Source organism: Pseudoalteromonas sp. CNC9-20, from assembly GCF_022347875.1.
Classification (GTDB): domain Bacteria; phylum Pseudomonadota; class Gammaproteobacteria; order Enterobacterales; family Alteromonadaceae; genus Pseudoalteromonas; species Pseudoalteromonas ruthenica.
Genome location: NZ_JAKRFS010000003.1, coordinates 634,386 through 681,970, shown reverse-complemented (window position 1 = coordinate 681,970; position 47,585 = coordinate 634,386). Strand labels below are relative to the sequence as shown.

Here is a 47,585-nt window from a genome sequence, read left to right as displayed (position 1 = left end):
ATCTCGCTTAACAAACCGCCTGCGTACGCTTTACGCCCAGTAATTCCGATTAACGCTCGCACCCTCCGTATTACCGCGGCTGCTGGCACGGAGTTAGCCGGTGCTTCTTCTGCAAGTAACGTCACAGATGTAAGGTATTAACTTACACCCTTTCCTCCTTGCTGAAAGTGCTTTACAACCCGAAGGCCTTCTTCACACACGCGGCATGGCTGCATCAGGCTTGCGCCCATTGTGCAATATTCCCCACTGCTGCCTCCCGTAGGAGTCTGGGCCGTGTCTCAGTCCCAGTGTGGCTGATCATCCTCTCAAACCAGCTAGGGATCGTCGCCTTGGTGAGCCATTACCTCACCAACTAGCTAATCCCACTTGGGCCAATCTAAAGGCGAGAGCCGAAGCCCCCTTTGGTCCGTAGACATTATGCGGTATTAGCCGTCGTTTCCAACGGTTGTCCCCCACCTCAAGGCATGTTCCCAAGCATTACTCACCCGTCCGCCGCTCGACGCCAGAGGTGCAAGCACCTCTTCGTTTCCGCTCGACTTGCATGTGTTAGGCCTGCCGCCAGCGTTCAATCTGAGCCATGATCAAACTCTTCAATTAAAAGTTTTTTTGAATCCTAAGATTCAGCTCAATGAATACTGATTTTGATATCTGTCGATATCGAATTGACTGTGCTGAATAAATTAAATTTATTCCGTTGGTCACTCAGCTCAATTGAGACTCTAAATTTGTTTGCGTCATCTAGCGAACTAGAATCGGCTGTTAGAACTCAATCTGTACGAGTGCCCACACAGATGATTGCTTCATATTTTTAAAGAACGTTTTAGGCTTTCGCCTCGGAAGCTTTGCTCCCGTTCAGGGCTGCGCATTCTACGCTTTCCTGATTTCGTGTCAACACTTAATTTTAAGTTTTTTAATTCGCTTTAAACTAAGTTTTATTTGACTCTCTAACACCGCGTTTAGCTCGTTATCCGTTGCTGTCTGCCGTGTCAGTGGGAGCGCATTATAGGGAGAAACAAAATCAACGCAACCCCTTTTTTACTAAAAACCGCAAAAAAACGTTAACCCAAGCTCAAACGTTCAAAATACCAACAAAACAAAGGTAAACGAACATCGATTAGGCTGTTTTTTGTGCTCTTTCCTTAAGGCGGCCTATAAGTATTGAACAACTACACTAAAGATCAAGGTAAGGCTTATAAAAAAGTGCACTTAGCGTGCACTCCTTTATCTCGATTGCAACGTATGCATTTCTTAATACAAGATACTATATAGTTTACGGCGGTATTGAGCTGCTAGGGCGTCGCCCTCAGGTAGGCTAGCAATGATATCAAGGTAGGACTTCTTCGCATCGCCAAAATTAAGATCTTTGTTAAGCACTTTAAACAGTGTCGCTAACGCGTCTTCTTTTTTACCCGCTTCATTGAGTGCCACAGCCAAATTTACTTTTGCCTCAAGGTTTTCAGGTTCGTTATCAACGGTCTGTTGCAAAGCTTGGATCTCTGGTGAGTCTTGCGCTTGTTCAGCAAGCTCTAGCTTAGCTTTAATATTGTTATAATATGCATCTTGCTCGACTAAGCCTATGGTTTCCAATAACGCTTTGGCGTCATCAAGCTTATGTATTTGGATGCAAATATCAGCCAACACCAGTTTGATACGACTATTATTGCTGTCTATATCATACGCCTGTTTTGCCAGTTTAAAGGCCTCGTTATGATTTGGGACCATCAATGCATCTTTGGCTTGTTGCAGCAACATATCTTGTGGTTGTGGTAAGTGCTTTTGCAGTGCTTCTTTAATTTGCACCTCGCTTTGTGGCCCTGGAAGCATATCGACGGGTGCTCCCTCTTTTAATAACACCAAAGTAGGCAGCGCTTGTAAGCCAATTTGCTGCGCTAATTGACCCGCCAATGCTTGCTGTGTGTCACAATCTAAAGTTGCCACGACAAGATGCTGCTGATATTGCTGCGCTATGCCTTGTAAAATACTGGCCTGTTCCTGACATTCCGGGCTTTGGGCGGAGTAAAAGCTCAACGCCACCAACTTTTCTTGCGAAGTGTCGCCTAATACTTGCTGGATATTCTCTGCCGTCAATTGAATTTGATTCGTCATGCTTATGTTGCCATCTCACTATAATTACGCTTTGATATGGTGACTAACATAACAATTACAAGAGCAAGGATCACCCATGCAATTGCCTACTTCTTTCACCGCTCTCAGTGCTGCTTTACTACTTGCATGCACATCAACAGCAGCACACAGTGTAGATGTTAAAGATAGACTCCCTGAGCTTGAAGCCTTCTATCTTGATTTACACCAATCACCAGAGCTGTCTTTACACGAACAGCAAACCGGTGAAAAGCTGGCCAGTAAACTGCAAAATTTAGGGTTTGATGTGACCAAAGAAGTGGGTGGCTACGGCGTCGTTGGTCTGTATAAAAATGGCTCTGGGCCGACCGTTATGATCCGCACCGACACCGACGGTTTGCCAATCGTCGAACAAACCGGTGTGAACTACGCATCTAAAGTGACGGTGACAAAAGATGATGGCTCCAAAGTTGGGGTGATGCATGGCTGTGGTCACGATATTCATATGAGCAGTTTCATTGGCACTGCTGAACACCTCATGGCCCATAAAGATCAATGGCAAGGTACGCTGATGATGGTAGCTCAACCTGCTGAGGAAATCGGCGCGGGCGCCAAAGCAATGCTCAATGAGGGCTTGTTTAGTCGCTTCGCTAAACCAGATCATGTTTTAGCCTTGCATGTCAGTGCCAGTGTGCCTGCGGGCAAGGTTGCCTTAAAGCCGGAATATACCATGGCCAGTGTAGATTCGGTGGACATCATTGTGAAAGGTAAAGGTGGACATGGTGCCTACCCGCACACCACCATCGACCCTGTGGTCATTGCCTCACGTTTGGTGTTGGCGCTACAAACGATCACCAGCCGTGAGCTCTCACCTTTAGAACCTTCCGTTGTGACTGTCGGGTCTATTCATGGCGGCAGCAAACATAATGTCATCTCTAACGAAGTGACTCTGCAACTCACGCTACGCAGCTATAACCCGCAGGTACGTAATCAACAAATTGCCGCCATTAAACGCATAAGCGCAGGTATTGCTGCTAGTGCGGGCTTAGAGCAAGCCCTTTACCCTGAAGTCATTGTCCACGAACAAGAATCGATTCCTTCTACTTATAACGATCCCACGCAAACCACCTTAGTCACAGACGCCATTAAAAACGCTATCGGTGAGAATAATGTAGAATTAACCAAGCCAGTCATGGCCGGGGAAGATTTTGGCTTGTACGGACGCACCGACGACAACTTGCCTATTACCCTGTTTTGGCTCGGCGGAGTAAACCCAGAAACATATAACGCCGCTCAACAATCTGGGGCGCAACTGCCATCGCTGCACTCTAGTAAGTTTGCGCCTGATTATAAAAAGGCCATTCCAACGGGTGTCAAAGCGATGACTCATGCGGCGCTCAAGCTATTCAATACACCTTAAGCTTGCGCTTTAGACGCGCCCTTAGCTTTGTAACTGCGGGCGCGCTTTCGTTTACCACCTCTCAAGGCTCGCTTGGCGGGCCCTTTAATATTGCTAAATACACCAGCATCATAGTTCTTTGCTTGATTGACCAAGTCGCTCAACTGTGTGGTTAATGGCTGCATGAAGTCTTGATATTTGAGCTCTTGCTCGGCAATTTTTGCTAATGCCATTTCCCAGTGCGCCGTCATATCCGGCGTTGCTAATTGCTCGGGCAACGCACTGATCAGAGCGCTTCCCGCTTCGCTAGCACAAATGGATTTTCCTTTACGAGTAAGAAAACCACGTGAGAAAAGCAATTCGATGATGCTTGCTCTGGTTGCCTCAGTGCCTAAGCCATCGGTATCGCGCAGCACTTTACGTAGTTGTGTGTCCTTGACGTAACGGCCAATGGATGTCATTGCGCTTAATAGAGTGGCATCACTAAAGTGTGCCGGGGGTGTGGTCTGCTTATCGTCAATACGTGCATCATCACACTGTAGCAATTGCCCTAAGGTCAATGGTGGTAAACATTGCTCATCTTGCTTCGCCTTTTTGCCCATGAGCTCTTTAAAACCCAGATCAATGTCTTCTCGGGCTTTTGTTGTAAACTTGCCTCCGGCTATGGTCACCTCGACATCACTTTGGTAATAGCGATATGCAGGCATAAATTGAATGAGGTATTGGCGACAGATCAGTTCATACACTTTGCGCTCATTATCATTCAACTGCGCTGCGGTGTGCTTGGCTGTAGGTACGATGGCATGGTGCGCTGCCACTTTGCTATCGTTAAAGCAACGGCTCTTTTTATTGCTATCTACAGCTGTGAGCTGCTGTGCGCTGAAAACGCCATTATTAAGCACTGCGTTAATAATATTGCTGGCGTCAGCAAAATGCTCCTTAGGCAAATAGCGGTTATCTGAGCGCGGGTAAGTAATTAATTTATGCTTCTCATACAAGCTTTGACAACAATCTAATACCGCCTTCGCGGAGAGAGAAAAGCGCTTCGCTGCATCTATTTGCAGTGCCGATAGGTTATAAGGCAGAGGAGCTTGCTCTTGCTTTTGCTCTTTGCTTAAGTCGGTCACACTTGCCGGTTGGCCGACAATCCGGCCGACTACATTTTCTGCAAGCTTACGCAGCAATACTCGGCCCTGTTCATCTTGATAGGCCCGACACGCTTCGCTTGGTTGCCACTTCAGCCAAAATGATTCGCCTTGTGCTGTAGTCACTTGCGCGTGCACTTCATAAAACGGCTTACTAACGAACTCGGCTATTTCTTTATCTCTGGCGACCACCAGACCCAGCACCGGAGTTTGTACCCTTCCCACTGAGAGTACCCCTCGATAACCGCTTTTTTGTCCCGCCAAGGTATAAGCTCGTGTTAGGTTCATGCCAAACAGCCAGTCGGCGCGCGAGCGGGCGAGTGCTGAAACACTCAAAGGCACAAACCGGGTATTGGGCTGCAGCTGGTTCAGGGCTTTTTTCACTGCAGGCAAGTTCAAATCACTGATCAGTAAACGCTCAACCGCTTGCTTTTTATGTTGCGACAAAGACACCTGATTAATCACTTCATCAACCAGCAACTGCCCTTCTCTATCGGGGTCGCCGGCATGCACTAAGGTGTGAGCTTGTTTTATCAGCTTCTTAACTAAAGTGAGTTGTTTACGAGTTTTGCTTTTCGCTTTTAGCTGCCACTGCTTCGGAACAATAGGCAAGTGCGCTAATTGCCACTTTTTAAAAGCGGGGTCGTAGTCATCGGGCTCAGCCTGCTCAAGCAAGTGACCGATACACCAGGTGACACAATCGCCATTGCCGACCTCTATATAGCCTTCTTTTTTTTGCTGAGGTTTGGGCAAGGCTGCGGCTATGGCACGGCCAAGAGAGGGTTTTTCGGCAATATAAAGCTTCATGACAACAACTGGCTATTTATACAGTTATCACAGTGTAGAGTATAATTACGAGCTAGGAAAGAGTGCGCGCGGCTGTTTTGTTTCTTCTTGCCTGCAACCAAAACAGTATCGGTAAATAGCACAATATTAAAGTGACGCTGTTTATGATTGGTATTAAGGTTTTGTAAAGGTACGAGCTATTAAATGTTAGATCCCATAAATGGCGATCAGCGACACGCCAAAGCTGTAAAAAAGGCGCGGCAACGACAATAAGCTGACCAGCAATACTTTGCCACATATGCACTTTGCCACGAATGCCCCAGTAGGCAATAATCGCCATCCAGGTAATATCGTTGCTTGCCCATATGACATAACGCCAGATCATGTCTTTATCCCAATCGAGCAAAAAATCGTGTATCAGTGTTCCGTAGAGAAAGAAAGCGGCGGTTAGAAGGACAAACCGCAAGGCCTTGTACTCACGAGTAAGGACATAGAAAACAATAGCGGGCAGCAAAAATGCTGCCCAACTATTGTTTAGAAAGATTAACGTTTCCTCTAGCCAACTAGGCATAAGTACTTAGCCTAACGACTGTTCGGTGTCTTTGTTATCGTCTCCGCTTTTATCATCAGTGCCGCTACCATTTCCGGGTATACTGGCAAACTTATGCAAATCCAACATCCTGTGCTCCCTGTCTATTCAGCTTTAATTCAGTTGCTAAATTACCGTATTTTTGGCACAAAGCCAATAGTTACTGCACAACTTCAATGGGGTCAGATTCTTTGGCTTTACCCTGCATGATTGAAATCTCGACGCGGCGATTACGCTTACGATCTTCATCAGTTTCATTGGGCACTAATGGCCGCGTGTCTGCGCGCCCCACCACGACCATTCTACTTTTATCAAAGTCATCAACCTTTTGCATTTCACTGGCAACCGCGACTGCGCGCATCGCGCTCAGGTCCCAGTTGTTGGTATAGAGCTCATTAGAGACTTGGAAGTCATCGGTGTGCCCCGAGACAGTGATTTCCCCGGGTACATCTTTTAGTAATTCAGCAATATCTTGAATAATAGGCTTAAATTTTGGCTGTAAGAAAGCACTGCCGGAGGGAAAAGAGCCGTTTTCACGGATGCGAATAATTATTTGCTGCCCTAGAGATTCCAGTTCTATGGCGCCGTCAATAATTTGCTGTTCTAGCTGTTGTGCAATTTTCTTCACCAACTCATTAGTGCGCTCTTGGTCTGCTGCGGCGATGGCTTGCTGTTGCGACTGCTCATCGGCGGTACTGGCAGACTCCCCGCCGCGTTGATCCCCACGCTGCTCTTTACGACCGCCTGCGGAGTCTTCTTCCCCAGCTTGGAACTCCAGCATTTGCTGTGTCATTTCAACAGTCTGCTGTTGAATTGTTTCGATGGGCGTGGGGTCTGGGCGCCCCGGTTTAAATTCCATAGCTATGACACTGGTTCCTTTAGGTATGTCTTTTACTTCCAGTTTATTTTGCACACCAAAAGCAAACTTCATGGAACCAGCAATTTGCTTAAACTTGAGCACATCCATCTCGGAGAACGCCAACAGCAATACGAAGAAACACATCAGTAGCGACATCAAGTCTGCGAACGTGCCCATCCAAGCCGGTAATCCGGGAGGGGGGCATTTGCAGGGTTTTTCATCCGACATACTTACTCCTCGGTATCAACTTGGCGCTTGGACTCTGCCAGATAATTTTTCAGAATGCCTTCGATAACTTTGGGGTTTTGTCCGTCTTGAATACCTAAGATAGCGTCTAAGATCAGCCGTTGATTGAGCTCTTCTTCGTCTTTGCGCAGTTCTAACTTGGATTGGATAGGAATAGCTATCACATTGGCGAGAAACGCACCGTACAATGTGGTTAGTAGCGCCACCGCCATCGCGGGGCCAATCGCTTTGGGGTCATCCATGTTAGAGAGCATCGCCACCAACCCAATCAAGGTCCCGATCATACCCATTGCCGGGGCTATATCACCCAAGGCCTTAAATAGGCCAGCGCCTTGCTCATGGCGAGCGGTGGTTAACAAAATATCTTTTTGCAAAGTAGCACGAACTACATCGGCGTCATGGCCATCAACCAACATATCAATGCCTTTGCGCATAAACTTGTTGTTAATCTCTGCCTCTTCTAGCGCTAAAAAGCCCCCTTTACGAGCAGAGTCTGCCAGCTCTACAGCCTTCTCAATAAGCTCATCAGGTGATTCAATCTTAAACATGAAGGCCTTGCCGGCTACTTTCCCTATGGTGAAAAATTGCCCCATGGTGTAGTTAGCAAGCACGATAAAAAGAGAACCACCAAATACAATTAGCACCGAAGGAGTGTTATAGAACATGCCCACATCACCACCAAGCACCATAGACATGACAACGAAACCAATCGCGCCGAGAATACCTATTATGGTTGCTAAATCCACATGTCCTCCACCCACTTTTCTATTCAGCGCCTTCCCACTAAAGCCCTATATATGGCCAGGGAATATCAGACGTTATTATAATTACTCTTGAGATATCGGCAACTTGCTGAATTACTTGAATCATTTTTTTAAAATCGCGAAGCGACAATATTAAAACTAGCATGCCTACACAGCTTTGCCGTGAAAATCGCATCCATCTTTGACCTAGTCCACGATTCCCCCTAAAATTGGCGCTCTTATTAGGTGTAGTGAGTGACAAGGCCATGGCCCAAAAAAAACCAGAAAACCTAAGCTTTGAAGAAGCCATTAATGAATTAGGGCAAATTGTAACTGATATGGAGCAAGGAGAATTGTCTTTAGAGCAATCTTTAAAGCAATTTGAACGCGGTATTGGTCTGGCAAATGCATCGGCTCAAAAGCTTGATAACGCCCAGCAGAAAGTAAGCATGTTAATGAGCAACGACCTAAATGCTGAGCTCACCCCAATGGATGATCAAGAGTAGTCGCCCCTGTGAATTTAAAACATGCCTTAGCACAGGCACAACAGGATGTGCTACACACCCTACAGCGTTATTTTCAAACACAGCAACAAACACAGCCTCAATTATTGGCGGCAACGCAGTACTGTATTGAAAATGGTGGCAAGCGCTTGCGACCATTTTTAGTCTATGCTGTAGGTAATATGCTTGCAGCACATCAAGACGATCTTCACAAAGCCGCTGCAGCCATTGAGTGTATTCATAGTTACTCTCTGGTGCATGATGATTTACCGGCCATGGACGATGATGAATTACGGCGCGGTCGACCCACCTGCCATATCGCATTTGACGAGGCCCACGCTATTTTAGCTGGCGATACCTTGCAAACCATTGCCTTTGAGCTGCTCAGTAGCACTGACTTTGATATCGGCGCTAGCCAACAGTTAGCACTGATACGAAGTTTAAGCCAAGCTTCAGGGCTATTGGGTATGGTAGGCGGCCAAGCGCTCGATATCGCGGCCACCGATAAAGCGATTTCCTTAAGTGAACTTGAGCATATTCATCGTCTAAAAACCGGGGCATTGCTAAGCTGCGCCATTAAGCTGGGCTATTTGTGCTCCCCGAACGTAGAAAACAGCACACGTGCTGCATTAGACGATTACGGCCGTGCCATCGGCCTGGCTTTTCAAGTGCAAGATGATATTTTGGATGTTGAAGGAGATACCGCCACACTAGGAAAGCCGCAAGGCTCTGATGTGGCTGCAAATAAATCTACTTATCCTGCGCTTATGGGCCTTGATGGTGCCAAAGATAAGATGCAGCATTTGTATCAACAAGCTATTGATGCGGTGTGCCCGCTCCCATATGACACCCGTGTTCTCGAGCAACTCGCAGGCTATATCATCGCCAGAGATCATTAAAAATGACTACTGATGCGAAGGGCTGGTTTGATATACTTCAGCCATCGCAGTAAAGGATAAAACGACGCATGAATTTGGATAGTAGCAAGTATTCCTTATTACAACAGGTCAGCAAGCCTGAACAACTTCGCGAGCTACCGCAAGAGCGGTTAGGCGCGTTTAGCCACGAACTGCGGGACTACTTACTAAACTCCGTATCGCAAAGTAGCGGTCACTTTGCCTCTGGGCTCGGCACGGTTGAACTGACTGTTGCGCTGCACTATGTGTATAACACCCCGTTTGATCGCCTGATTTGGGATGTAGGCCACCAAGCCTATCCGCACAAACTGATCACCGGCCGCCGTGAACAAATGCACACTATTCGCCAAAAAGATGGATTACATCCGTTCCCTTATCGCGGAGAGAGTGAGTACGACACCTTTAGTGTCGGTCATTCGAGTACCTCCATCTCCGCCGCCCTAGGTATGGCTATTGCTGCGCAAAAAGAAGGCCAAGGCCGTAAAACCGTTGCCGTCATCGGCGATGGCGCTATCACTGCGGGCATGGCCTTTGAGGCGATGAACCACGCTGGCGATATTAATTCCGACATGTTAGTCATTTTAAATGACAACGAGATGTCTATTTCAGAAAATGTCGGCGCGTTAAATAATCATTTTGCGCGTATTCTCTCCGGTAGCTTTTACGCCAATATTCGTGAGGGCAGCAAAAAGCTCTTATCAGGGTTACCGCCAGTGAAAGAACTGGCTAGCCGTATGGAAGAGCACCTTAAAGGCATGGTTATACCGGGCACCTTCTTCGAAGAGCTTGGCTTTAATTATATCGGCCCAATCGATGGCCATGATGTCAACATGCTGGTCGACACCCTGCGCAATATGCGCAACCTCAAGGGTCCTCAGCTACTGCATATAAAAACCCAAAAGGGCAAGGGGTACAAGCCTGCTGAAGCCGATCCTATTGGTTACCATGCTGTGCCCAAGTTTGACCCGACCGTGACTAAATTACCCAAATCTAAGCCGGGCGCACCGACCTTTTCAAAAGTGTTCGGCGATTGGTTGTGTGATATGGCCAGCGTTGATGACAAATTGATGGCCATCACTCCGGCAATGCGCGAAGGCTCGGGCATGGTGCGCTTCTCTAAAGAGTATCCACAACAGTATTTTGATGTTGCCATTGCAGAGCAGCATGCGGTCACACTCGGTGCAGGGTTTGCGTGTGAAGGCCTAAATCCCGTAGTAGCAATTTATTCAACCTTCTTACAACGAGCCTACGATCAACTTATTCATGATGTAGCGCTACAGGAATTGCCTGTGCTCTTTGCCATTGATCGCGCTGGCGTGGTTGGCGCCGACGGGGAAACTCATCAGGGCACGTATGACTTAAGTTATTTACGCTGTATTCCTAATATGGTCATTATGGCGCCGGCTAACGCCAATGAATGCCGTAATATGCTCTATACCGGGCATCAGCTTAATAAACCCGCCGCCGTGCGTTACCCGCGTGGCAGTGCCGGCGACGGTGAGCTTGATAGCGAAATGCAACAATTACCCATTGGCAAGGGACGTGTTATTCGCAACGGCGAAAAAGTCGCAATACTGTCGTTTGGTACCTTGCTGGAGAATGCCCAACAAGCAGCAGAGCAGCTCAATGCCACCCTAGTTGATATGCGTTTTGTTAAACCTCTCGATCACCAGCTGATTGATAAGTTGGCAAGTGAGCATAATGCGCTTGTCACCTTGGAGGATAATGTTATCGCCGGTGGTGCAGGCTCAGCAGTAAGCGAGTACTTAGCGCAAAGCAAGCAGCTTAAGCCAGTTTTGCACCTTGGCCTACCGGATGTATTTATTAAGCATGGTACGCAGCAAGAAATGCATGCTGAGCTTGGCCTTGACGGCGACGGTATCACTCGCCAGATAAGTACGTGGTTAGATTAACACGCTCGCGAGTTGGATATTCGGTAATAAAAAAGGAGCCAAAGGCTCCTTTTTTATTTATTCACTTTCTTAACGCATCCAAATTTTAATGTCAGCTAAGCCGGTGCTTTGTAAGGTGGCTATTTGCGCATCTAAGTTCTCACTTTGCTCAAACTCAAAGGCATCCAACTGATCATCAAACTCAATATGCGCACAACCATCGCCGCCGCGCTTTTTCACCTGATGAAGGGCGATATCCGCTAAGTTCACCGATGTTTCCCAGCCGATCACTTGGCCGCCGAGTAAGGGCATCGGATAACAAGACCAGCCCAGCGACGCGCTAAGATTAATCTTTTTACCATTGGGGAGTTGAAAACTTTTCTCTGCGATGGATTTGCATAACTGGCGCGCAAACTGATTGACCTGATCAAGCTCGAAATCACGCAGCAATAACAAGAACTCATCACCGCTCCAGCGGGCCACATAGTCGGAGCCCTGCGTGCAGGAATTCAATAGAGTCGCCATTTGTTGTAAGCAACTATCGCCGCTCAGCGGTCCGTAGGCATCATTAATACGTGAAAATTTGTCGATATTTACTATCAACAGCACCAGAGCCCTGCCCTGCTCTTGTAATGAAGACGAATTACGCTGGTAATGCTCAATATCTTTAGGCAGCTGATCGAATAAGAAACGCCGGCTACGCAGTCCTGTCAGCTCGTCAGAGTGACTCACTAACTTCAGCTGTGAGTTCACCTGGTTAAGCTTATCATTGGCATCACGCAGCTCCATAGTGCGCTCTTCCACCAAACTCTCCAAGGCTGCTTGTTTGCGGCGTTCCTGGGCTCTAAACACCCACAGCAATAAATAGATAATAAAAAATAACCCGGAAACAATCAGCAACCGGAAATACACCGTTTCATCGAAGCGTTTCGGTACCTGAAACGCATAATGCGTGCTTGTGGCCTCTTCCCAACTGTCACTGGTGCGCTTGGCTTCAAGCTTAAAAGTAAATGGGCCAGGAGGTAAGTTAGTATAAATGGCTTCACGACGATTTTTAGCATAGCGCCAGTCGGTATCCAAGCCACTTAGCTGGTAACGAAACTCCACTTCAGCTGGGGCGTAAAAATCAATCGCTGTATAATTAATCGTTAAGTCGCGCTCATCGGTATCGAGCTCAGGGTTAACACCCAAGCCACCGGTATATAAAGTACGTCTGGGGGTGGCAATACTCTCCACTTGGGGCGCTAATTGGTCTTGGCCAAAGAGCTGCACATTTTTAGGGATTTCCACCACCCCTTGCAAACTCGGATACCAAATAGAGTCACCACTGTCAGCCACCGCGTCATGGCCTAAACCAGCACAACATTGACTGGCTTTACCATCGAGCTGGCGATCATACGAGGAAATCACCTGCTCTACTTGTAAGTTTCCAATTTCATCCGAGAATTGCTCCACCGGCATGCGGTAGACGCCTTTCATGGTGCTGACCCACACCCGCTGCAGGGCTTTATCATGATGCAGGCTAAAAATGGAGCCATAGGGTAAGCCATTGGATACATCAAGCTGGTGCCAGCGCCCTTGGGTACTGCGATAGAACAAGCCGTCATTTAACGAACCAACTAACGTCCCAACATCATCAATTTCTAAAATACTGGTGACATAAGCGCTTTCCAGCGCTGTAGAGTCGCCGATGCGCTCAATGCCTTTATCTGAGAATAAGTAACCGCCTTGGCTGGTACCAATTAAGCCGTATTTGCCTTTATCCAGCACGTAAGTAATAAACTTACTATCGAGTACAGCATTGTAGGTAAAGGGCGTTAACCCTCGATATCCCATGCGATACATACCCCGGCCAGTACCAAACCACAGTCCGCCAGCACTTGACTCACTGATAGCAAACACCGGGTTTTGCCGTAATTCTCGCGCATCGATGTTATATAGCTGCTCGTCTTCGAAGTACAACACACCGCGATCCGTGGCGATATACAACCGCTCACCAACAAAATGCAAATCGTGCACCGCACTGCGGCGTAATTTAGCCCGAGGCACGCGATTAATAAAATTATTATCTTGATCGAAATAACCAACGCCACTGCGATTAGCCACCCATAGCTGACCACTCGGTGATAAGGTAATGGCCATCACCGCTTCGGTCATACTCGAGAGTGCATTATGGCGCTCAACCCGACCCGCGTGGGCAAGCCAAAGACCCTCGCTGAAGCTCGCCAGCCAAATATTGTTTTGTTCATCGCGGTAAATATCGGAAAACCAGATGCTTTGATCCAGTGCTGCCGGCTCAACCCATTGCCACTCTTTAGAATTGTCGCGATACAGTAATCGCCCATAGGTTGAGATCCACAATGCGCCATCGGAGTCACTCATAAACTTATACACCGCCGCATTACTGGCGTTGGGTAAAGTAAATGGCCGTAGCTCATCATCGATGTCTAAGAAGTAAGCGCCTAACTCAGAGGCCAGGTACAGAGTGCCTTCTAGCCAGGCTAAGTCGTGGATAATGGTTTGTGCTAAACGATCAGGCAGGGTCACCCGCGCAGTTATTTTTAAACGCAAACGCGATGACGACGACGACATATTGGTTAAGCGCAGTAAGTAGTTTTCACTGACTAACCACACGCCTTGCGGTGCCAGTGCCATTTTACTGACCGAAATTTGGTTGATGGCAGTCAGGCGTCCCTGAATACGGCCGCTGCGTCGACGCTCGCTCTCGGGCAAATGAAAAGCGACCTGATTGCGCTCGATATAAAACAGTTCGTTGGCTGCCACCCAAATATTGCCTTTATCATCTTGCAATATATCGCGCACCGGGCCGCCAATACCAAACTCAAAGTAGTTCATTGAGTCAGGGTCAAGTACGGAAATGCCGCGCTTGGTGCCTATCCACAACAAACCTTCTTTATCAATCAATAACTTATTGATTGCATTACTATTGAGGAAGTTGCTATTTTGCTGGGTAAAGTTAGTGAAGTGGTCGCCATCAAAACGACTTAAACCAAATTGAGTGCCTACCCAAATATAGCCTTTGTTATCTTGGGTGACACTTTTGAGGGATTGTGAAGGCAGACCATTTCGGGTATTCCATTGCTTAACCACATAATCCGTGATTGATGCCGACGCCAAGTGCGAAGCAAAAACTGCCCACACCAATACTAGTGACTGAAAAAACCGCTGCAATGTCACACCCAGACTCAAATCTTATATTCCTGGCAAATAACCTACTTTAATTAACGCTTGGAGGCAAATTAGCGAGCATATACCGGCGAGAATATCATCTGCCATAATCCCAAGCCCACCATGCAGACGCTTATCAAGCATACGGATTGGTCCGGGCTTGGCAATATCGAAAAACCGAAACAGGGCAAAGCCCACCACTAAGGTCTGCCAGTTAATCGCCGCTCCTATCATGGTAATATAAAACCCTGCCACTTCGTCCCAAACAATAGCCGGATGGTCATGCACACCCAAGTCATCTGCGGTTTTACCACAGGCCCACACACCCACAGTGCATAGCATGAGTGCCATTGCTGCCTGCACCCACAGTGGCATACCCCAGGTCATAAAAATAAAAGGAATTGCCGCAAAGGTGCCCACTGTACCTGGGGCTTTGGGACTTAAACCTAAGCCAAAGCCTAGGCCTAGAAACTGATGACCGCGACGTAGATTAAATAAGCTTGTAGTGATCACGCGTCACCCTGTATAAAATGTTCAAAGCCCACTTGGGCGACATCGAGTTTATCTTCACCGTTGAGTACCTCGACCTTCCCCTCGCCACCCCGAATTTGGCCAATGCACACAGCCTCGATACCATACTGACTCAAACGATTGTCCAGCATCGCTTTGTGGTTCTCGGGTACCGTGTAAAGCAACTCGTAGTCATCGCCATAGCCAAGCACATAAGGCCATTTCGCCTCGCCTTCAATGCTCTGACGAAAGGCTTCTGACGTTGGAATTTTATCGGCATGAATGGTGGCACTGACCAAAGACATATCTAAAATATGTTGTAAATCGGCCAAAAGCCCATCGGAGATATCAATGGCAGAGCTGGCGTAGCCACGTAAGACCTGTCCCGCTGCCACCCGGGGCGTCGGATACTCCAATTTAGTGGTCAGCTTCTTCAGCCATTCAGGGGCAATATCTAGGTGTTGTTTGCGCGCTTCGATAGCCAGGCCCGCATCACCCAACGGTCCGGTAACATAAATCCAATCGCCGGGTTTAGCACCGCCGCGTGTTAACGCTTTGCCGGTAGGTACCGTGCCTTTGGCGCATACGGTAACAGTAAGTGGGCCTTGCGTAGTATCACCACCAATGATTTGCACGTTGAAATATTCTGCTATTTCATGCATGCCTGCGGTGAACTCTTCTAACCATTCTACTTCGGCTTTCGGTAAGGTAAGCGCCACAGATACCCACGCAGGCTCGGCGCCCATTGCAGCAAGGTCACTGAGGTTAACAGCGATAGCTCGGTGACCCAAAGCGCGCGGTGACATATCTTCAAAAAAGTGCACACCAGCCACCATGGTGTCAGTGGTAATGGCTAATTGGCTGTTTTCCGGAATACTCACCAACGCGCAGTCATCACCTATGCCAAGATTCACATCCCGGCGTGTGATCCCTCGGCCTTTAAAGTATCGGTTTATTAATTCAAATTCTTGCATACACAAAAAAGCCGGCCTCAGCCGGCTCTCCTTGTTAAAGGTGCTTAGCTATTACGTAGCTGCTTAATGGCTTTATCAAGCACACCATTAACGAATTTATGACTGTCATCGGCACCAAACATTTTCGCCAGCTCAATGCCTTCATTGATGGCCACTTTGTATGGCACGTCATCTCGGAATTTAAGCTCATACGCACAAAGTCGTAAAATGGCTTTTTCTACCATATCAATTTCTTCGTACGGACGCGTCAAATGCGGAGCTAAGACTTCGTCTAGTTGTTTTGAGTTAACGACAACACCGCGCGCTAGGTCTTTAAAATACTCTACATCGACCTTAGTCACGTCATTCTCGATTAACATGTTTTGTTCGATATCAGCAATAGCGTTACCGCTCATTTGCCAAGAGTAAACGGCCTGTAAGGCCAATATGCGCGCTTTGCGTCTCGCTGCTGGTTTCACTGTGAACCCTTAAATTTTGTCTAAAACATTAACCATTTCTAGGGCACCTAATGCAGCTTCGCCGCCTTTGTTACCCATTTTTGTACCGGCACGCTCAATGGCCTGCTCTATGCTTTCAGTCGTTAATACGCCAAAAGCAACCGGTACATCATACTCAAGCGATACCTGCGCCAAGCCTTTATTCGACTCACCGGCAACTAAATCAAAGTGCGGAGTGCCGCCACGAATAATCACGCCCAAGGCGATGATAGCATCGAACTCACCTTTGGCGGCAATGCGCTTGGCAGCAAGAGGTAACTCAACCGCACCCGGCACATACACCACGGTAATATCATCATCGCTGACGTTACCTGTACGCTTTAGCTCATCGACTGCGCCGTCCAATAAACTGCGACCAATGTAGTCGTTAAAACGCGAAATCACGATGGCAAATTTTTTGCCCGGTGCAAACTTGTTACCTTCAATAATTTTCATCTGTAAACCTTAATTGATTCTGCCAAGGCGTGATGCCGGCGAAATGCGGATATCGCAAAATTGCCGCGCATCATAGCATAATTGAAAAAAAATAGCTGCTTATTCTGGCTGTACGTAGTCAACCACCTCAAGGTGGAAACCTGACAGCGCATGATACTTCTTCGGCATGCTCATTAAGCGCATTTTGGTGATGCCTAAATCCGCTAAGATTTGCGAGCCGATGCCCACGGTGCGCGATGTTCCCTGGATTTTACGGTGGTTGGCACTTTCGCCAGCATCTTCCAAAGCAAAGGCCTTAACCATAGCTTCGATATCTTCACTGCGCTCTTGCTTACCAAGGATAACCAACACACCATCATGTTCGGCGATATAGGCCATGGCGTTAGACAATGTCCAACTGCGGTCCGCGCCTCGATCGGAAAGTAAAATATCGTTAAAGGTGCTTTGTAAATGCACCCGCACTAAGGTTGGGTCGCTGATATCACCTTTGATCATCGCATAGTGCAGCTGACCATCGATGGTGTCTTTGTAGGTAACTAGATCAAACTCACCGTACTGTGTTGGTAGTTTACACTTCGCCACTTGCTCGATGGTGGTTTCGTTAAGATTACGGTACTCGATTAAATCGGCAATAGTGCCCATTTTTATGCCATGCTCTTTAGCAAAGACTTCGAGTTGCGGACGACGCGCCATGGTGCCATCGGGGTTCAGGATTTCGACGATAACCGAGGACGGCTCAAGGCCCGCAAGGCGTGCTAAATCGCAGCCAGCCTCAGTATGCCCTGCACGTGTCAGTACGCCGCCAGGCTGTGCCATAATGGGGAAAATATGCCCCGGCTGGACGATGTCTTCTGGCACTGCTCCTTTGGCAACAGCGGCTTGTACCGTGCGGGCACGATCTGCGGCCGAAATACCGGTGGTCACCCCTTTTGCCGCTTCAATGGATAAGGTAAAGTTGGTTGAGAATTGCGCGCCATTATTACTGACCATTAAAGGCAGTGCTAATTGTTCACAACGCGCCTGGGTAAGCGTCAAGCAAATAAGGCCTCGGCCATAGGTGGCCATGAAATTAATGGCATCGGCGCTGATGTGTTCGGCGGCGATAATGAGATCGCCTTCGTTTTCACGATCTTCATCATCCATGAGGATAACCATCTTGCCATTTTTAATGTCGTCGATGATCTCCGCTGCGGTGTTTAAACTCATATCTTGCCCATTATCGTTTATTTTATAAATCCAGCTTGCGCCAGCAAGCTCTCGGAAACTGAGGATTGAGGCTGCTCAGCCTTGGCGCCATTAATTAGGCGCTCTAAATAGCGAGCTATTTGGTCAACCTCAAGGTTAACCTGGGTGCCCACTTGAAAATCTGCAATCGTGGTTTGCTCTAAAGTGTGGGGCACAATGGTCAGCTTAAAGCGGCTACCGTGAACCTCGTTGACGGTCAAACTGGCACCATCAATACACACTGAACCTTTATAGGGAATATACTTCATCAGTTCGGCGTCGGTTTGCAGCCAATACTCAATAGCGCGGGCGCTGCTACGCACATCAACCACTTCGGCAATGCCGTCTACGTGCCCAGAAACCAAATGACCCCCTAACCTTGATAATGGCTGCAGCGCCTTTTCAAGATTAACACGTTGGCCTTGCTGGTAATGCGCAAAGCGTGTGAGTGATAAGGTTTCGCGCGATACGTCGGCACTGAACCCATCACTGAATTTTTGTGTCACCGTAAGGCAAACGCCATTCGTGGCAATGCTGTCACCCAAGGCGACATCGTCCATGTTGAGACTATCGCTGCTGACGCGCACTTTTAAATCGCCATCAACAAAAGTGAGTGAACTCAAGGTTCCGGTTGCTTCTATAATGCCTGTAAACATGGCTATTCCACTGCTCTTTTATCTAGGGTAAGGCGCACATCTTCGCCTATGGGGCGCATATCGCTAAATTGCATCTGTTCAATGTCGTTCATATCGGCAAATGGACCTATGTTCACCAGCCCTTTGGCACCTTGGCCCATAAGTTTAGGGGCTAAATAAACCACATAGCGGTCAATAAGCCGCTGCTTCGCAAAGGCTCCCGCTAGGGTCGCGCCTCCTTCAAGCCACAGCGAATTAATATCATCTGCAGCCAGTTGCGTGAGTAACGCGGCTAAATCTACATGGCCATCGTTATCCCCGGCCACATACAACTCGGTTACATTGTTGGGCCATTGCTGCACTTTATCAAGCGCAGGTGCTGTGCGTGAGCGCACGATAATAATCTTACCGGGTGTTTGCATTAACGCTAAATCGGGTGTGAGCCGGTAGCGACTGTCGATAATCACCCGCACCGGTTGGCGCACTTGCGCCAGCGGGTAATCGGCAAGTTGCTGTTCGCTTAGGCGCACATTTAATTGCGCATTGTCGCTTATTACCGTATCGGCACCCGAGACAATGGCGCAATGTTGCGCTCGCAGGCTATGCACATCCGCACGGGCGTCACTGCAGGTAATCCATTTACTTTGGCCATTGCCGAGCGCCGTTTTGCCATCAATGCTGGCTGCTAGTTTGCAGGTGACAAACGGGCGCTGAGTACGCATACGTTTTAAAAAGCCCGTATTAAGCGCTTCGGCTTGGGCACCGAGCAAACCATACTCGACGTCGATGCCAGCGGCCTCAAGCATCGCCATGCCCCGGCCACTGACTTGCGGATTAGGGTCTTGCATAGCACACACTACTTTAGCAACTTTGGCGGCTATCAAGGCGCCAGCACAAGGGCCGGTACGGCCGGTATGGCTGCACGGCTCTAAGGTTACATATGCGGTGGCTCCCTCGGCATTTTCTGCAGCGGCATTTAAGGCATGAATTTCTGCGTGCGGCGTCCCCGCCTGAATGTGAAAGCCTTCGCCAATCACCTTATCATCTTTAACCAACACGCAGCCCACATTCGGATTGGGGGTGGTGGTAAAACGCCCCTGCCAGGCTAAGGCAATAGCGCGGCGCATAAAGTGCTCATCTTGTGCGCTGAAGCTCATATTAATCCCCTAGACGGGCGATTTCTTCGCCAAATTCGCGGATATCTTCAAACGAGCGGTACACCGATGCAAAGCGCACATAGGCCACTTTATCCAGTCCTTTCAGCGCTTCCATAATACACTCGCCAATAAGCAAAGAGCTGACCTCTCGCTCACCGGTAGCTCGAATTTGCGATTTGATTTGATGCACCACCTCATCAACCTGCTCGGTTTTCACCGGCCGCCTTTCTAAGGCACGATGTAAGCCGTTAAGGAGCTTATCTTCGTTGAATGGTTCGCGTGAGCCATCCCGTTTAATCACGCGCGGCATCACCAACTCGGCGCCTTCAAAAGTAGTGAAACGTTCATGGCAATCAATGCATTCGCGACGGCGTCGAACCTGATGGCCGCCGCCCACTAATCGGGAGTCGATAACCTTGGTATCTTTGGCGCTGCAAAAAGGACAATGCATAGTGACTGGGGTTCCTGTAGAAAACAAAAAGGCCGCTATTTTTGCGGCCTTTATCATACACAAATGTTTGCCTAATGGCTATTTAGTGCAGCTTAGGCATACACTGGAAACTTAGCACAGATTGCTTTCACTTGCTCTTTCACTTTTGCCTGAACATCAGTGCTTTCGATGTTATCAAGTACATCGCAGATCCAGCCAGCAAGTTCTTTCGCTTCTGCTTCTTTGAAGCCACGGCGAGTAATTGCTGGTGAACCCAGGCGTAAACCAGAAGTGACAAACGGTGAACGTGGGTCATTCGGTACTGAGTTCTTATTCACCGTGATATTGGCGTTACCGAGTGCTGCATCAGCATCTTTACCGGTAATGTCTTTATCGATTAAATCAAGCAGGAATAGGTGGTTGTCCGTTTTTCCTGATACCACTTTATAACCGCGCTCTTGTAACACTGATACCATTGCTTGTGCGTTAGCCACAACCTGTTGCTGGTATGCTTTAAATTCTGGCTGTAGCGCTTCTTTGAAAGCCACCGCTTTGGCTGCAATAACGTGACACAGTGGGCCACCTTGACCGCCTGGGAAAACCGCGCTGTTAAGCTTCTTATAAATATCTTCATCACCACAATTAGAGATGATCAAACCGCCGCGTGGACCCGCTAGCGTTTTATGCGTGGTGGTGGTGATCACATGTGCGTAAGGCACTGGGCTTGGGTACACACCGGCAGCGATAAGGCCAGCTACGTGTGCCATATCTACAAATAAGTAAGCACCGACTTTATCGGCAATCTCGCGGAAACGCTGCCAATCAACGATACCAGAATAAGCTGAGAAACCACCAATGATCATCTTTGGCTTGTGCTCAAGGGCAAGGGCTTCAACTTGATCGTAATCGATTTCTCCGGTTTGCTCATTCAAACCATATTGAATGGCATTGTAGGTTTTGCCTGAGAAGTTTACATGTGCACCATGAGTTAAGTGACCGCCATGAGCTAAGCTCATGCCTAGTACAGTGTCGTGTGGCTGAAGTAGCGCTTGAAACACTGCGGCGTTAGCTTGCGAGCCGGCATGCGGTTGCACGTTTGCATACTCAGTGCCAAACAGCTCGTTAGCACGGTCAATCGCCAGTTGCTCAACAACGTCGACGTGCTCACAACCACCGTAGTAGCGTTTGCCCGGATAGCCTTCGGCATATTTATTGGTAAGCTGTGAGCCCTGCGCTTCAAGTACGCGTGGACTACAGTAGTTTTCCGAGGCAATAAGCTCAATATGCTCTTCTTGACGAGAAATCTCATCGCCCATCGCTTTGGCAAGTTCTGGATCAAAGTCTGCAATGTTCATGCTACGTTCTAACATGCTGTCTCCTAGGTGCAACGTAATTGTCGATTTGAAAGGTGTTATTGTACGCGCAAACCGCGCATTTGCCTATCAAGGATGTGTGAGCTTATTTAAACAAGGATTGAATTTTTTTCACAGCCCTAAAAGAATGATATTTTTAAATCCAAAACATAATAAAAATAAATAAAAAATCACTATTTTATTTTTATTGCTAATGAAAAAATCGGCTTTTCAGTATCAGTGCCGGTAACTTGTCACTATGATCAATAAGCCGCCCAGCAATCACATGGATCACCCCTTGGTGGTTTTCTATTACCCCTTTCACTTCCAATAAACGTGCGGTTAGAAAGGCTTGTTGCTGGGCCTTCGCCGTTGCCTGCCACACCACGACATTGGTGTTGCCGGTTTCATCTTCCAAGGTTAGAAATGTCACCCCGGCGGCACTGCCTGGTGATTGCCGTCCAGTGACCAAGCCAGCAATAGTGACACTGGCGCCACTGCGACAAAGACGCAATTGCTGGGCGGTTTTTGCGTGCTGTAATCCCCCTTCGGCGCGTAAATAACACAGTGGGTGCGCGCCCATATTGACCCCCATACTGGCATAATCTTCTAGGGTATCCTGTAACTTACTTGGCGGTGCTAATGGCAATGCATCGCTCTGTTCACCAAAGAGCGGTAACCGCTGTTGTTTGTCGATAATCTGCCAGCGGCTATTAAAGCGGTCTTGCGCTATGCTCGCGAGTGCATTGCAGCTCGCTAACGCTTCTAATTCTACCTCGCGCAAGCCGCTTTGATACAGCTCACTGACGCTGCGATATCCGGCTATTGGCCGTTGTTTAACGAGCTGTTGCGCACTTTGCTGACGAAACCCTTTAACGCATCGCAGCCCTAAGCGTATCGCGAAGTTTTGCCCTTGGCGTACCAGCTGGTGCTCCCACACTGAGGTATTAATATCAACGGGCAACACCGTAACCCGATGACGTCGCGCGTCCTGCATGAGCTGGTCCAACGAATAAAAACCCATGGGTAAGCTGTTTGCTAAGGCACAGAAAAACGCACTCGGGTAATAATATTTTAAGTAAGCAGAGACATAGGCCAGCACCGCAAAGCTCGCCGAATGCGACTCGGGAAAGCCATATTCGCCAAAACCACAAATTTGTTGATAGATACGCTCAGCAAATTGCTGCTCGTACCCGCGCGCTAACATGCCAGTGATGAGTTTACGTTTAAACTGAGTCAGCTCGCCATCACGTTTCCATTTAGCCATGGCCCGACGTAGCTGGTCGGCTTCACCGCCACTGAAGCCTGCAGCGACCATGGCAATTTTAATCACTTGTTCTTGAAATATCGGCACCCCTAAAGTGCGCTTAAGGACTTGCTCAACTTCTTTAGAGGGGTAAGCAATGGTCTCTGTGCCATCACGGCGTTTTAGAAACGGGTGTACCATATCCCCCTGAATGGGCCCAGGGCGTACAATGGCAATTTGAATCACTAAGTCGTAGTAACACCGTGGTTTAAGCCTTGGCAACATGCTCATTTGTGCGCGCGATTCAATTTGGAATACCCCGACGGTATCGGCGCGTTGTAACATCGCAAACACCTGAGGATCATCGCCGAGGCGGGTAATATCGGCAATGCTGATACGGTGTTGGTAATGTTGCGCCAGTAACTTGAAGCAGCGGTGAATAGCACTGAGCATACCCAAGGCAAGTACATCGACTTTTAATAAGGCGAGGCTTTCAAGGTCATCTTTATCCCACTGAATCACGGTGCGCTCGGCCATTGCCGCATTTTCCACTGGCACTAGCTCATGCAGCGGACCTTGCGAGATCACAAAGCCACCCACATGCTGGGATAAATGCCGAGGAAAGCCGCGAATTTCATCCACTAAGCGGAAAAAATGTTGGTTAATGGCCACATCCGGGTCAAGGCCAAGCTTTATCAGTTGCGCCTGCCATTGCTCGCTGCCATGGCGATGATTCAGCTGCTTAATATAGTAATCCAGTTGTGTTTCACTGAACCCTAACGCCTTACCAACATCACGAATGGCACTTTTCAAACGATAGGTGATCACCGTTGCAGCTAAAGCAGCTCGCTGCCGCCCATATTTGCGGTAAATATATTGAAACACTTCTTCTCGGCGCTGGTGTTCGAAGTCGACGTCAATATCCGGGGGCTCATTGCGCTCCTTGGAAATAAAGCGTTCAAACAAGACATCGATTTGTCGAGGATCTACCGCCGTGATCTCCAAACAATAGCACACTACGGAGTTGGCCGCCGAGCCTCGCCCTTGATAAAGAATATCGCGACTTTTGGCAAAGCACACAATATCGTAGATAGTTAAAAAAAAGGGCTCATATTGCTGCTCGCTAATCAGCTTGAGTTCTTTATCTATTTGCGCTTGCAGGTGTGCCGGTGGGGGCCCGCCAAAGCGTTTGTTCGCGCCTTCGGATACCAAGGCACGCAAGTGCTCGCTAGCACTTAATCCCTTAGGTACTAGCTCATGTGGGTATTGATAGCTGAGCTCATCGAGATTGAAAGTACAGGCTTGGCTAATATGCACTGTTGCTGCGAGTTGCGCTGGCGAAAACAGCTTGGCTAACTTAGCTTTTGGTCGCAGTGCGCGCTCCGCGTTGGTGAGTAAGGCCGCGCCTAGCTCGGGGACCGATTTCCCGGCGGCAATGGCGCTGAGCACATGCTGCAACGGCAAACGTTCGGCGCTATGCATCAGTGCCCCACCAACGGCCACAGTCGTTAGCTGATGGTGTTGCGCTAAGGCCTCGATATAAGTCAAATACTCGGGTTCAAAGCTGCTTAGATGACGCTGTACGCCAATGTAAAGGTGGTTGTTATAGTGGCGCTTAAGCCACTTTCCCCAGTGTAGGTCATGTTCACTCAACACCTGCCCCTGGCCTTGGGGCAGCCAAATAAGTATACAGCCTTGCAGAGTTTTTAAATCCCACTCACTGAGCTGATAATGACCTTTGGCAGTGCGCCGACGGGCGTTAGTGATCACCCGACATAGCTGGCTGTAGGCTTTTTTGGTTGGGCACAGGGCAATAAAATGTAAGTGTTGATAATGAAAAGAGCTACCCACGATTAAACGCAGCGGCAGTTGCTGCTCTTTAATATGACTATGCGCCCGCACCACTGCGGCAACCGAGCATTCATCACACAAAGCCAAAGCCTGATACCCCAGCTCACATGCTTGCGCCACCAGCTCTTCGGGGTGCGAAGCACCACTGAGAAAACTAAAGTTACTCTGACAAAAGAGCTCACTGTATTGCATGGCACTCATTAGGCAAAGTACCCCTGTACAAACCAACCCTGATGCTTGTCTTTGAACAACCAACATAATTGCCCTTGGGCATTTTCACCAATGTAATAGTCACGTTCAATTAATTGCTGTTGCCACCAATGGCTTTGTATCCGCTCTGGGCCGCGTAATAAACAAACCTGCTCGCTAAGCACTTGTGGTTCCAGTAAAAAATTAGGCCGCAGTGGGGCTGTTTTTTTACTGGAGCTAGAGGTGCTATAGCTGTGTAAAGGGCTCTCCTTCACTTGCGTATACTCAGGGATATGCGCATTGGTGCAATGCAAGTGATAACAATGTTGCGCCCCTAAGCGCGCGTGTAATACCCCTAGCAACTGCTGTTTTGCCAACCCTTGCTGGCGCTTATCAAATAAGTTTTGGCTTTCACCTAAAGCATCACTGAATTGCTCACATGTTAATTGCACGGCAATAACGGGGGCATCCAAGCTGAGGGTCTCAAGCTTAACTTGAACTAAAGTTAACCAAGGCACTAACTGCCCTTGTGGTGCCACACTATGAACCGTAAACAGCTGTGTGGGTAATTCGCGAAAATAAAAGCTAAACTGCAGCTTCTGGGTGTGCAATTGCATTTGCCGTAAATAAGCACATAAATGCTCACATAGGGTGGTCATCACCGGGAGTAAACGCTCGCTCTCGTCTATTTCAAAATTCAGCTCTTGCAAGCGCTGAAAGTACTGACTAGGTTGGTAAAAGCGATAGTAGCGCCCTTTTTTTGGTAAACGCACATGCCCTAGCTGCCCCTGCAAACGGGTTATGTAGTCCAATAATTCATAGGGAAAGCGTTGGCGTAGCTCGGCCTTAGGCAGCGCTAATAGCTGCCCAATCGTATTCAAGCCTAAGCGCGCCAATTGATGGTGGTATTGGCTACTTATACGCAACGCACTCACTGGCAACTGTTCCAAGCGGTGCTGTGCCGTAGCGGGGCTGTCAGTGATCATCTCAGTGCCCGCACGCGCTAACACTTCCGCCGCTTCAATACTCGGTGCACAACCATAGCGATAGTGTTGCAACCACTGCCTAAATACCCCTTGCAGCGCCTCAAATAGCTGCTCAATATCAGGATAGAGCATCCGCATACTGTGGGTCGCAAAAATTAAGCAGTCACTCCCACATAGAATAATATCGCCAGTACGCTGATAACAATGCTGCGCTATTTGTTGTAATAGCTGGCGCTCAAGCTGTTCATCATAGGCAAACACAGCCAATGTATTGCACAGGGCCGCCGCACTAGCGAGCCCCATCCCCGGCTTAATGCCAGTCTGTTGTGCTGGCGGGTTACTTTGCACCACCTTATCTTTGCACACTAAAATAGCCGGCTCAGTCAGTGCCCGACATTGCAATTGCAAATCACAAAAGTGCACAGCCAAGAACATCAGCCTACCTCAACATGCTGTAACGGCTCATCATCGCCTCCCTTGAAAGCCTGATGAAGGTCGCTGTAATGTAAAAAAGGCCATAGCTGAGTGCGCCTTAGGTGTACTTCGCCACTGGCAAAACGCCCTTGTTGGCGCAATAGGCGCACGGTTAAACCACTGTCAGTGGGCAAGATATGCACACTCAGCTGTACTGGCAGTGAGCAAGGCTGGGTGCTATAACTGAGCAAGACCAGCACCGCTTGCGATTGCTGACAGGCTAAGTTAAAACGCCGAACTTGGGTAAAGGATAGGCCTTCCTGCCATAACCATATTAAGGCACAACTGCTGCTACGAGCACATTGCTCTGCCGCCCACAGCGCCTCACTGTCACTTTTTGGTCGTAAAATAACGACGCGCTCGCTGGCTATCTGCAACTGGGCAAGCCAATGGGCACAAGGTTCTGCCGGGGGGTTAATAAGGATAATTAAACCCGATTGCTGCGCGCTTAGTAGCGCTTGCAGTAACCTAAATTCACCGATTGCCGGCTGGCTAAAAACACTGATCACCCCAGCATCAGGCCAACCGCCTTGCAATAAAGCATCAAGCTCAGAAAACCCTGTTGGTGTGTATGTTAACGGGCACGACCCTGCCTGTTCGCTCTGTGCTTTTGCATTGAAAATTAACCCTTGATGCTGCATTGAGGCTAATGTTGAATTCATAACCACCACCCAAAACACTGTTTATTTATACAGTATATACGATTTAAAAACAGCTCCCCAAGTTGTTTTCAATAAGTATTTATAACGGCTTGTAATAACGGAGCTTTTAGTTCAGTTTCTAAGCGGTAAATGGCATAGTAGCTATTTACACGAAGGGCCATGCTCTCCATGATTGGCAACAGCTCGACAGCAATAGTAGTGAGTTCTGCTATCACTCTAGACTTACTGCGTGGCAGTGATGCAGCAGCGCTCTACCATGCGGTAGAGCAGAGCCGCGAACATCTATCGCGCTCAATGCCGTGGGAGCGCAATATCGTTGATAATGCCAGTGCCAAACACTACATTACGCAGCGCCTTAACAGCCCGTTGCCAGGCGCCAAATGGTTCGCTATTTACTTTCATAGTGAATTTGCTGGGGTATTCGCTATCAAGCATATAGACCCTCATACCCAAGTCTGTGAATTAGGTTACTGGTTAGCGAATATAGTGCGGGGACACAGAGTCATAGACAGTATCTTGGCTTGCATCATTCCCTACTTGAGGGCGCGAGAAGATGTGCACTTCGTACACTTTCACTGCTTGGAAGACAACCTCGCTAGCATCAACATTGCGCAGCGCGCAGGGGCGGTGTTAAAGACGAGAATAGCCAATCAACTGGGTGTCGCTAAGGACACCCAGTATATGTGCATTTATCAGCTCGCGATAAAGGTCCGCACCTAATGTACTGCGTCGCGTTGGCGACTATGTGCTTGCTGTTCACTGTTATTCACTACCGTACAGAGCTGCTCGATGCCATCGAGCAGGCGCAAGCTATAACGGTGCAGTAAATCAGCATTAATGCTATTGATATGATTATGTTTTACGGCGGGGATCGTGGTCCATTGCTGCCAATTAATGGCACTGTTATCAGCCCCTTTTTCGTCGGCCATAACAATGACATCCGGCGCACTTAGCAGCACATTTTCAACACTGATTTGTGGATAATCAGCGCGGCTATCGGCAAACACGTTGTCACCACCACACAGCTCGATTGCTTTACCGATCAGCGTATTATTATTCACCGTCATCATGGGTTTTGGCCACAACTGATAAAACACCTTTTTACGATGTTGTGAAGCACTTTGGTATTGCTCTTTTAGGCGTTGATAGCGCTGCTCAAATTGAGCAGCAACTTGTTCTGCTTCTATTGCGTGGCCGGTAAGTTCGCCAATCGCACGGATCTCTTTGGCGATATCTAATGGCCCTTCCACTTGACTGACTAGCAGCGGCACACCTAGGCGCTTCAATGCTTCGATGTCTTTGGCTTTGTTACCACTTTGCCACACCACCACTAAGGTTGGTTGTAATGCCAATACCTTTTCAATTTGAATGCCATAATAGCCACCAATACGGGGGATATCCTGAGCTGCCTGCGGGTAGTCTGCGTGCTCAACGGTCGCGACGATGTGTTCGCCGGCGCCAATAGCATAAAGGTTTTCCACAATATGAGGAGCAAGAGCAATAATGCGCTGCTCACTGTGGCCATAGCTATTAAGGCTGGTACACAGCATCAATAGCAACATCAAGATACGCATTAGTAATCAAACCCCGCACGCGCTTTAATGCCAGCCTCAAACGCATGTTTTACATTACGAACCTCACTGACGGTATCGGCCAGTTCAGTTAAACGTCGATGAGCACCTCGCCCAGTAATAATCACTGATTGCATGGGTGGGCGGTTTTGTAGTGCAACGAGCACCTCATCAAGATCTAAATAATCATAGGTGATCATATAGGTAAGCTCGTCGAGCAACACCAAGTCGATGCTGCTATCTTGTAAATAAACCTTAGCTTGCTGCCAAGTTTGCTGTGCTGCCTGGGTATCCGCTTCACGGTTTTGCGTCTCCCACGTAAAGCCTGTTTCCATCACCGCAAAAGGCACCCCTACCTGAGCTAATAAGTTGCGCTCACCGCACTCCCACAAGCCTTTAATAAATTGTACCACCGCCGCTTTTTGGCCATGACCAACACAGCGGGCAACGGTACCAAAGCCAGATGTTGACTTCCCCTTCCCGTTGCCTGTGATCACTTGTAACACTCCCTGTTCGGTTTGCGCTTCGGCAATACGTGCATCCACTTCACTTTTCACTTTTTGCTGACGTTTTTTATGTTGTTCGTTTTTATCCGCCATTTACAACTCCATGATTGTATTAACCTTTATGGTCAAGTACGGGTTACTGAACACAGCCTCTAAGAGAGCGATATACTCAATCTGTTACTCTATTCGTCGGCGCTTATGACCTATAACACAGCTTCTTGTTTACACCCTTTTGAGCCAAAAGCAGGTGAAATATATCACTGTATTACAAAAACGAGTAATCACTCATGCTCAGTATACGCTAGTGGTAGGGTAATAAAACAGGGACTTCGGTCATGCACGCTTTTGCACATCAACCACATACACCGAGCTGTAGCGATGACTCCGCTATGGATGGCAGTGTAGCTGGGCTATTTGCACACCAACAACAAAAAAGTTTACTCAAACAAAAACTTACAACGTCACCCATCCACCTAGAGTGTGATGCACTTAACGCCTTAGTCGTCGATACAGCACGCCAAATTATCACTCCACATAGTTTTGACCGAGATGCTGTTAGTAAGCAGTTAAACTCGTTATTTACACACTTTAGCGCTTTATACGAGCAAGCGGAACTTACCGCCAATGAACGCCGGCAGCAGTTTATCCATCAGCATGGACTGGTGATGGCACCTAACTATTGTATTCATACTATCAAAGATACGTTGCGTGTTAGTCGCTATTTGCGTGCCATAGATAAAGCGGTAACCGCGCTTTTAGATGACGAGCAAGGACAACTGCATATCGCTTACCCTGCTTGCGGTCCTTTTGCTCCTTTATTAGTGCCCTTATTAAGTTATTACCAAAGCCAGGGTATTGATGGTCGTCGATTACGCGTCACTTTTATCGATATACAACCCGGCGCTATCAAGACTCTGCATCACCTACTTGCCCAGTTAGGGCTACAAGAATACGTGCACCAGCTATATTGCGGCGATGCCTGCCAGTACAACGCGCCTATGTTATTTGATCTTGTGGTGGTTGAGGCAATGCAGCATGGCTTTAGCCGCGAGGGTCACCTAGCGATTGCTCGCCATTTTGCCAAGCAGCTGAGCCACACTGGCTACCTTATCCCCGAACGAATAGATATTCATGCCATGCTTAATGTGGCTCAACGGGAATACGTAGAGCAGTGGCAGCAGCACGGTTTAACGCCACAGGAACAGCACCAATTGCAAGCCGAGGTTGCCAGTGAGCGCACCGAGCTGGGACAAATCATGAGCCTAACCGCTGACAGTTTAAAAGCGATGGCCCCCCAACATATTAATGAGCAGCAACAACTCATTGAAGGAGCAACGCTGCGCATCCCTCATCTGCCTGATAAGGCCGATAAGCAAACCCTTAGTTTATACACCGATATCTCCCTATTCGCTGGAGAAACACTGAATTTGTATGAATCTGGGATCACTCACCCACTGCCTGACTTATCTGTTTGTATTAACTTTGAACCTAAAGACCGTCATCCCGATGATACCGTGGCGCAATCAGGCGATGAGCTCAAATTTTATTATTGCCTCAATGGCTTACCTGGATTCCTAGTGACTAAGGTACATCACCATGACTAAGCCGCGCATTGTCATCTACGCCAGCTCCTTGTTTGCTTGGCCTTGTATTGAGAAACTACAGCAAACGGGGCAACTGGTGGGCGTGATAACCCCAGATCCGAGTCAATATCAGCAAGGCAAAGAAGCGCTTTTGTTATTGTTAAATACCCTAGCAACTAACAACATTGCTTTTGAAGCTGTGTGTAAAGAAAAGCTCCACCTGATCCCCAGCCATCTTTCGCATTTTACGGCAGACTTAGCGCTGGTCATGGGCTTTCGCTATCGCTTACCTTCCCCCGTATTGAGCCATTATCCCCGTGGCATCATCAACTGCCACGCCTCCAAACTTCCAGAGTACGCTGGACGCGACCCTATCTATTGGCAAATACGTAATCAAGAAACACACAGCGCACTGACTTGGCACCATATGAGTGAACAGCTTGATAGTGGTCAAGTAGTACTGCAAGAGCCCGTGATGATTTCCGCTGAAGACACCTATGCCAGCCTAACCCAACGATTCGCATATTTAGCGTTACATTCATTAGACGCTCTTCTTAATGAGCTCGGAAATAGCCAGCAGCAGCATGTCACCTCAGTGTCGGCATTAGCGCTGCCCCCGCCTCATATTGACCTTGATTTTGGCCAGTTTGGTGCGGGTCAAATTGATGCGCTTACGCGAGCAAGCAATGGTCATTTTGGTCGTGTGCTATGCAAAGCTAAAGGAATGCATATTGAAGTTATTCAAGCCACGGCTGTCGATTACCCAAATTACGGTGTCGCTCCTGGCACTGTAGTGATGATATCTCAAGAGCATGGACTCGTGGTAAGCAGTCAAAGTGGCTGTGTGCGTTTGGATATTCTCGCCTGCGAGCTTGGCGTCCTCAGTGGCGAACGTCTTGCGCACCTTATTCATTTAGATGCCGGTGAGCGTCTAAACAACTCAGAATTCTTACAACAGCAAGCATAAGGAATACCACAATGGAAGCATTTTTAGGACAAATTCAACCTTTTGGCTTTAATTTTGCCCCTCGCGGCTGGGCACTGTGTGCTGGGCAGCTCCTGTCTATCAGTTCAAACACCGCGTTATTTTCTTTACTCGGCACTAACTACGGTGGTGACGGCCGTACCACTTATGGTTTGCCAGATTTACGTGGGCGCACGGCTGTGGGCGAAGGCAATCACCCTGGAAGCCAGTTTAACTGGAAAATGGGCGATACCAGGGGCGCGGAAACCCATACTCTTACTCCTGTAGAGCTACCATCGCATAGTGCCACAGCATCACTGTCTGGGGTAACGGGCACCCTAGCTGCGACCACTGTAGAGGGCACTTCTGCATCACCGCAGGACGGCTTTATATTAGCAACCGCTCTGCCCGGTAGCTCTCCTGCGGACCAGCCTGAAAAAATCTATGCTCCCGCGAATAGCGGCAGTAACGTTAGCTTAGCGGGTGTGTCTTTAAATGGCACGGCTACTGTAATGAGCCCTGGTGGTGATCGAAGCTTTAATATTCTGCAACCTACCTTGGGGGTGAATTACTCTATCGCTGAAGTAGGCATTTTCCCATCTAGGAACTAAACTTGACAGAAAACAAGGACTATTCAGGCAATATTAAGCTAATATTGCCTTGATTTATAATGACAGGATTTATCATGCCGCAGTATCACTTTATCTCAGGACTGCCCCGCTCAGGTTCTACTTTATTAGCTGGTTTACTCAGGCAAAACCCGCAATTTCATGCCGCCATGAGTAGCCCTATTGCTCCCCTTATGGGCAGCTGCTTAGAGCAAATAGGCGCTGGGAGTGAATTTTCCCCGTTTTTTAATGAGTCTAAGCGCCGAGACCTTTGCCTAAGCCTAGCCAACAGTTATTACAGTGAGCACAGAGATAAAGATGTTATCTTTGATACTAACCGTATTTGGACTGCGCGTATGCACCAACTGGTAGAACTATTTGGTGATTTCAAGGTAATTTGTTGCGTACGCAACCCGGCTTGGGTGATGGATAGTTTCGAGTGTATTTACCGTAAAAACCCCTTCGACTATAGCCGTATGTACTCACCTCAGAGCCGACAAACGGTCTATACCCGCTGTGAATCTCTGGCCCACCATCAAGGTGCATTAGGCAGCGCGTGGACGGCTCTTAAAGAAGCTTACTACGGCGAGTTTTCAGAGCGTTTATTACTGCTAGATTACGATTTACTCACTCAGCACCCGGCTCGCTCCATGGAGCTTGTTTATCAATTTCTTGCTCTGCCCACATTCGACCATGACTTTAATCAGGTGGAATATGACGAGGGAGAGTTCGATGCCAACATCGGCGTGAAAGGCCTCCATACCGTGAAAAAGCAAGTACAGTTCACCCCAAGACGCAGCATTTTACCACCAGAATTATTTAAGAAGTACAGCGAGATGGCCTTTTGGCAAGATACTACTGGCACACAAGCCAGCTTGATCTGCGCCACACCGAGCCAAGGAGACAACCATGATTCAATTTAAAGCCAATAAACTAGCAGGAATGCTTGTGCCCTTGGGCTTAAGTGCTCTTCCCTCTTTGGCGGGCGCCTATAGCGGCTATATACGCAATGAGACAACGCGCAGCACATCACCGTCAGTTACTTTGCAGACAAGCAGCGCAACAGCAACCCATTTACCACTAAAAGCAAAGCAATTTGAAAGCTCAGAGTTGGTAATGACCCAGGGCGCCCCCTCTGCACAGACTAACAACTCAACCTTGGCAGAGCCTAACCTTGTAAGTGGACAGAATATCCATGAAATCATGGTGATTGACGCAACGCTTAAAGATAAGTCAACCTTTTATAAGGCACTCAAGCCGGGCGTTGATATTATTGAAATCGATGATAGCAGTCCTGTTTTTGCGCAACTTAATAGAAAACTAGAAAGCTATCATAACCTCAACGCGATTCATTGGGTAAGCCATGGCTCAGAAGGACTTATTCATGTCGGCAAGCAGCAGGTAGGAGCGGCACAATTACACAACTACCTCGATGACTTAAAACAACTAGGGGACAAACTTAGCTCGGACGCTGATATTCACTTTTACAATTGTAACCTTGGTAAAGGAGAGCTTGGTACAGAGTTTATTCAACTTATCGCTACATACACCCATGCCGATGTCGCCGCGTCGATTGACAACACAGGAAATGTTGATCAAGGCGGTAACTGGGAGTTAGAAATCAAGCATGGTGATATAAATACAGCGACTCCTTTTAGCGCTATTGCACTTGCCGACTTTTCCGATGTATTAGCCTATAGCGGAACTATCAATATGTCGGGTTTCCCCTCCGGGTATGCTGCGAGTAAGTCATATATAGTATCGGGTTATACCATACAATTAAGTACCGATGGCGGGGCATCCTCAATTTACACTGGAGCTGTGTACTCATCTCATGATGCCTATTTCTCCCCAGAGTTTGGGGGTAATACCAGTGAAACTAAAGGGGAGATTTACTTCTCTGGTGGTGAAACCTTTAACGTCACCTCAATTGACATGTTTAACTGTTCTGGCGTTAACCAAAACTTCAAAATCTACTCGGATAATGGCGACCAAGCAACAACAGGCTCTCTAGCTAATGGTATTGGCGGAACACAAAGCCTAAATTGGAATGGCGTGTCCAAGCTCACCATCGTAAACAATGCGGGTGGAGATCTCGAGTGTGTCAGAATCGATAATCTTGTGCTCGCTAATTTAGCACCTGCCAACACTCCCCCGTCAATTGGCAACCTCAATGGCGATAGTGTCAGCCTGTTCCCTGGTGCGCAAACACTCCTTGACCAAGGCACAGCCGCGACCATAACCGATGGCGACAGCGCTAACTTCGACGGTGGCGCTTTAACGGTCACGATCGTTTCAGGAAAAGATAGCGCTGAGGATTTACTTTCTGTAGATACCTCAGGCACGGTAGCCCTAGCGGGCACCACAGCAGGGAGTAATGTGTCCGTGTCTGGTACCATAATTGGTACCTTATTGAATAATATTGCTGTGGGGAACGACTTTGTCGTCAACCTCAACACTGACGCCACAGCGGCGCGAGTACAAACCCTGTTACAACAGCTCAGTTTTGAAAATATTGATACCGCCAACCCAACTACAGGTACGCGCACAGTGCGCGTTACCGTCAGTGATGGTGATGGCGGTACCTCAACAAACCAAGATGTCAGCGTCACTGTGCAAGCGCCGCTGAATAACGGCGATCTCATCCCTGCTGCGGGTGTCAGTGAGCCGGTGTTGAGGCCGACAACCTCGAACAGCCCGGCAACAGCCGTAGATGTGTTGGATTTTACGCTTGTTGATGGCGGTGGCGATAACCTACCAATGAATATATCAAGCATTCAAGTACAGGTTAATGGTACAGCCACAGAGTACGAGCGTAGCAGTACCACTTGGCGCCTCAACGGCCCTGATGCCAATAACATCGTCGGTAATTATATTGCCGGTACGTTGACCTTCTCAGGGTTAAACATCAGCATTGCCGATGGCACCCAAGAGGATTATGTAATCAATGCCTACTACCATGTAAACACCAACATGGTGGATAAACGCACTTTTATACTAAGCGTTAATGGCTCAAGCAATGTTGTTGAGTCTTCCGGGACAACAATGGGCACCACTACCCTGGTAGATAATGGTACCGGCTCGGTATTAGATATCACCGCCACAGGGCTTTATTTTAGAACCCAACCTTCGGGCAGTATCTCTGGCAACGTACTCTCAACCACCCCAGAAGTAAGAGCCGTAGATGATTTTGGTAATACCGATAAAGACTTTACCGAAATAGTGACCTTGACTGAGGCCTCAGCAGGCTCACTCAGCAATGCCAGTGTGAGCGCAACCCAAGGGGTTGCAAGCTTTAGTAGCTTGATTTACACCGCCACTGCCGACCAACAAAGCTTCACGTTAACCGCTGATGATGAGGCGACAGGTGCAGATTTTGTCAGTGTCGACGCTAATAGCATTACCTCTGATGTGGTTGCCACACGTTTGCGCTTTGATACAGAACCAGCGCCAACAGCCATTCCGGCTGGACAGAGCACTAGCTTCACGACCGTGCCACAAGTATCAGCGGTGGATGCTGCAGGCGTTGTCGACACTGGCTACAGCACCGATATACTATTAGCTGAGGTTAATGGCGCTGGCAGTGTGACCATGACAGCCACAGGTGACAACGATGGCAATGGCGCGACCGTAACAGTTACCCCCTCTTCAGGGATGGCAACCTTTACCAATTTAGCCCTAAATTATACTCTCTCCGGGGCCTCTGCTGAATCGTTCAACTTGCGAGCGTCATCTGGCGCATTGACCGCAGCCGACAGTGCCCAGTTGACCGCTGCAGATAATGTTCCTCCAAGTGTGACAAGTATTGCCCTTGCGGGAACTCCCGCTGCAAATGATAGTAGTATCACCTACACCATCACTTTCAGTAAAAATGCCAATAATATCAGCACCGATGATTTCACACTCACGACGGTGTCTGGGACCGCAAGTGGTGACATAGCTTCAGTGTCTGCATCCAGTGGCTCGAGCGTCAACATCACCGTCAACAACATCGCTGGTACCGGCAGCATCCGTCTCGATTTAAATGCCAATACCGACATCGTTGATGACTCTGGCAACGGCAATAATAACAATGGCTATGTACCTGCGTTTAATTCCGGCGAAACACATAATGTAGATGTAGTTGCACCACAAATCTCCAGTATATCTGTTCCTGCTGATGGCACATATAAAACAGGTGATACTTTAGACTTCACTCTAAATAGTAATGAAAACTTAACTGTCAATACAGCTGGCGGGACGCCAAGCTTAACTATTGATATCGGTGGTTCAACTGTCACTGCAAATTACCTGTCCGGCTCAGGAACAGCTGCGTTGAACTTTAGAACTGCCGCCCTAGCAGCCGGACTTGAAGATACTAACGGTATTGGCTTAACCGCACTTACCCTAGCAGGGGGAACTATCAATGATAATGCAGGTAATGCCTTAGACGTGACTTTGAATAACGTTGGCGCTTTATCTGGAGTATTAGTAGATAGCATAGCCCCGACCGTGACCTCAGTCAGTGCAACAACAAGTGATGGCGCTTACGGCGCTGGCGAAGTAATTAATATCGGAGTCACCTTCAGCGAAACCATTAATGTCACTGGCGGAGTACCTAGTCTAACACTGGAAACCGGTGCCACAGATAGAACGATTGCTTACAGTTCTGGCTCCGGCACAAATACCTTGATGTTCACCTATACGGTGCAAGCTGGTGATACCAGTGCCGACCTTGATTACACAACAACTTCTGCGTTGGCACTTAACGGGGCTCAGGTGAGTGATAGCGCCGGAAATAACGCGAGCTTAACCTTAGCGACTCCTGGCGCAGCGGGCAGCCTAGGCGCTAATAAAGCGTTGGTGATAGATACCACAGCTCCAGTAAGCCCAACTGTAACCACCCCAAGCGCACCTGAGAGCACCACCAGCACACAATTAGCAGTAGCTGGTACGCATAGCGAGAACGGTGTCAATGTCGCGCTTTACGCTGATGCTAATGATGATGGTACTGCTGATTCAACCAGTGTACTGGCTTCATCTGCAGTATCTGGGAATGCGTGGTCGCTGTCGGCACCGCTGACACTGGGCGATAATAACTTTGTGGTAGCTGCACTTGATGCTGCGGGCAATATCTCCACATACGTTGATGTAGCCACTATTACAAGAAACAGCCCACCCAATGGCTCTCCTGTTATTTCTGGCACACCTGCTGCTAATGCAAACGTAGGTAGTAACTATTCATTTACGCCGAGTGCAACTGATGCAGACAACGATCCACTAACATTTAGCATCTCTAATTTACCAGCCTGGGCCAACTTTAACTCCAATAATGGTCAGCTACAGGGGACGCCAACCGATGCTGATATTGGTGATTACTCAAATATCATTATTTCTGTCTCGGATGGCTCAGCCACAGATTCTCTGCCCGCATTTTCTATTTCGGTAACGGCAGCAAATCAAGCACCTACGATTAGCGGCACTCCTGATACAAAGGTTGCGATTGAGCAGAACTATAGCTTCACCCCAACTGCATCAGATCCCGATGATGATGCCCTCACCTTTTCGATCGTCAATCAGCCTAGCTGGACGACCTTCGATACCGCAACAGGGCAACTGCAAGGTACACCCAGTGAGAGCGATGTTGGCACCGTTAGCAATATTCAAATTACCGTCAGTGACGGCGACTTGAGTACGCAACTCCCGGCGTTTGCTATCGAAGTCACTGAGGCTAATCAGGCCCCTCGTATTATCACTCGCACGTTCAGTGTTGAAGAGGATACGTCAAAAACGGTGACCCTAGAAGTAGACGATGAACAGGCAGAACAAGTCACTATTACAGTTGTTTCAGCGCCTGTGCAGGGTGAGCTACTCGTCAATGGCTTAAGCCTCACTTACACACCGAATACTGACTTTCAAGGCACTGATAGTGCAACTTTGATAGCAAGTGACGGTAACTTACAAAGTGAACCTGTCGCTATTGAAATTACTGTCACCGGAGTCAATGACAAACCAATAGCCAATGATGATACTGTGAGCCTTACGCGCAATGACAGCGGCACATATATTCTTGAGGTACTTAGCAATGACAGCGATCCAGATCAAGGTGATACCTTACGCATAACAACAGCTAGCGCAGAATTAGGTGATGTCACTATCGACAATGGCGCGCTGCTATATACGCCTCCTGGTGGTCTTAATGAAACCACGACACTGCGCTATCGCATCGCCGACGAGCAAGGTTTAGCGGATACAGCAACGGTCAGATTCTCCCTTGATGGCCCTATGGCCGACGATATCCCGGTACTCTCACTGCCTGCGGATGTCAGTGTTGATGCCACAGGCTTGTACACGAAAGTAAATCTTGGTGTTGCCACTGCTGTCGATGCAACGGGTAAAGCCATTGCGGTTAGAATCCTAGACAATCCGGTGTATTTCAAACCAGGCGTGCATAAAATTTACTGGCAAGCTACAGATGATCAAGGTCGCAGTGCCTTGCAATCACAGCGTGTGGAGGTCAACCCACAGGTAAGCTTGAGTGCACAAAGTATTATCACTGAGGGGCGCAGTCATAGCATTACCGCTTACTTAAACGGTCCTGCGCCAAGCTACCCACTTATAGTGCCTTTTACCGTCAGTGGCAGTAGCAGCAGTGATGACCATTCACTTACCAATGCAGAACTACGCTTCACCTCTGAGCAAGCAACCATCGACTTTGATGTATTCGCTGATGCCCTTGATGAAGAGGATGAAACCATCACCATAACACTGGACGAAAGTATCAATAGAGGCCCAACGTGGCAGCACCGAGTAACGATTACACAGCGTAACCTTGCCCCACAAGTGAAGGTAACAGCACAGCAAAACGCGCAAGCGATGACGTTATTTGTTGCCGACCAGGATATTGAGCTTGTTGCCCAAGTAAGCGATGCGAATATCAATGACTCTCATACTTATCAGTGGCAAATAAACCCGACACTACCTTTGAACCAAACGAGTAGTGAACGCGCTATTATCGAGGCCAGTGATCTCACTCAGGGTATCTATAATGTCAGTCTCGAAGTCACTGATAGCGGCACTCCAGCGGCCAGTCAAAGTGTCAAACTGCAGTTAGATGTGCGCAGTACGCTACCGCCTTTGAGCGATAATGATAGTGACGGCGATCTGATCCCTGATGCTAGTGAAGGTTACCGTGATAGTGACGGTGACGGCGTTGCTGATTATTTAGACGCCATCGGCGTATGTCACTTACTTGCAGCAACACCAGCGCAAGAAGATAACTTTATCGTCGAGACTGAATATGGCAACTGTCTGCAAACCAGTATATTTGCTGATGCTGCGAGCGCAGGTGCTGAGCTGATGCCAGAGCAGGTCGCAAGTGATGAAGACACACGTCATGTTGGCACACTTTACGGTGTGGTAGTCAGTGCCCTACCGGTACCTGGTGCTGCCGTTGATTTTGTGCTTCCGCAGCGTCAGCCACTGCCGCAAAATGCACTCTATCGCAAGTATATCAATGACCAATGGCAAGATCTGGATACCCAAGGCGATGATGTTATTGCTTCAGCGTTAGGTAGTAAAGGTTACTGCCCAGCACCAGGTAGTGAGCTTTGGCAACCCGGGCTGACAGCCGGGCACTGGTGCGTACAATTAACATTGACAGATGGCGGCGCCAACGATGCTGATGGCATCATCAATGGCAGCATTGTTGACCCTGGTGTAGTGGCTATAGCTCTTGATGCCAATCAGCCACCGATTGCAAACGATGATGTGTATACGGTAGCAGAGAACGCCATGCCGATGCTCGATGTGCTAAGTAATGATACTGATGCCGAGAGTGATGAAATCATGCTTACTGGCGTGGAGGCGGAGCTGGGTGATGCCAGTATTATTGATGGCAAAATTCAATACCAAACACCTAGCCAGTTCATTGGTAACGACCGTTTGATTTACAGTATTCGCGACGCTGCTGGCAATAGCCACAGTGCCGAGGTAAGTATTAACATTGTCGCTAACCAAGCGCCGGTTGCAGTTGCTGATAGCGCATCAGTGGCCTACCAAGGCACGGTTACAGTGGATGTACTCGCCAATGATAGCGACCCAGAAGGGCAAGCGTTAACAGTAACCCAAGTAAGCAGCGAACATGGGGAGGTAGTAATTAACAGTGACTTCTCATTACGCTTTAGCGCCGCTGATGGCTTTAGCGGTAATGCGTTAGTGCGCTACACCCTAAGCGATGAACTCGGAGCCACCGCACAAGGCGAGCTTAATATAGAGGTTGCTGCTGAGGTAGATAACTCACAGCCGCCAAAACGTAAGCAAAGTAGCGGTACTCTAGCATGGCTAGTTATGTTACTTGCGTTAATGGCTATTCGCCGACAAGCCAAGCAACTGAAATAACCGCAACGTCATTAAGTTAATGCATAAAAGCCCCGCAGAGCGGGGCTTTTTATTGTGTGCGATAACGGGAAAATAATAACAGTAAAAAGAATATGCTTCCGATAGCTGACGTGATCACCCCAACTGGCAGTTCTTGATTATCTAACACTGTGCGTGCGGCCAAATCTACCCACACCATAAATAGCCCACCGCTAAAAAAGCTCGCGGGATATAAATAACTACCTGCACGAGGAGCGATTATTCGCACCAAATGGGGGATCATCAGCCCGACAAAACCTATACCACCGCACACACTCACAAGCACTGCAGTGATCAGCGCACTTAATAGCAGCATAGCTAAACGTAGTCGCTGCACATGAATACCTAGGGTATGGGCACTCTCATCCCCAAGCAGCAGGGCATTTAATGGCGCCCGTAACAGCCATACAATTGCGAGGCTGACGCCCATAAGCACACTCACCGGTAGCAACATGGCCATGGAAGCACCGGAAAAGCTGCCCAAAGTCCAAAATACCACCGCGCTCACAGCCTGGGGCTCGCCAAAATACAGCAACAAGCTGGTCAGTGCACTGAAACCAAAAGATAAGGCCACCCCTGCCAACACCAAGATGGAGTTTTGCATATAGCGAACACTGTAGGCCACAATCAGCAACAACACCACGGCCAGCATGGCGCCTGCAAAGGCACTGAGGCTCAGCAGCACAGGGGCACTAACCCCAAAAAGCACCATGGTCACGACCACGCCCAGAGCTGCCCCCGAGGAGATACCAAACAAGTAAGGATCCGCTAACGGGTTGCGTGTGACCGTTTGTAAAATCCCCCCCGCCAACGCCAACCCACCACCAGCAAGAAAGGCAATGCCAACACGAGGGCTGCGCAATTGCCAAATAATTTGCTGCCACAGCGAATCACTGTCCTCGCCACTGAGTACAGCCAACAGTTGCGGCCAACTTAGACTCACGGCACCTTGCTTAAGTGCAAACAACCCACTAAGCACAAAAACCAAAAGTACTGCAATCAGAGATAAAACATATTTAACCGTCATGCTGATGCCTTTGATAGCCGTAAAAATATTGTACCAGCGGCCACTTATCGGGCTGCTGCGGATGACCACTGACTTTTGCGCAAACGCCAAAAACATCACTGAGCAGTTGCTCGGTCACCACCTTTTTTGGCGTACCATCCGCAACCAGTTGACCGTGCTTAAGAATCAACAATCGGTCACACAGCGCACAGGCCAAGTTAAGGTCATGAAATGACGCCAACACCGTTAGCTTTAACGAACGCACCAGCTCCATCAATTCTATTTGATATTTAATATCTAAATGGCTGGTGGGCTCATCCATGATCAGCAACTGCGGCTGCTGCACTAAGGCCCGAGCAATATGAGCGCGCTGCTGCTCTCCTCCCGATAACTGGGCTAAGGGTTTATGCTGCAAGTTACACAGCCCTACATCCATCAAAGCCTGATGGACTCGCTGCTTTTGCTCCTGTGTTAATGCACGCCACATTCCCCCTTGGGGCAATAAGCCAAGAGTCACCACCTCATAAACAGTGAGTGACATATCGCTTTCTGGCTGTTGCAGCACCACGGCTACGTTTTGTGCCAATGTGCGCTGTGGCAGAGCCTGTAAGCACTCGCCATTAAGGGCAATAGTCTCAGCCGAAGTGCGGTAATAACGATAAATGCAGCGCAGCAGTGAGGATTTCCCAGCCCCGTTAGGTCCCAACAGGCCCACAAACTCCCCTTGCTCAAGCGAGAAACTAAGGCGTTCAAGTACCCGATGTTCGCCAAGCTGGTGCGATAAATTTTGAACCTGTAATAACGGGCGTTGCAACACGGTACTCACTTAGCTAGGTCAGAAAAGAGCTATTATGAAAGCATTATCGCGCAAAGTAAATTTTGTCTATCCAGACGTCTGTGAAGCCATGGCAACATGGCGTGATAGCACGCATAACCTACTAGGGCAACTAAACGCACATAGACAACAAACCGCTTCACATTCTACTTTTTACTTTATTGGTGGCCTGCGCGGTACTCGGATCATCGGGCCAAAAGTGTTTTGGATAGCGACCCTTCATCTCTTTTTGCACTTCGCGGTAACTACTTTGCCAGAAATGCGCAAGATCTTGGGTTATTTGCAACGGTCGCCGCGCCGGCGAGAGTAATTCGAGTTGCAGCGGCAGCTTGCCTTGCGCCAACTCCGGGCTTGACTGCCAACCATAAACCTCTTGCATACGGACGCTGAGTTTGGCCGGACCATCGAGTTGATAATGAATGCGATGACTGGCACCCGAGGGCAGTGTCATTGACTTTGGTAAGAGCTGTTCCAAGCGCTGTTGGCTCGCATAATCTAACAGGCTGAGCAAAGCACTCCGATAGTCAAACTGCTGTAATTGCGATAATGACCCCACATGCTCTAAAAACGGCGCCAGCCATTGCTCTGCTTGGCGCAATAGCTGCGCCTCATCGGCGAGAGTAAACTCGCCACCAAGCAATTGACTAGCCAGTAACATACGCACTCGTAGTTGCTGCGACTGTGGATGTTGAAACAGCTCCCAGCCCCGCTGTTGTATTAACTCCAGCCACGCTTGTACTTTCATTTGGGTATCAATTTTTTTGCCACTGGGCTTAGTGGCAATAACGATTGCACCCAATTGCTGGCGCTGCTCATTAATGAAACGCCCTGATTTGATATCAAATTCGCACACCTGGCGCTCACTAAACAAATGTGGCAAATGGGTTTGCAGCATGGCCGGGGAAAAAGCGGTGGCGCTAAAAATATGCTGGCCATCTTTGCCACCAACATCGGCGATGGCCACATACTGCTCATCCAACCACAACTGCGGATGCGCACTCACTCCCGCACCATTACTGAGCAGCATACCCGAACCACGCCGTTTAGCTAGACGGTCAGGATAGGCTAACGCCACGACCACAGGCAGCAAGTGCATAGGTAAGTCTTTGTTCGCCGGCAAGGATAAACGCTGACGCCAGTACTTCAGTTGTTGCGTAAATGCTGGGTGAGGACGATGCTGTTGCGCACTGATAGCGGTAGCAAGCTCAGCATCAATACGCACCCGAGCCTCCATCAAGGCGACAAAATGCACCGCCAGGTGCACAAAACCAGGATGCTGAGATTCACGTTGCTGAGCTTGATACAGCAAATGGGCAAAACGTAAATCGCTGCCCATAGCATGTATTTCTCTTGCCTTTGGGGTGAGTTTGCCATCAGCAATCAGCTCTAACATCTGTAACAGTTCGCAGGCTTGGTGCTGCTGCGCCGCAGAAGGCGGGTCAAGCAGCTGTAATTGCTCGATATCGGCCCCCCACAGCTTCGCCTCTAGCATTAAAGGACTAATATCACTGGTTAATATTTCCGGTGCATCATGTTGCGCCCGTCGCTCTAATTGCTCTTTACTGCCTAAACGATAGACCACTCCAGGTTCTATACGCCCCGCTCGCCCAGCCCGTTGCAGCGCCGAGGAGCGTGAGATATTCACGGTTTTCAGCTCACTCACACCGGTTTTTAGATTGAACTGCGCGGCGCGACGTTTACCGCTATCGATAACAATGCGAATGCCCTCAATAGTCAGACTGGTCTCGGCCACATTGGTGGTTAATACCACCTTGCGCTGACCTTGCGCCGCAGGTGCTATCGCTCGTTGCTGGGCGGCTTTGTCTTGCTCGCCATATAAGGTGTGGACTTCAATATCGCTGGGCAGCCCGCTGAGCTGCGCGGCGACATAGTTTATTTCTTTTTGTCCTGGCAAAAACACCAAGGCGCTACCGCTTTGCTCTTGCAGCGCTGTGATTACGGTGGGCGCAATAGCCTCAAGCCACTGCGTTGGCTGCGCTAACGGGCGGTAGATTTCCTCTATTGGGTAGCTGCGACCTGCTGAACTAATGAGTGGGCAATCAAAAAAGCGTTGGTAGCGCTCGCCATCAAGGGTGGCGGACATCAATAAGATCTTTAAATCATCACGCAGCATCTGGCTTTCTAACGCAAAAGCCAATGCCGTATCAGCCGCCATGGAGCGTTCATGAAATTCATCAAAAATAACTAAGTCGACACCACTGAGCTCGGGGTCTTGCTGCAACATGCGCGTTAATACCCCTTCAGTGACAATTTCTAGGCGCGTCTCAGCGCTTACCTTAGTCTCTTGGCGCAATCTTAAGCCCACGCTTTGTCCTACCACTTCTTGTTGCTGAGCAGCCAAAAAACGCGCTATGTTGCGCGCAGCTAAGCGCCGGGGCTCAAGCATGATAATGCGGCGAAAATGGCCTTCACGAAGCAACTGCAATGGCAACCACGTTGACTTCCCTGCTCCAGGTGGGGCTTGCAGTAGGCACATAGGCACACGATGTAATTGCTCAACAAGTTGCGGGTAACTTTGCTCTATTGGTAAGGCCATAATCCCAAGGTATTCATACTCTTTGCCGCTATTGTACGTTATTCATTTTGCCTGTGCAGCTTAGCAAGCAACTGTCGGTTCATTTCCATAACTTGCTGTGGGCATAGTAATGCGGGGCAGCACTGTAATAGCCGAGATTCAAAACTAGCCAGATCAGGGGCATTAAATAAGTGTGCAAACCATATATCTAAGGGGATACCTAACGCCTGCGTTAAAAACAGCTCCCCCTGCCAATCACACGGTGAAAGCGATCTAGGTTGTTGGTTTTGCTTTGCCCATAAACACTGCGCAAACGCGCGCTTTATATAAATGAGCCCGAGATCTGCACAGTCATTAATGCTGGGTAAGGTGTGTGCGGCTAGGCGTTTATCGTGTGGAAAATCGAATATGAAATCGGCCTGCCTGGGGTTGGCATAGTGAAAAGGAACGTGTGCGCCCGCAAAAAGGCAAGTTGCCTGCGGCGGTACTGAAAATGGCACGGTTAAGCTCGATTGCCCTTCGCTTAAAACGCAGTGATTATAAACTTGGATATCCGTGGTCAGCGTAAAATGGTCGTCACTTTGATGCTGCGCTGGAATAACAAGCTCACCACGTATATCGGTAATATCATCACGCGCTAAGCGCAGTGCTGCCGCTTTATCGAGGCGAAAGTACTCATCAATCAAAACCCGCTCTTTAGCGCGCTCTAGCCAAGCTCGCAAAGAAACCACTTGAGGAATTAACACTCCCTGTGCTTGCAGATAACGCACGAGGTTTTTAAATATCCATACCTGGGGCTCACGACGAAGCAGTGCTGTCATCGTTTCAGAAATAACGATATCGAATCGACTTTGCGCGTCAGGTTGCCAGCAGGTCGCATCAGCAACCACATATTCGTTGATTAAATGCCCAATATGCCAGCGTGCAACCAATTTTTTGACCGCCTCAATATTCTCCTGGTGAATATCCAACAATGTTACCCGCACCGGTAATTCGGGGTGGCATGCGAGGTAGGGCAATAATAAGGTGGCAAAAGGGCCGGTGCCCGCATAGAGGATGTGGACTACTTTATCACCGTGGACTTTATCGTTAATAGCCGCCGCAACCCCTTGCATAAACACTTGGGTGCGCAGTGGCTCCAAGGAGCAGCGTGCAGCTTGTACCGGAGAAATCGCCACCCCATGCTCGGTATATGTTCCGTACGATGTATTCATATCTGCTTGCGACGAAACACCACTTTCTTGCTCTAACGCGTTAACCAAAGCATGAATAGGTTGCTTAACAACACCAGCGTCCACTGGCGCTGCAATAATGGTTGCGACTAGCTGTTGTAACTGCTTGAGGGTCATAAGTCAGGCTCAAAGGGAAACATTCACTATTGTTAGCAAATCCCCTCTTGGTGTGTCATTACAGCGCATTACACTGTGCTCAGCTAATGAGGGCTTTGCAACAAGCTGACAATTCAATAAAATTTCATATAAGACATGAGCTTGGCGATTGACTGTTCCGCAGCCTTGTATGAGAATAGCGATAAAAGGAACATAGCATGGAGGCCTCAATGCTCATCAATGCAAGAGAAGAATTAAGAAACAAGCAGCGAGATCAGCAACTCGCTCATCTATTAAAGTCCAACCAGCATAACTTTATCCATCTTAATGACAGGGAATTTTTTGATTACGCTGTGAACGTAAAACGCACCCAAGGTCATTCTAATGAGCGAATCGCCGCCTGGTTCGAATCAATTATGGAGCGCGCCAATATTGTACCTGAGCTTTGGCGAGCGCATCGCGATTGGGTTAAAAATGGTTCAGGGCTCGTCCCTTTAGGGCTGGATGTGGCCGCCTTAACAGCGATTGCGCTAGAGATGCAGCGTAGCGGTTCAGTTTTTGATAAATTCAAAGTGAAGTCATATTCTGGGAAAAACTACATTATTTTCAAAGGCTACTCAGGCCTGAGAAGACACCTGACGGGAACCCGATACTTAGCCAACAATCCTAAGCTAGTATCTTTCGGCATCGGTAAGCTGGGAGCGCAAAGCTCTATTAAGCAAGGGTTTGTGTTGACGATTCTTATCTCTGCAGGGTTTCATGCCTTGGAGCAACTGATTGATGATAGCAAAACTTGGCACGACTTTATTGGTGGTTTATCTGTTGATGTTGCCATCGCAGCAGCATCATCAGGCATTGCCTGGGGAGCGGTGACTGCCGTTGTGGGAACGGCTGCAACCGTCGCCGTTGGCCCTATGATTGCCGTTGTTGTGGTTGGCGCAGCTCTGGCTGGTTTGGCCTATACATTCATTGATACTGATGCGATAGCAGAAAAAATAGCGGCTAGTCTAAGAGCGGTTGAAAACGATTTAAAACAAAGCTTTCAGCAAGCACGGAGAGAAATAGACCGGGCGCAGCGGTGGTACGAACAAGATCCCATCGGGTTTATGCACCGTTTATTTGGGCTTCCTTACTCTGGCGGATATAGATAGCACAATGGATGACGTGCAAAGTACAACGATGGACAGAGTAAAGCTATTCTGCTTTTTTGCTTTATTCTGTGTACTTACTTTACTGCTCCCTTATGCAACGTTCAGTGAAGTGAGCCAAGTAAGTACAG

General features: G+C 48.5%; 36 protein-coding genes and 1 rRNA gene (1 of these 37 only partly in view). 12 read left to right on the top strand and 25 right to left on the bottom strand.

The window, feature by feature from the left end; all coding sequences use genetic code 11:
- Positions 1-597 (bottom strand): 16S ribosomal RNA (locus tag MHM89_RS10210); the annotation flags it as partial.
- Between the two features lie 651 nt (positions 598-1,248).
- Complete coding sequence (locus MHM89_RS10205; protein ID WP_239408726.1) at positions 1,249-2,106, bottom strand: tetratricopeptide repeat protein; 858 nt, start codon at positions 2,104-2,106, stop codon at positions 1,249-1,251.
- Between the two features lie 76 nt (positions 2,107-2,182).
- Here MHM89_RS10205 and MHM89_RS10200 point away from each other — a divergent pair, with 76 nt between their 5' ends.
- Positions 2,183-3,502, top strand: coding sequence for an amidohydrolase (locus tag MHM89_RS10200; protein ID WP_239408725.1), 1,320 nt, complete (start codon positions 2,183-2,185; stop codon positions 3,500-3,502).
- On the opposite strand, the gene MHM89_RS10195 is transcribed toward MHM89_RS10200, so the two are convergent.
- The 4 genes from MHM89_RS10195 to pomA form a co-directional block, all read right to left on the bottom strand.
- Positions 3,499-5,433, bottom strand: coding sequence for a DNA topoisomerase III (locus MHM89_RS10195; protein ID WP_239408724.1), 1,935 nt, complete (start codon positions 5,431-5,433; stop codon positions 3,499-3,501). The two genes, MHM89_RS10200 and MHM89_RS10195, sit on opposite strands and share 4 nt — an antisense overlap.
- Positions 5,434-5,485: 52 nt before the next feature.
- Positions 5,486-5,983 (bottom strand): hypothetical protein, encoded by a 498-nt coding sequence (locus MHM89_RS10190; protein WP_045980529.1) that lies wholly within the window; start codon positions 5,981-5,983, stop codon positions 5,486-5,488.
- Between the two features lie 178 nt (positions 5,984-6,161).
- A complete protein-coding gene (locus MHM89_RS10185) occupies positions 6,162-7,088 on the bottom strand; it encodes a flagellar motor protein MotB (protein ID WP_026110915.1) in 927 nt (308 codons plus the stop codon).
- Positions 7,089-7,090: 2 nt separating this feature from the next.
- A complete protein-coding gene (pomA, locus tag MHM89_RS10180; RefSeq protein ID WP_022943545.1) occupies positions 7,091-7,852 on the bottom strand; it encodes a flagellar motor protein PomA in 762 nt (253 codons plus the stop codon).
- Between the two features lie 263 nt (positions 7,853-8,115).
- Between pomA and MHM89_RS10175 the strand changes: the two genes are divergently transcribed.
- The 3 genes from MHM89_RS10175 (at position 8,116) to dxs (ending at position 11,182) form a co-directional block, all read left to right on the top strand.
- Complete coding sequence (locus MHM89_RS10175) at positions 8,116-8,355, top strand: exodeoxyribonuclease VII small subunit (RefSeq protein ID WP_022943546.1); 240 nt, start codon at positions 8,116-8,118, stop codon at positions 8,353-8,355.
- Between the two features lie 8 nt (positions 8,356-8,363).
- Positions 8,364-9,251: a (2E,6E)-farnesyl diphosphate synthase gene (gene ispA, locus MHM89_RS10170; protein WP_045980528.1), complete on the top strand. Its 888-nt coding sequence runs from the start codon at positions 8,364-8,366 to the stop codon at positions 9,249-9,251.
- Positions 9,252-9,319: 68 nt separating this feature from the next.
- Positions 9,320-11,182, top strand: a complete 1,863-nt coding sequence (gene dxs / locus MHM89_RS10165; protein WP_239408723.1) for a 1-deoxy-D-xylulose-5-phosphate synthase — start codon at positions 9,320-9,322, stop codon at positions 11,180-11,182.
- 69 nt (positions 11,183-11,251) lie between these two features.
- On the opposite strand, the gene MHM89_RS10160 is transcribed toward dxs, so the two are convergent.
- The 13 genes from MHM89_RS10160 to MHM89_RS10100 all read right to left on the bottom strand — a co-directional run bounded on the left by MHM89_RS10160 (position 11,252) and on the right by MHM89_RS10100 (position 26,972).
- A complete protein-coding gene (locus MHM89_RS10160) occupies positions 11,252-14,323 on the bottom strand; it encodes a diguanylate cyclase (protein WP_235419442.1) in 3,072 nt (1,023 codons plus the stop codon).
- A 51-nt stretch (positions 14,324-14,374) separates the two neighbouring features.
- Positions 14,375-14,863, bottom strand: a complete 489-nt coding sequence (locus tag MHM89_RS10155) for a phosphatidylglycerophosphatase A (protein WP_022943550.1) — start codon at positions 14,861-14,863, stop codon at positions 14,375-14,377.
- A complete protein-coding gene (gene thiL, locus MHM89_RS10150; RefSeq protein WP_022943551.1) occupies positions 14,860-15,834 on the bottom strand; it encodes a thiamine-phosphate kinase in 975 nt (324 codons plus the stop codon). The genes MHM89_RS10155 and thiL overlap by 4 nt, the downstream gene beginning before the upstream one ends.
- 44 nt (positions 15,835-15,878) lie before the next feature.
- Positions 15,879-16,292: a transcription antitermination factor NusB gene (nusB, locus tag MHM89_RS10145; protein ID WP_239408722.1), complete on the bottom strand. Its 414-nt coding sequence runs from the start codon at positions 16,290-16,292 to the stop codon at positions 15,879-15,881.
- Positions 16,293-16,301: 9 nt separating this feature from the next.
- The gene (gene ribE, locus MHM89_RS10140; protein ID WP_022943553.1) at positions 16,302-16,766 is read right to left on the bottom strand and encodes a 6,7-dimethyl-8-ribityllumazine synthase; all 465 of its coding nucleotides are present in this window, start codon (positions 16,764-16,766) and stop codon (positions 16,302-16,304) included.
- Between the two features lie 99 nt (positions 16,767-16,865).
- Positions 16,866-17,972, bottom strand: coding sequence for a bifunctional 3,4-dihydroxy-2-butanone-4-phosphate synthase/GTP cyclohydrolase II (gene ribBA / locus MHM89_RS10135; protein WP_138509829.1), 1,107 nt, complete (start codon positions 17,970-17,972; stop codon positions 16,866-16,868).
- Between the two features lie 17 nt (positions 17,973-17,989).
- Positions 17,990-18,646: a riboflavin synthase gene (locus tag MHM89_RS10130; protein WP_239408721.1), complete on the bottom strand. Its 657-nt coding sequence runs from the start codon at positions 18,644-18,646 to the stop codon at positions 17,990-17,992.
- Between the two features lie 2 nt (positions 18,647-18,648).
- Positions 18,649-19,782, bottom strand: a complete 1,134-nt coding sequence (ribD, locus tag MHM89_RS10125; protein ID WP_239408720.1) for a bifunctional diaminohydroxyphosphoribosylaminopyrimidine deaminase/5-amino-6-(5-phosphoribosylamino)uracil reductase RibD — start codon at positions 19,780-19,782, stop codon at positions 18,649-18,651.
- A 1-nt stretch (position 19,783) separates the two neighbouring features.
- Positions 19,784-20,233, bottom strand: a complete 450-nt coding sequence (gene nrdR, locus MHM89_RS10120; protein ID WP_026111229.1) for a transcriptional regulator NrdR — start codon at positions 20,231-20,233, stop codon at positions 19,784-19,786.
- Positions 20,234-20,325: 92 nt separating this feature from the next.
- Entirely contained in the window at positions 20,326-21,582 is a 1,257-nt protein-coding gene (gene glyA / locus MHM89_RS10115; RefSeq protein WP_239408719.1) for a serine hydroxymethyltransferase, read from the bottom strand.
- A 193-nt stretch (positions 21,583-21,775) separates the two neighbouring features.
- Complete coding sequence (locus tag MHM89_RS10110) at positions 21,776-24,853, bottom strand: error-prone DNA polymerase (RefSeq protein ID WP_239408735.1); 3,078 nt, start codon at positions 24,851-24,853, stop codon at positions 21,776-21,778.
- An 8-nt stretch (positions 24,854-24,861) separates the two neighbouring features.
- Entirely contained in the window at positions 24,862-26,271 is a 1,410-nt protein-coding gene (locus MHM89_RS10105; protein WP_239408718.1) for a DNA polymerase Y family protein, read from the bottom strand.
- Positions 26,271-26,972, bottom strand: a complete 702-nt coding sequence (locus MHM89_RS10100; RefSeq protein ID WP_239408717.1) for a hypothetical protein — start codon at positions 26,970-26,972, stop codon at positions 26,271-26,273. The genes MHM89_RS10105 and MHM89_RS10100 overlap by 1 nt, the downstream gene beginning before the upstream one ends.
- A gap of 198 nt (positions 26,973-27,170) precedes the next feature.
- On the opposite strand from MHM89_RS10100, the gene MHM89_RS10095 reads away from it, so the two are divergent.
- Complete coding sequence (locus tag MHM89_RS10095; protein ID WP_239408716.1) at positions 27,171-27,692, top strand: GNAT family N-acetyltransferase; 522 nt, start codon at positions 27,171-27,173, stop codon at positions 27,690-27,692.
- On the opposite strand, the gene MHM89_RS10090 is transcribed toward MHM89_RS10095, so the two are convergent.
- Together MHM89_RS10090 and cobO are read right to left on the bottom strand one after the other, a co-directional pair.
- The gene (locus MHM89_RS10090; protein WP_239408715.1) at positions 27,689-28,546 is read right to left on the bottom strand and encodes a cobalamin-binding protein; all 858 of its coding nucleotides are present in this window, start codon (positions 28,544-28,546) and stop codon (positions 27,689-27,691) included. The genes MHM89_RS10095 and MHM89_RS10090 overlap by 4 nt on opposite strands.
- Complete coding sequence (gene cobO / locus MHM89_RS10085; protein WP_022945778.1) at positions 28,546-29,142, bottom strand: cob(I)yrinic acid a,c-diamide adenosyltransferase; 597 nt, start codon at positions 29,140-29,142, stop codon at positions 28,546-28,548. Before cobO ends, MHM89_RS10090 begins: the two co-directional genes overlap by 1 nt.
- A 242-nt stretch (positions 29,143-29,384) precedes the next feature.
- Here cobO and MHM89_RS10080 point away from each other — a divergent pair, with 242 nt between their 5' ends.
- From MHM89_RS10080 to MHM89_RS10060, 5 genes are read left to right on the top strand one after another with little or no spacing between them, the layout of a single operon-like run.
- Positions 29,385-30,653: a hypothetical protein gene (locus MHM89_RS10080; RefSeq protein WP_239408714.1), complete on the top strand. Its 1,269-nt coding sequence runs from the start codon at positions 29,385-29,387 to the stop codon at positions 30,651-30,653.
- Positions 30,646-31,599 carry a formyltransferase family protein gene (locus MHM89_RS10075; RefSeq protein WP_239408713.1) on the top strand — a complete coding sequence of 318 codons (954 nt, stop codon included), beginning with the start codon at positions 30,646-30,648 and terminating at the stop codon, positions 31,597-31,599. The genes MHM89_RS10080 and MHM89_RS10075 overlap by 8 nt, the downstream gene beginning before the upstream one ends.
- Positions 31,600-31,610: 11 nt before the next feature.
- The gene (locus MHM89_RS10070; RefSeq protein ID WP_151173095.1) at positions 31,611-32,207 is read left to right on the top strand and encodes a tail fiber protein; all 597 of its coding nucleotides are present in this window, start codon (positions 31,611-31,613) and stop codon (positions 32,205-32,207) included.
- Between the two features lie 59 nt (positions 32,208-32,266).
- Entirely contained in the window at positions 32,267-33,127 is an 861-nt protein-coding gene (locus tag MHM89_RS10065; protein WP_235419411.1) for a sulfotransferase, read from the top strand.
- Positions 33,114-40,583, top strand: coding sequence for an Ig-like domain-containing protein (locus MHM89_RS10060; RefSeq protein ID WP_239408712.1), 7,470 nt, complete (start codon positions 33,114-33,116; stop codon positions 40,581-40,583). The genes MHM89_RS10065 and MHM89_RS10060 overlap by 14 nt, the downstream gene beginning before the upstream one ends.
- Positions 40,584-40,632: 49 nt before the next feature.
- Here MHM89_RS10060 and MHM89_RS10055 read toward each other — a convergent pair whose 3' ends face one another.
- The 4 genes from MHM89_RS10055 to MHM89_RS10040 all read right to left on the bottom strand — a co-directional run bounded on the left by MHM89_RS10055 (position 40,633) and on the right by MHM89_RS10040 (position 46,327).
- On the bottom strand, positions 40,633-41,628 hold the full coding sequence (locus tag MHM89_RS10055; RefSeq protein ID WP_239408711.1) for an iron ABC transporter permease: 996 nt from the start codon (positions 41,626-41,628) through the stop codon (positions 40,633-40,635).
- Positions 41,618-42,433: an ABC transporter ATP-binding protein gene (locus tag MHM89_RS10050; RefSeq protein WP_239408710.1), complete on the bottom strand. Its 816-nt coding sequence runs from the start codon at positions 42,431-42,433 to the stop codon at positions 41,618-41,620. Before MHM89_RS10050 ends, MHM89_RS10055 begins: the two co-directional genes overlap by 11 nt.
- Positions 42,434-42,581: 148 nt before the next feature.
- Complete coding sequence (gene hrpB / locus MHM89_RS10045) at positions 42,582-44,999, bottom strand: ATP-dependent helicase HrpB (RefSeq protein ID WP_239408709.1); 2,418 nt, start codon at positions 44,997-44,999, stop codon at positions 42,582-42,584.
- A 38-nt stretch (positions 45,000-45,037) separates the two neighbouring features.
- Positions 45,038-46,327, bottom strand: coding sequence for a class I SAM-dependent methyltransferase (locus tag MHM89_RS10040; RefSeq protein WP_239408708.1), 1,290 nt, complete (start codon positions 46,325-46,327; stop codon positions 45,038-45,040).
- 209 nt (positions 46,328-46,536) lie between these two features.
- Between MHM89_RS10040 and MHM89_RS10035 the strand changes: the two genes are divergently transcribed.
- Together MHM89_RS10035 and MHM89_RS10030 are read left to right on the top strand one after the other, a co-directional pair.
- A complete protein-coding gene (locus MHM89_RS10035; protein WP_130148415.1) occupies positions 46,537-47,457 on the top strand; it encodes a hypothetical protein in 921 nt (306 codons plus the stop codon).
- Between the two features lie 4 nt (positions 47,458-47,461).
- On the top strand, positions 47,462-47,585 hold the 5' end (the start) of the coding sequence (locus MHM89_RS10030; RefSeq protein WP_130148417.1) for a hypothetical protein. 440 nt of this gene lie beyond the right edge of the window; the window shows 124 of its 564 coding nt (coding positions 1-124); its start codon is at positions 47,462-47,464; its stop codon lies beyond the right edge, outside the window.

Bases quoted from the DNA above. Each gene is read 5' to 3' on its own strand.
- MHM89_RS10205 (WP_239408726.1), bottom strand. From the start codon at position 2,106: ATGACGAATCAAATTCAATTGACGGCAGAGAATATCCAGCAAGTATTA.
- MHM89_RS10200 (WP_239408725.1), top strand. From the start codon at position 2,183: ATGCAATTGCCTACTTCTTTCACCGCTCTCAGTGCTGCTTTACTACTT.
- MHM89_RS10195 (WP_239408724.1), bottom strand. From the start codon at position 5,433: ATGAAGCTTTATATTGCCGAAAAACCCTCTCTTGGCCGTGCCATAGCC.
- MHM89_RS10190 (WP_045980529.1), bottom strand. From the start codon at position 5,983: ATGCCTAGTTGGCTAGAGGAAACGTTAATCTTTCTAAACAATAGTTGG.
- MHM89_RS10185 (WP_026110915.1), bottom strand. From the start codon at position 7,088: ATGTCGGATGAAAAACCCTGCAAATGCCCCCCTCCCGGATTACCGGCT.
- MHM89_RS10175 (WP_022943546.1), top strand. From the start codon at position 8,116: ATGGCCCAAAAAAAACCAGAAAACCTAAGCTTTGAAGAAGCCATTAAT.
- dxs (WP_239408723.1), top strand. From the start codon at position 9,320: ATGAATTTGGATAGTAGCAAGTATTCCTTATTACAACAGGTCAGCAAG.
- thiL (WP_022943551.1), bottom strand. From the start codon at position 15,834: ATGCAAGAATTTGAATTAATAAACCGATACTTTAAAGGCCGAGGGATC.
- ribE (WP_022943553.1), bottom strand. From the start codon at position 16,766: ATGAAAATTATTGAAGGTAACAAGTTTGCACCGGGCAAAAAATTTGCC.
- ribBA (WP_138509829.1), bottom strand. From the start codon at position 17,972: ATGAGTTTAAACACCGCAGCGGAGATCATCGACGACATTAAAAATGGC.
- MHM89_RS10130 (WP_239408721.1), bottom strand. From the start codon at position 18,646: ATGTTTACAGGCATTATAGAAGCAACCGGAACCTTGAGTTCACTCACT.
- ribD (WP_239408720.1), bottom strand. From the start codon at position 19,782: ATGAGCTTCAGCGCACAAGATGAGCACTTTATGCGCCGCGCTATTGCC.
- nrdR (WP_026111229.1), bottom strand. From the start codon at position 20,233: ATGCATTGTCCTTTTTGCAGCGCCAAAGATACCAAGGTTATCGACTCC.
- glyA (WP_239408719.1), bottom strand. From the start codon at position 21,582: ATGTTAGAACGTAGCATGAACATTGCAGACTTTGATCCAGAACTTGCC.
- MHM89_RS10110 (WP_239408735.1), bottom strand. From the start codon at position 24,853: ATGCAATACAGTGAGCTCTTTTGTCAGAGTAACTTTAGTTTTCTCAGT.
- MHM89_RS10105 (WP_239408718.1), bottom strand. From the start codon at position 26,271: ATGTTCTTGGCTGTGCACTTTTGTGATTTGCAATTGCAATGTCGGGCA.
- MHM89_RS10100 (WP_239408717.1), bottom strand. From the start codon at position 26,972: ATGAATTCAACATTAGCCTCAATGCAGCATCAAGGGTTAATTTTCAAT.
- MHM89_RS10090 (WP_239408715.1), bottom strand. From the start codon at position 28,546: ATGCGTATCTTGATGTTGCTATTGATGCTGTGTACCAGCCTTAATAGC.
- cobO (WP_022945778.1), bottom strand. From the start codon at position 29,142: ATGGCGGATAAAAACGAACAACATAAAAAACGTCAGCAAAAAGTGAAA.
- MHM89_RS10080 (WP_239408714.1), top strand. From the start codon at position 29,385: ATGCACGCTTTTGCACATCAACCACATACACCGAGCTGTAGCGATGAC.
- MHM89_RS10075 (WP_239408713.1), top strand. From the start codon at position 30,646: ATGACTAAGCCGCGCATTGTCATCTACGCCAGCTCCTTGTTTGCTTGG.
- MHM89_RS10070 (WP_151173095.1), top strand. From the start codon at position 31,611: ATGGAAGCATTTTTAGGACAAATTCAACCTTTTGGCTTTAATTTTGCC.
- MHM89_RS10065 (WP_235419411.1), top strand. From the start codon at position 32,267: ATGACAGGATTTATCATGCCGCAGTATCACTTTATCTCAGGACTGCCC.
- MHM89_RS10060 (WP_239408712.1), top strand. From the start codon at position 33,114: ATGATTCAATTTAAAGCCAATAAACTAGCAGGAATGCTTGTGCCCTTG.
- MHM89_RS10055 (WP_239408711.1), bottom strand. From the start codon at position 41,628: ATGACGGTTAAATATGTTTTATCTCTGATTGCAGTACTTTTGGTTTTT.
- hrpB (WP_239408709.1), bottom strand. From the start codon at position 44,999: ATGGCCTTACCAATAGAGCAAAGTTACCCGCAACTTGTTGAGCAATTA.
- MHM89_RS10040 (WP_239408708.1), bottom strand. From the start codon at position 46,327: ATGACCCTCAAGCAGTTACAACAGCTAGTCGCAACCATTATTGCAGCG.
- MHM89_RS10035 (WP_130148415.1), top strand. From the start codon at position 46,537: ATGCTCATCAATGCAAGAGAAGAATTAAGAAACAAGCAGCGAGATCAG.